The sequence below is a fragment of the Actinomyces israelii genome (assembly GCF_030253495.1).
GTDB lineage: Bacteria > Actinomycetota > Actinomycetes > Actinomycetales > Actinomycetaceae > Actinomyces > Actinomyces israelii.
On sequence record NZ_CP124548.1, the window covers coordinates 748,682 to 804,420 of the forward strand.

The window sequence follows — 55,739 nt, forward strand, 5'->3', positions numbered from 1 at the left end:
CTTCGCCATGCTGGCGGACAACCGGCGCCGTCAGCCCTCCCTGCCGTCGGTGCGGATGCTTGCGTGCGGGGCGGCCCACATGCCGGTCTCTCTCATCAGGGTCCTTCACGACTGGATGCCCGACATGGAGTTCCGCACCGTGTACGGCCTGACGGAGACGACGTCGCCGGGAACGGTCTTCCCCGACGACGCGGCCGTCTCGCCGAGGATCGGCTCCTCCGGCGTCCCCGTCCCGGGGCTGCGGGTCAAGATCGTCGATGAGGAGGGGCGCGAGGTCTCTCGGGGGAGGCGCGGTGAGATATGCCTGTCCGGTACGAACCTGCTCACGCGCTACGAGTCAGAGTCCCCCGAGACCGGCCTGAGCGGGGACGGCTGGCTGCGGACCGGTGACATCGGCTACGTCACTCCGGACGGCTATCTCTACGTGGTCGACCGGCTGAAGCACATGATCAATCGGGGCGGCGAGAAGGTCTGGTGCACTGACGTCGAGGAGACCATTCGGTCTGTCGAAGGGGTTCGCGACTGCTGCGTGGTCGGCGTCCGGGACGCGGTGTATGGGGAGGCGCCCGCCGCCCTGGTCGTCCGCCGGCCCGGGGCGTCGCTGACCTCCTCCGCCCTCAGGGCATCGCTGCGCGAGATGCTTGCCGCATATGAGATGCCGACGCGCGTGCTGTTCGTCGATCGGCTTCCGCAGACCGCGGGCATGAAGATCGACAAGCGCAGGGCCCGGGCTCTGCTGAGCGCCATGATCTGAGGACGCGGTGATGCGAGCTCCGGGTGGTGCGGCCAGGCGCCTCGGCGGCAGCGCCCCGGGCTGCCAATAGTGATGTGAGCCGCTCGCGGCTGGTTTGAGAACGGGGCGGTTGGCCGCATAGGCTCATCTACATGAAAATCGTTCTCGCCAGTCTGGGTGTGGCCATCGGGGGCCGCACTCTCGTCGACGACGTCAGCCTCACCCTGGCCCGGGGCGCCCGGGCGGCGCTCGTCGGCGCCTCGGGCGCGGGCAAGTCGCTGACCTGCGCCGCCCTGGCCGGAACGCTCACCCCTGCCGCGACCCTCACTGGCAGCCTCACGGTCGAGGGCGCCGACGGCTCCGACGGTCCTGAGGGTCCCGGCAGGAACCTTCTGCGCATCCCGGCCGCTCTCCGCCCCCGCGCCGCCCGCGCGGCTCTCGTCCAGCAGGACCCCGCCACCGCCCTCCATCCGCTCATCCGTGTCGGCGAGCAGGTCGCCGCCGCGGCGCGCGCCGCCGGACGCAGCCGCCAGGACGCGCCGGCGCGCGCGCAGGCCCTACTGCGGCGCGTAGGCATCGACCCTGCTCTCGCCGAGCGGGTCCCCGGGCGCCTGTCCGGAGGGCAGCGCCAGCGCGTTGCGGTGGCCCTCGCCCTGGCCGCCGAACCGGTCCTGCTGCTGGCCGACGAGCCCACCACCGCCCTCGACGTCGTCGCCCGGGCCGAGCTCCTCGCCGTCCTCGACGACGTCACCGCCTCCGCCCCGGCTGCACCTGGCGCCGTGCCCGCCCCAGCCCTACTCCTGGTGACGCACGACCTCGCGGCCGCCTCCCTGTGCGACGAGATCGTCGTCCTCCACCAGGGGCGCGTCATTGAGCGCGGCCCGGCCCGCCGCGTCATCACCAGGCCCGAGCACCCCGTCACCCGCGCCATGTGCACCGCCGCCCGCGAGGAGACCCTGGCCGGCGCCCTGGCCGCCATCGAGGCCCGCGCCGACGTCACCGACTACCCTGTCGGCAGGATCGCCCGCCCCATCGCCCCGGCGGAGGCCCGCGCGTGACCGCACCCTGCCTCCGGGTCGCCGGGCTGCGGCGCACCTACCCCGACGACGCGGGCCGGCGCCACACCGTCCTGCACGACGTCGACCTGCGCCTGGAGCCCTCCGAGAGCGTCGCCCTCCTGGGCCGCTCCGGCTGCGGCAAGACCACCCTCCTCAAGGCGCTCCTCCTCCTCGACGCCCCCGGGCCCGCCGACGCCGGAACCATCCTGCTCGACGGCGGCCCCGTCATCACCGGCCGCCGACGCCCCGGCGCACGCGCGCTGCGCCCCTACCGCCGCGCCGTCCAGTACGTGCCCCAGGACCCGGCCGCCAGCCTCGACCCGCGCCACGACGTCGTCTCCCAGATCACCCGCGCCCTCCGCACCCTCCGGGCGCCGGGCGGCCCCGACGGGCACGAGGCCGTCGCCGAGTCGCTCCTGGAGGCCCTCGACCTGCCCCGCCAGAGCTGGCGCCGCCGCCCCCACGAGATCTCCGGCGGCCAGGCCCAGCGCCTCGCCCTGGCGCGCGCCCTCGCGCCGAGCCCCCGCTACCTCCTCCTGGACGAGCCGGTCTCCGGGCTCGACCCCGCCCTGCGCCACCAGGTCCTCGACCTGCTCGCCGGACTCGCCGACGACGACGGCTGGTGCGCGCCCGTCACCGCCCCGGCTGCACCCGGCGCCGTGCCCGCCCCGGCCGGGCCGCAAGCGGCCCGACCCGCTCGCCCTGGCGCCGTGCCCGCCCCGGCCGGGCCGCAAGCGGCCCGACCCGCTCGCCCTGGCGCCGTGCCCGCCCCGGCCGGGCCGCAAGCGGCCCGACCCGCTCGCCCTGGCGCCGTGCCCGCCCCGGCCGGGCCGCAAGCGGCCCGACCCGCCTTGCTGCTCGTGTCGCACGACCTGGCCGCCGTCGCCCGCGTGTGCACCCGCAGCATCGTCATGGACGCGGGCGTCCTGGTCGAGGACGTCCCCACCGCCCGGCTGCTCGACGCTCCCGAGCATCCCGCCGCCAGGGCCCTGCGCGACGCCGTCCCCTCCCTCCCCGACTGAACCCGAGCCGACGTTCACCACCTCCCGTGCCGCCCGGCACCCGACACAGAAGGACCCGATCCATGGCCATCTCGCTCCCGTCCCGCCAGCCTCTCCACGGCCCCGCGCTCTCCCGGCGCCGCGTCCTCGCCCTGCTGGGGGCAGGCGCGGCGGCCGGCGCCGTCGCCGCCTGCTCGGGAGGATCGGGCTCCAAGGACTCGACGGCCAACGGCCGTATCCGCCTGGCCATGCTCCAGCCGCCCCGCTCAGGCCTGAACCCCCTGTCCGACGACGCCTTCAAGCTCTCGCGCTGGTCCACCGCCGAGACCCTCATCTACCTTGACGCCGACGGCAACGCCCTCGAGGGCCTGGCCACCACCTGGAAGCGCGAGAACGACACCACCTGGCGCTTCACCATCCGCGACGGCGTCACCTTCCACGACGGCACGCCCCTGACCGCCGAGCGCGTCGCCGCCGCCCTGACCTTCGCCGCCGGGTACACGACCCCGCCGCGCATCCTCGACGGCGTCAAGCTCAAGGCCGCCGCCGAGGGCAGCGACGTCGTCGTCACCACGAGCGCCTCCGACCCCCTCGTCCCCCAGCGGCTGTCCAGCCCCCAGCTCGCCATCCTCTCCGAGGCCGCCTACCCCGCAGACGGATCGGCCGACGGCCCGGTCGACCCCGTCGGCCACGGCACCGGCCCCTTCACACTGACCGCCGTCGACGGCACCGCCACCGCCACCCTCGAGCGCTACGACGACTACTGGGGCGACAAGGCCGCCGCCGCGGGCATCGACGTCACCTTCGTGCCCGACGGCACCGCCCGCGGCGCCGCCCTGCGCACCGGCGAGGCCGAGCTCGTCGAGGCGGTCCCCGTCTCCCAGGTCGCCACCGTCGACGAGGAGCTCCTCCACGAGGTGCCCATGCCCCGCACCGCCACCCTCTACCTCAATACCCGCGACGGCGCCTTCAAGGACCCCGCCCTGCGTGCCGCAGCCCGCGACGCCATTGACGTCGCCGGCCTGGTCGAGACCATGTACGAGGGGCACGCCGACGCCGCCGCCGGCCTGCTCGGCCCGGCCCTGTCCTGGGCCGCCGAGAAGCGCCCCTGGGGCGGCTCCGCCTTCGCGGGCGCCGACGGCGTCGCAGCCACCGGCAGGACCAACGGGGCCAAGGCCACCTTCACCAAGGCCGGCGCCGTCCCCTCCGGCACCTCCATCACCCTGGGCACCTACACCGACCGGCCCGAGCTCGCCGAGATGGTCGTCCTCATCGCCCAGCAGCTCGAGGCCGTCGGCTTCACCGTCAAGCAGGACGTGCGCGAGTACGCCCAGATCGAGGCCGACGCCCTGGCCGGCGCCTTCGACTGCTTCCTGCTTTCTCGCGCCACCGTCCTGGACTCCGGCGACCCGGTCGCCTACATGGTCTCCGACTTCTCCTCCACCGGCTCCTTCGCACTGAGCTTCCTAGCCGACAGCGCCGTCGACGCCGCCCTGACCAAGGCCGCCGGCATTGAGCCCGGAGAGGCGCGGCAGGACGCCGTGATCGCCGCCGAGGAGCTCATCCTCGCCAGCGGCGCGGCCGTCCCGCTCCTCCACGAGCGCGTCCTCCAGGGCGAGGCCGCCGGGCTCACCGGCGCCGAGCGGGACCCGCGCGAGCGCGCGCTCATCACCTCCGCGACCGCCGTCGCCTGAGCGCATGTCCACTGCGAGCCCCGCAAGTCCTGCGGGCCCCGGCCGGGATGCCGCCCCGTGCCCGCTGCGCCGCCTGAGCCCGCTCCGCAGCGCGTGGCGCCAGTGGCTGCCCGCGCGCGGGGCCGGCATTGACGGCATCGTCGCCGTCTCCCGGATCCTGGCCGTCCTGGCCCTGGTGGCCCTGGTGGGGATGCTCCCGTGGCTGTCCAGCAACGACCCGGCGCTGACGATCCTGCGCGCCACCAGCGCCGAGCGCGAGGCCACCCCCGAGGTGCTCGACGCCATCCGCGAGCGGCTGGGCCTGAGCTCGGGCCCGCTCGGCAGCATCGGGCACTGGCTCGGCGGCCTGCTCCATGGCGACCCGGGGGTTTCCTGGATCTCGGGCGACTCCGTGGGCCCGGGGACGCTCGACGCCTTCGGCGTGTCCCTGATCCTCATGGGCGCCTCCCTGGCCGTCGCGCTCCTGACCGCCGTGCTCCTGACCCTGCCGGCTCTCATGGACGGCCTGGCCGGGCGGCGCCGCAGCCGCGGAGGCGCCCTCGCCGCCGCGCTGACCTCACTGCCCGAGTACCTGCTCGCGCCCCTCCTGCTGCTCATCTTGTCGGTCTACCTCGGCTGGCTGCCGCCATACGGGTGGGGCAGGCCCGAGCAGGTCGTCCTGCCGGCCCTCTCCCTCGGGCTGCCCGGGGGCGGTCTGCTCGGCGGGCTCCTGTCGGACGCGGTCGCCGCGGTCTTCGCCGAGCGGTGGGTCACCACCTGGACGACGGCGGGCATCGGCGGGAGCCGGCTCGCCCTGGCCGTCCTGCGCCGGGCCCTGACACCCCTGACCGGGCAGATCGCGCTGGTCGTCGTAGGCCTGACCGGGGGCGCGGTCGCCGTCGAGAAGGTCTTCGCGATCCCCGGCATCGGGCGGGCGCTGCTCGGCTCCGCCACCGCCCAGGACGTGCCGGCGCTCCAGGCCGGGGTGCTGCTCCTGCTTCTCCTGGCCCTGGGCGCCGGGGCGCTGGCCGTGCTCGCCTCGCGAGCCCTGGTCGGCCGGGCCGCAGGCGCGGGCGGGCTGGCCGGCGCCCCGCCGGTGGAGCGCACCGGTGCCGGGGCCCGCGTCGTCGCCGTCCTCGGGGCGGCCGGCCTGGTCGGGCTCGTCCTGGCCGGGATCGGGCGGGACCCCTACGCGGTGGTGGCCCGCCGCCTGCAGGCGCCGTCGTGGGCGCTGCCGCTGGGGGCCGACGCCCTGGGGCGCGACGTGCTCGCCCGGGTGGCGCACGGCGCGGTCTCCACGGCGGCCTCCGCGCTGGCCGTGACCGCCGTGTGCGCCGTCATCGGGCTGCTGCTCGGGCTGGCTCCGCGCGCCTCGGTGGGGCCGGTGGAGGTCGCCAACGCCGCTCCGCCGGTGCTCGCGGGCCTCATGGTCGCCGCCGTCACCGGGCCGAGCGCCTCGGGGGCGGCCCTGGCCGTGGCCTGCGTCGCCTGGGCCCCGCTCGCCGCGCACGCCGCCGCGCTCGTCCAGGAGGCGCGTGAGCGCCCCGACGTCGCCCTGGCGCCCGTGCTGGGGGAGGGGCGGGCGCGGATCATGCTCACCCGGGTGCTGCCGGGGGTTGTCCCCGTGCTCGTGCGGCACGCCGCCCTGCGCCTGCCGGGCGTGGCGCTGGCGCTGGCGGGGCTGGGCTTCCTCGGTCTGGGTGCCCAGGCGCCGACGCCGGAGTGGGGGCTCGTGCTGGCCGAGGCGCTGCCCTACATCGAGCGGGCGCCGTGGGCGGTGGCGACGCCGGCCGGGGCGCTCGTGCTCCTGTCGGTCACGGCGGTGGCAGCTTCGCGCTCGGGCCGCTCCTGAGGGGTGCTCAGGGGCGACTTGCGATACGACCCGCTTCTGGAGCCTTTGCGACCAAGGCGGGTGAGGGGCCGTGACTCGGGCCGGTCGTCGGCCGCAGGCGTTCCGGCCCGTTGTTTCCGGTGATTCGGCCTTCCGGTTTATCGGGAGGAGTCGCGGATGATGAGCCAGCCGCGTCCCAGGGGGCGCTCGAGGAGAAGTATGGCGTCCCCGAAGCCCCAATCCCAGGGGTTGGTAATGCCACTGAGGTCGACGTCCTCCAGATCCGTGTTCTCCGGCCGTGTCGTCGGGTAACGCTCAATGATTTCGCCGGGCATGCCAATGTATGTGGTGACGTAGGTGCGGATGCTGGTGTCGGTGGCGGTGAAGGCGATGATGTAGCCCCATCCGTTTGGGACTCGTGCGGCGAAGTTGGTGGCGGGGCTGACGGAGGTGACCTGGGCTCCTTGGGGCAGCTCGTGGCCGTCGCCGCTGGCGAGGATGTCGTCGAGGTGGTCCATGTCGGCCGGGTAGGGCGCGTCCGGCTGGACACTGGCGGTGCCCGTTGCCTGAGCGGCTGTTCGAGGCGTTCGAGCCGTTGACACGTCGTCCGGGTGGGAGAGACCGCACCCGGCCGCCAGCAGGCAGATCATGGCCGCACCGGTGGTCGCGCGTCGCAGGACTGCGCGTCTTGTTCTCATGGTGGGCCCTCTCCGTGCTGGGGTGAGGACTCGCCCACCAGGTCGTACTCCTGGGCGAGGCCGGCCTGGTGCAGCTCCTGGAGCTGCTTGTCCGTTATTGGCACGCCGACGATTTTTGTGGACTTGGTTCCGTCCCAGTTGTACCGGTCGGCGGTGTGGACGCGGTAGTCGTACTTGTACGTCCACTCGGGGTTCTCGTCCGACGGCGGGTAGACGGTGATGGTGCCGTCCGTAGCGGCTTTGTAGTTGCCCGTGGCGTAGAACCAGTTCGGCTGCGTGCTCTGGTTGGTGTACTCCTGGCTCCACTTGGTGGTGAAGGGGTAGGTCGTTGGTCCGGTCGCGCCTGTCTCCTGCGCGTCCCTCATCGCCTTCCCCGCCATGTCCTTGACGGCTGTCTCCGAGTTGTCGGACAGCTGGGGGAGGTCGGTGAGCATCTTGTCGACGTTCATGCTCTGGGGGTCGCCGGTGTTGCCGAGGTAGTGGTGCAGGTTCGCCGCGGCGTCCGGCCACCAGGGGGAGAATCCATCGGCGGCGAGGGTGGCGGCCTCGTGGTTGGCGTAGTCGCCTGGGGTCGGGCTCGGCTGCGCGTGCGGGCCTGATCCCTCGTTGTCGGAGTCGCCCTGGTAGTGCCAGGGCCTGACGCCGGGCATGTCCGCGTGCTCGCCGGGAACCCCGTCGCCGAGCCAGTCGCCCTGGTTGTCGGCGTCCCCGTCGTCGTGCTGTCCACCGTTGCGCAGGCGGCCACCGCGAGAGTTACGAACAGCAGTGTCTCGCCCCTGCTGAGAACGGGTTGGTGCAGGCTGGTTGGGGTCGGGTGGTGTCGGCGAGGGCCCGGGCTGCGGGTCTGGTACGGCCAGGGCGGTCAGGGCGCTTGCGTAGGCCTCGTCGACCTGGTCGGCCAGGGTGAGGGTGGCTGAGACCATCTGCTCGAGCTCGGCGGCCTGCTCGGCGGCCTGCCCGGCGAGCCCGGCAGCCGCTCCCATGCCGGCCCTGCTCGCGCCGGCCGCCCCGCCCGCGGCCGGGTCGGCGTCTGCGCTGGTGGCGGGGTGTGTGGAGACCGTGCCGTCGGGGTGGAGGGTGACCATGGGGTGGGCGTCGGCGTAGTCGAGGGCGGCCAGCACCTTCCTGCTCACCGCGGCCACGCCCTCGCCCGCCTCGGTGGTGGCCCGGGTCAGGGAGGTGACCTGGGCCAGGAGCTCTTCGTGGGACGCGCCGCAGCGGCTCAGGGCGGCGCGCGCGGCGTCCACGCTGGGGGCCTGGGAGGCGATCCGCGAGCCCGCCTGCTGCGCGTCCTGGGCCAGGTCGGCCACGGTGGTGCCCAGGGACCGCAGCGACTGGCCGGCCTCCGCCAGAGGCCCGTGGCGCCAGGCGCGCACGTCGGTCCAGGTGACCATGGCTCACTCCAGTCCTCTGGCGCGGGCCCATCGGGCGGCCGATCCCGCCCCGGCCCCGATAGTGGGCGTGGCTGCGGCCACGGCGCTGTCATTGCTGCGGTGGATGAGCGCCAGGTTCTGGGCCGCGCCGCTTATGGTCCTGTACCGGCCGCCCAGAGCGGCCCGCCTGCCGTCCAGGCCGGCGGCGGCCGCTGCCACCAGCCCCGAGCTCGCCGAGCCCGGCACCGCCGAGGCGGCGCCGCCCACCGCCCCGGCCACATCAAGACCCCACAGCCCGTCGCACACTCCGCCCACCGAGGCCGCCAGCGCCTCGAGGTCACCCCCGACAATATGAGTACCCGCCGTCATCGCAGGCCTCCAGCAAGCACACAGAAAAAGGGGCCAGGCCAGTCAACAGGACCCCGGGAACAGGCCGAACCATCGCACTCGTAATGACCCGAACCCTGGAAGTGAGACTACCGCCACAGCCCACACCCTGTCCAGACCCCCGACGCACGGACTCGGCACTGCTCCCCGGGCTTTTCCGGCCCTGTCGGCACTCGGCGGCCCATGGAGGCGCCCGCGTCCTGGATTATCGCCACGCCCACGGGCGCCCGAGGCGGCCGAGAGTCGCTCATCTACTGTCATCTACAGTGAGGCCGTGAACGATCCCGCCGTCGACACCCCCTGGGACTCCGCCCAGTACCTGCGCGCCATCCTGCGCGCCCCCGTCTACGAGGCCGCCGAGCACACGCCCCTGCAGGAGCTGCCCGCCCTGTCCGCGCGCCTGGGCAGCATCGTGGAGGCCAAGCGCGAGGACCTTCAGGCGGTCCACTCCTTCAAGATCCGCGGCGCCTACAACGCCATGCGCTCCCTGACCGGCGCCCAGCGCGCCCGCGGCGTGATCACCGCCTCCGCCGGCAATCACGCCCAGGGTGTCGCGCGCAGCGCCTCGATCCTGGGCGTGCGCGCCACCATCGTCATGCCCACCGTCACCCCGCGCATCAAGGTCGACGCCGTGCGGTCGCTGGGCGGGGAGGTCGTCCTGACGGGCGAGAACTTCGACGCCGCCAAGGCCGAGGCGCAGCGCCTGTCCGCCGCCGAGGGCCTGACCTTCATCGCCCCCTTCGACGACCCGCGCGTCATCGCCGGCCAGGGCACTGTCGGCCTGGAGATGATCCAGCAGGACGCCGAGCTCGACCGCGTCTTCGTGCCCGTGGGCGGCGGCGGCCTCGCCGCCGGGATCGCTGTCCTGATCAAGCAGCTCATGCCCGACGTCGTCGTCATCGGCGTCGAGCACGAGGAGTCCGCCTGCCTGGCGGCGGCCCTCACTGCCGGCGAGCCGGTCACCCTCGAGCGCGTCGGCCTGTTCGCCGAGGGTGTCGCCGTGCGCCGCATCGGCGAGGAGACCTTCCGCCTGTGCTCGGCCCTCCTCGACGACGTCGTCACCGTCTCCTCCGACGAGACCTCCGCCGCCGTGCGCGACCTGTTCGAGGACCTGCGCGCCGTGCCCGAGCCCAGCGGCGCCATCGCCCTGGCCGGCCTGAAGAAGTACGTCGCCGCCCACCGCCTGCGGGGGGAGCGGCTGGCGTGCGTGCTCTCGGGCGCGAACCTCAACTTCCACCAGCTGCGCTACATCTCCGAGCGCAGCGAGATCGGCGAGCAGCGCGAGGCCATCCTCGGGGTGACCATCCCCGAGGTCCAGGGCGAGTTCCTGCGCTTCGCCTCCGTCCTGGGCGGGCGGGCCGTCACCGAGTTCAACTACCGGGTCTCCGCCTCGGCGCCCCCCGGATCGCCGGCCCGGATCTTCGTGGGCGTGCAGCTCACCCGCGGACGCGACGAGCGCGCCGAGATCGTGCACGACCTGAGGGCCGTGGGCTACGGCGTCGTCGATCTGACCGACGACGAGCTCGCCAAGGTCCACGTGCGCTCCATGATCGGCGGCCGCGCCCCCGCGGGGCTGACCGAGCGGCTCTTCAGCGTCGCCTTCCCCGAGGCCCCCGGCGCGCTCATGCGCTTCCTGGAGGTGCTCGGCACCCGCTGGAACATCACCCTGTTCCACTACCGCACCGACGGCGCCGACTACGGACGGATCCTGACCGCCTTCGAGGCGGGCCCCGACGACGTCGCGCTCGCCGAGCACATGGACCGCCTCGGATACGCCTACAACGAGGAGACCGACGACCCCTCGGCCCGCTTCTTCCTGGCGCGGTGAGCGCCGACGGGCCGTCCCCGCGCGGAGGACGACGTGAGGCGACTCATTGACTTACGAAATGGATTTTCCAGGACTGAAAGCTTAGATTAATTCATGACTCAATGACCGGCGCGCCTCAGGCGCGACCGGTCCCGCACCGATTCCGTGGAGGATCCTCATGACCCGTCTCGCCGTCATCACCGGCTCCGTCCGTCCCAACCGCGTCGGCTCCGCGGTCGCCCAGTGGGTCGCCGAGAGGGCGAGCACCGTCGAGGGCGCCGAGGCCGAGGTCCTCGAGCTGGCCGACTTCCGCCTCCCGGTCTTCGCCGAGGAGATCCCCCCGATGATGGCCGCCCCGAAGGACCCGGCCGCCGTGGCGTGGAACGAGGCTCTGGCCCGCTTCGACGCCTACGTCTTCGTCACCCCCGAGTACAACCGCTCCATCCCGGGCGCCCTGAAGAACGCGATCGACTTCATCGTCCCGTCCGTGCTCGCCAACAAGGCCGTCGGGCTCGTCGGCTACTCCTACCTGGGCGGGACCCGCCCGATCGAGCACCTGCGCGGCATCCTGGTCAACTTCACCACGGGCGTCGTGGGCAAGCAGGTCAACCTGTCCCTGGCCACCGACTTCGACGAGGGCGCCTTCGCGCCCGCCGCCTACCACGACGGCGAGGTCCCCGCGATGGTCGAGGCCGTCGTCGCCCAGGACAGGGCGCTCGCCGCCCTGCGCTGAGGCGCTCGGCGCCGGCGGGCCGGCTGGGGCTCGAGCAGGACGACCGGCCCTGGTCCTGCCGAGAGCCGGGGCCCGGGCCGACCGCCCCCGGCTGCGGGTGGCCCGAGCTGGCCGGCCGTCGTCGCCGCCCTTGCCTGCGAGGGCGACGTCCTCTTCGCAGCGCGGCAGCCCGCGCCGTCCGGCGCTGCCTCAGGCCAGGTCGAGGCCCCGGTAGCGGTTGACCGCCCCGGCGACGTCCACCATGCGCGGGCGCACCAGGAAGGCCGGGCGCTCGTGGACCGCGCCCAGCGCGTCCAGGCCCTCGTCGTCCAGCAGCGCGTCCAGGTCCTCCAGGCACTGCGCCAGCGGCGAGGCACCGTCGAAGCGCTGCTCCAGCAGAGCCCGCAGCGCGTGCGCGATCGCCTCGGCCTGACCGGGGTCGACAATGCCGGACACGTCGGCGACGTCGACCTCCTCGCGGTCCAGCTGGAGCTGGTCCAGGCCGCGCGAGCGCGTGCGGATCGGCCCGCGCCGCTCGCGCGGGGGCGAGGGCAGCGGCATGCGGGGGCTCGCCGTCGGCCACTGCGGCAGCGCCGTGGCCTCGCGCGGCTGGGAGGCCACGACGGCGGCCGCCTGCTCGGTGGCGTCGCGCAGGGCGTAGGAGTCCATGAGCAGGATCCGGTCGGCAACGTCCAGGTAGTCGCCCGACCCGCCCATCACCATGACCGTGGAGACCCCGGCGGCCGCCAGCGCCCCGACGCGGTCGACGAAGGGCGTGATCGGCTCGCGCTCGTCGGCCACCAGGGCGCGCATGCGCGCGTCGCGGATGAGCAGGTTCGTCGCCGAGGTGTCCTCGTCCAGCAGCAGGGCGCTCGCCCCGGCCTCGATGGCCTCGATCATCGAGGCGGCCTGCGAGGTCGAGCCCGAGGCGTTCTTGGTGGTGAAGGAGACGGTGTCGCGCCCGCCCGGCAGGTGCGAGATGAAGGGCGACAGGTCGACGCCGGTGACCGCCCGGCCATCCGCGGCGCGCACCTTGACCGCGTCCGGCACCGTGGCCACCAGCTCGCGGCCGTCCCCGGGCACGTGCGGGTAGACGCCCCGCTCGACGGCGCTCAGCAGCGTCGACTTGCCGTGGTAGCCGCCGCCGACGATGACAGTGACCCCCGCCTTGATGACCGTGCCGCGCACCCGCCCGGCGTGCGGCAGGTCGACCTCGGCGGCCAGCGGCTCCGGCGCCTCGAGCGGCACGGCGCCCGCGCGCATGGGCTCGTCGCTCACCCCGGAGCGGCGCGGCAGCAGGGCGCCGTCGGCGAGGAACGAGACCCACCCGTTGGAGCGAACGACACCGGTCAGCGCCCGGTGGTCCTCGAGCGCGGCCACATGGGCGAGCAGCCGCTCGGCCCGTTCGCCGGTCAGGTCCAGGGCGGTGCCGAGCGCCCGGGTCAGGTCGCGCGAGATGATGCGGGCGGCCTCATGCCCCTGGATGGAGCGGCCGCGCGCGGGCAGTGCCACGCGGGCGCGCACCTGCAGCGTCCAGGCGCTCGCAGCCGCCGGTTCCCCCTCGTCCTCGGGCTCCTCGGACAGGGAGACGACGGCGGAGCGCTCCAGGATCTCCTGTCCGGGAAGGGCGATGGACAGGCTCGTGCCCTTGAAGCCCGCGCGCAGCTCGCGGGTGAGGAAGTCCCGCACCGCCAGACGGCGGTCGCCGGTGGTCAGGAGCGCGCGCTCCTCCAGGACCTCCAGGCCGGGCAGGTCGGCGGGGACCTCGACGCGGATGCGGGTCGGGGGAGCGTAGGGGTCGGGCTGGACGCGGTCGACGTGCAGGACCCAGCCCTCGGGCGCCTCGTAGCGGCCCACGATCGCCTTGTACGCCGCGTAGGAGCGGTCGTCCAGGGCGTGGAGGTGCCCCACGAGGTCGGACAGGGCGCCGTCTCGCGGCTCGTCGTCGTAGTCCCGGCGCGCGCGCCGGGACCGGTAGCCGGAGCCGTCATCGCGGCGTCCGCCCCGCCTGTCGTCGGAGCGCCCACCGTAGCGGCCGCCCGAACCGTAGCCCCGGCCGCCTCGATCGCCGCCGCGGCGCCCGCGGGAGTCGTCGCGGCGGGCCGGGCCGTATCCGTTCTCACTCATGGACCGATCTTGGCACACCGCCGGCCCGTCCACCGGCCCGTGCAGCGGCTCATGCTCCCCTCGCCGAGACCGGTCCGGTTCCGCGCCGAGATCGGTTCACTTCCGCGCCGAGATCGGTCTGCGGCCCTGATCCCGGCATGCGCGGCGCACCGCCGTCGTGAGCAGGTCCAGGCTCGCCGAGGCGATCGACCAGCGGTGCCAGAACAGGGTGCGGTCCAGCGCCGCCAGCCCGGGCACGGGCACCAGGCCCGGGTGATCGGCCGCCTGGGCGGCGGGCAGCATGCCCCAGCCCAGGCCCGCCTCAACGGCCGCGGCGAACCCGGCCGCCGTGGGGACGACGGCGCGCGGCGCGGTTGCGGGCAGCCCCGCCGCGCGCAGGGCGAGGTCCTGCATGTTGTCGTCGGCGTCGAAGCGGACCACCGGCAGCGAGGAGGCCGTGGCGCCGTCGGCGAGGAGCCCGGGCGCGACGACGGGGACGTAGCAGATCGCCCCGAGGCGCTCCGCCCGGCAGCCGGCCACGCGCGTCCCCGACGACGACACGGCGCACATCACCCGGCCCGACCGCAGCAGCTCGGCGGTGCGGCCCTCGTCGGCCACGACCAGGCGGAGGCGGCAGCTCCACCCGGCGGCCTCGCGCAGGACCGCGGTGAACCAGGTGGCCAGGGAGTCGGCGTTGACGGCGACCGCGAGCTCGACGGGCCGCCCGTCCCCCGGAGCGTCGGCGGTCCCGGCGGGCTGCGCTCCGGCCGGCGCGTCGAGGTCGAGCTCGGCGGCCATCTCGGCGGCGAGGAGCGCCTGCTGGCGGGCGTAGCGCAGCACGACCTCGCCGTCGGGCGTGGGGGCGCAGGGGGAGCCGCGCCGCACGAGAACACGGCCGAGGGCGGATTCCAGAGCCCGGATCCGCTGACTGACAGCGGATGTCGAGATCCCGAGCCGGCCGGCCGCCGCCTCGAAGGTGCCGGCGTCGACTACGGCCTCCAGGGCGCCGAGCTGATCGGGATGCATGAAGGAAAGCTTCATGAGATGAAGATTATCGCGCTGGTCTTCACGACCGTGCCGCGCCTAGCCTCGGCGCGTGAGCACAGCGACCTTGACGACCATCACTACCTTGACGAACGCGGCTGCCGCGGCGATCGCGGCGCCGGCGTCACTCCCGACGGCTACCCCGGGCGACGCGTCATTCAGCATGACTCCCATCCTGACCGGCTTCGGCACCGGGCTCGGCCTCATCGTCGCCATCGGGGCCCAGAACGCATGGGTGCTGCGGCAGGGCGTGCGCCGCGAGCACATCGGGCTCGTCATCGCGATCTGCGCGCTGAGCGACCTCGTGCTCATCACGGTGGGGACCGGGGCGATTCGCGCCGTGACGGGTCTGGCCCCCTGGGTGCTCGAGGCGCTGCGCTGGGGCGGGGTGGTCTACCTGGCGGCCTTCGCGGTGTCCTCCTTCCGCTCGGCGCTGCGCCCCGGCGCGCTGGAGGAGTCGGCGGCGCGCCCGGCCGCGTCGATCGCGGCGACGACGCTGGCGCTGACCTGGCTCAACCCGCACGTCTACCTCGACACCGTCCTCATGCTCGGCACGGTCACCAACAACTTCGGGCCGGCGCGGTGGTGGACGGCGGCCGGCGCGTGCGCGGCCTCCGTCGTGTGGTTCACCGGGCTCGGAATCGGGGCGCGGGCCCTGTCCGGACCGCTGTCGAGCCCGAGGACGTGGCGGGTGGTCGATGTGCTCGTCGGCTGCGTCATGCTGGGGGTCGCCGCGCACCTGGCCCTGGGCGCCTGAGCCGCCCGCGCCCGTCGTCCCCTATCTTTCGTCGAGATCGGTCCAGGGACCGATCCCGACGCGGTTTACGACCGATCTCGGCGTCAGGGCTCAGGCGCCGGAGACGCGCTCGGGCGGCAGGACGTCGGTCTGGGCGGGCAGGTCCGCCACGCCCACCGGGCAGGTCACCCCGTTGGGGCCGTGGTTGCAGTAGCCGCCCGGGTTCTTGTGCAGGTAGCCCTGGTGGTAGTCCTCGGCCAGGTAGAACGGCCCGCCGAGCTCGGCGTACAGCCCGTCGGCTGGCGCGATCGTCGTCACGCACCTCCCCAGCCCCAGGCGGGTCAGCTCGCCCTGGAAGAGGTCGCGGATCCCGCGGGCGGCCGCCGCCTGTGCGGGCGTCGTCGTCCACACCGCCGAGCGGTACTGGGTGCCGACGTCGTTGCCGTGCCGGTTCAGGCGGGTCGAGTCGTGGTTCTCCCAGAAGGTGCGCAGCAGCGCCTCGCCGCCGGCCCCGACGACGGCGGGGTCGTAGACCGCCCGCACCGTCTCGGCATGGCCGGTGGCCCCGGTGCACACCTCCCGGTAGGTGGGGTTGGGCGTGGTCCCGCCCATGTAGCCGACGGCGGTGACGACGACGCCGGGCAGGCGCCACAGAAGGCGCTCCACGCCCCAGAAGCAGCCGCCCGCCAGATATATCACTTCGGTGCCCTCCGGCCAGGGGCCGTTCAACGGGGCGCCGAGGACGACGTGCTCGCCGGGCTCCGGCAGCACGCCGGCCTCGCGGCCGGGAATCACGGTGTTGCGGGAGACGGGCGAGAGGCTTGCGGTTGTCATGGCGTACACGCTACGTCCTCCGCCTCCCCGCAGCGCCAGGCGGTGCGCCGTCGGCGTACGCCCGGCCGGGAGGAATAGATGCGCGTGCGGGCCGTCGCAGCAGTGCGCCGCGGCGGCCCGCACGCGGTAGTCGGCTGGTGCCTGAGCGGGCGCGAGGGCCGCGAGCCGTCTCAGGGCCGTCTCAGAGCGTCGTGACGTCGACGATCTCCGCCTCGATCTCCTTGCCGGTGGGGGCGGCGTAGGTGACGGTCTCGCCGGCCCGGTGCCCCATGAGCGCCTTGCCGAGCGGCGCGTCGGGGGAGAAGACCTTGACGCCGTCGGGAACGTCCGCGGTGATCTCCTGTCCGCCGAGCGCGAAGCGCTGCTCCTTGCCGGCGACCTTGGCGGTCACGACCGTTCCGGCCGACACCGAGCCGTCCGAGGCGGCCTCACCGATCTGGGCGCTCTCAAGCATCTCGGTGAGCTGGATGATTCGGGCCTCGTTGAGCCCGGCCTCCTCGCGTGCGGCGTGGTAGCCCGCGTTCTCGCGCAGGTCGCCTTCCTGGCGGGCGGCCTCGACGCGCGCGGCGATCTCCTTGCGGTCGGTCTCCTTGCGGCGACGCAGCTCCTCGGTAAGGCGGTCGAAAGCCTCCTGCGTGAGCCAGGTGCCCTGCTGCTCGGTAGTCTCCTCGGCCATGGATCCTCCTAGACTGAACGACGAGTACAATCCGTGATCTTAGCCCTCGTTGCCCCGGCCCCCGGCGTGCCCGCCGGCTTCCCGTCCCGGCCGCAGCGCCCAGCGGTCCTCAGCCCAGGACGGCGAGGTAGCAGGCCGCGCAGTGGCAGGCCCACCCCGCCACCGTGCACAGGTGGAAGATCTCGTGGAAGCCGAACCACACGGGCGAGGGGTCGGGGCGCTGGCGGACGTAGATGACGCCGCCGACGGTGTACAGGACGCCCCCCGCCAGGAGCAGGCACACGATCGCGGGCCCGCCGGTGACCCAGAACTGGGGCAGGAACCAGAACGCCACCCAGCCGAGGGCCACGTACAGCACGGTGGACAGCCAGCGCGGCGCGCTCCGCCACACCAGGCACTTGACGATGCCCAGCACCGCCCCGCCCCACACGATGCCCAGCACGAGCGCGGCGGTCCCGCCGCTCAGCAGGGCCACCGACAGGGGCGTGTAGGTGCCGGCGATCAGCAGGAAGATGTTGGAGTGGTCGAAGGACTGGAGGGTGACGGAGATGCGGCGCGACAGGCGGCCGCTGGAGATGTGATACGCACCGGAGTTGGCGAAGAGCAGCAGGGACGAGATCAGGTAGGCGGCGCACGCCCAGGTCAGGGCGGTGCCGGGGGCCAGGACGGTCAGCACGACGCACGCGGCCACGGCCAGGGGCGCGATGCACGCATGGATCCAGCCGCGCAGGTGCGGCTTGGGGTACCCGTCGTAGGTCAGAGAGGGCTTCCTGCCCGTGGTGCTCTGCACGGCGGCCTCCTCGACGGCACTGGTGTCATCAGGTGCACCGACAGCCTCGTGCACAGGAGCCTGGATGCTCATCAGCGGACCTCCTTAAGATCGGCTCACGTGACCCGCGACAACAACTTACGGTACCGTAGGTTACGCTGCCGTAGGTTCGGGTGGAAGGGTGGGAAGCGCCTCACTCGCGCTACCGTTGCCCCAGGGCTCGCGGGCGTCAGCGCATGGGGGACGACCGTGCCCGGGGAGGAATGAGGCATGGCAGGGAAAAACCTCGTCTACGAGTTCTACGAGCGCCGCCTGGCCGCGCAGATCGAACCCGAACGGGTGCCCGGTCACGTCGGCGTCATCCTCGACGGCAACCGGCGCTGGGCCCGCACCAGGGGCTTCGGCACCGCCCAGGGGCACAAGCGCGGCGCGGACAAGATCGAGGAGTTCCTCGGCTGGGCGCAGATAGCGGGTGTGCACATGGTCACCCTGTGGCTGTTGAGCACCGACAACCTCTCCCGGGACCCGTCCGAGCTCTCCCCCCTGCTCGACATTATCGCCGACGCGATCGACGAGCTCGCCTCCGCCGGCCGCTGGCGCCTGCGCCTGGTCGGCGCCGTCGATCTGCTGCCCGCATCCGTCGCCGAGCGCCTGCGCGGCGCCGTCGCCTCCACGGCCGCGCCCCAGGGGGCCGACGACGGCGGGGTGCGGGACGGCGACGCCGCGCCCCCGGCCGGCCGGCCGGGGGCGGCCGACGAGCGCATGCACGTCAATATCGCGGTGGGGTACGGGGGCCGGCAGGAGATCGCCGACGCCGTGCGGGACCTCCTGCGCGAGCGGGCGGCTGCCGGCGACAGCCTCGAGGACGTGGCGGCGGCCCTGTCCGAGGAGGACATCACCGACCACCTGTACACCAAGGGGCAGCCGGACCCGGACCTGGTGATCCGCACCTCCGGCGAGCAGCGGCTCTCGGGCTTCCTGCTGTGGCAGTCGGTCCACTCCGAGTTCTACTTCTGCGAGGTCAACTGGCCGGCCTTCCGGCGCATCGACTTCCTGCGCGCCCTGCGCGACTACGCCGGCCGGGAGCGCCGCATGGGCCGGTAGGAGCGCCAGGATCCTCGGCCGTCCCGCCCGCCGCCTCCGGCGTCGCGAGCCCGGCGCCCGCGTGCTCGCGGCGCGCCGCTCCGGCCAGGTGCTGGCGATGCGCGCCGGCTCCCGGCGCCCGCGTGCTCGCGGCGCGCCGCCACCTCCGATGGCGCGGACCTTGGCCGCGGCCCCCGTCGGCCCGGCGCCCCGGCGCCCGGCCCCCGCCGCCCTGTGCACGGCGGCCGCATCCCCGTACCGTGGAGGCCTCGGGGCGGTCCGCCGGGGCCGCCCTCAGCGGAAGCGCCCGCAGCAGAGCGGCAGCGGAAGGGAAGGCACTCGTGCGCACCTACGTCCTGGACACATCGGTCCTCCTGTCGGACCCCCACGCGCCACTGCGCTTCGACGAGCACGCCGTCGTCCTGCCGGTCACGGTGGTCACCGAGCTGGAGGGCAAGCGCCACGACGCCGAGCTGGGCTACTTCGCCCGCACGGCGCTGCGCCTGCTGGACGGCCTGCGCGCCCAGCACGGGCGGCTGGACCTGCCGGTGCCCGTCGGCGACCAGGGCGGCACGCTGCGCGTGGAGCTCAACGGAGTCGATGACCGGGTCCTGCCGACCGGTATGCGCCTGGGGGACAACGACACCCGCATCCTGTCCGTGGCCGCCTCGCTGGCCAAGGCCGGCCAGGACGTCGTCGTGGTCTCCAAGGACCTGCCCATGCGGATCAAGGCCTCCTCGCTCGGCCTGGCGGCCGACCAGTACCGCGCCGAGCTCGCCTCCCAGGAGGTCTACACAGGCATGGGGGAGGCGGCGCTGAGCGAGGAGGAGATGTCCCGCCTGTGGGATGAGGAGCCCGTGCCCGTCGCCGGGCTGACCGACCGCGAGACCGCCGAGGGCCTGGCAGACCAGCCCGTGCACACCGGCGTGATCGCCACCTCGTCGCGGGGCTCGGCCCTGGCCACCGTCGTCGGCGGGGCGCTGCGGCTGGTGCGCCCGGACCGCGAGGTCTTCGGGGTGCGGGGGCGCAGCGCCGAGCAGCGCATCGCCATCGACCACCTGCTCAACCCCGAGATCGGGATCGTCTCGCTCGGCGGGCGCGCGGGCACCGGCAAGTCCGCGCTGGCTCTGGCCGCCGGGCTCGACGCCGTCGTCAACCGCCGCGAGCACCGCAAGGTCATGGTCTTCCGGCCCCTGTACGCGGTGGGCGGGCAGAACCTCGGCTTCCTGCCGGGCGACACCGAGGAGAAGATGACGCCCTGGGCGGAGGCGGTCTTCGACACCCTGTCCTCGGTCGTGCCCGCCGAGCGCGTCCAGCGCGTCACGAGCCTGGGCCAGCTCGAGGTCCTCCCGCTGACCCACGTGCGCGGGCGCTCCCTGCACGACGCCTTCGTCATCGTCGACGAGGCGCAGTCCCTGGAGCGCAACGTCCTGCTGACCGTGCTCTCGCGCATCGGCCAGGGCTCCAAGGTGGTGCTCACCCACGACGTCGCTCAGCGCGACAACCTGCGCGTGGGCCGCTGGGACGGGGTGGCGAGCGTGGTCGAGTCCCTCAAGGGGAAGGACCTGTTCGCGCACATCGACCTGGTGCGCACCGAGCGCAGCCCGATCGCCGAGCTGGTCACCCGCATGCTCGACGACGTGCCCCGGTACTGAGGCGCACCGGGCCCGCGGCCCCGCCGGCGAGGGCGGGGCCGCGGGCCCTTCTCGGGGCGACCGAGGCGCCTCAGTCCTTGAGGTCGGCGCGGGTGGGCGGGTTCGCGCCCTCGCGCGAGACCGTGATGTCGGCGATCGCCGCCGCGTGGCGCACGACGCGCTCCAGCGTGGCGGCGTCAATGGCGTGCAGCGCCTCGCGCCGGTCCGCTCCCACGAGGCCCTCGGACCACAGGCCGTCCTCGAGGCCGCCCATGAAGGAGTCGCCGGCGCCGACCGTGTCGGCCACGACGACGCTCGGGTCCGCCGGGACCTCCAGGCGCAGCCCGGAGGCGGTCAGCGCCAGGGCGCCGTGCTTGCCCCGGGTCACCACGACGACGGCCGGACCGTGCCTGAGCCAGTCGGCCAGGACCTCCTGGAGCGCGGACTCCTCGGAGGTGTCCACGCCGTAGAGCCAGGCGATGTCCTCGTCCGAGCACTTGACCAGGTCGGACAGGGCGACGAGCCGCTCGACGATGGCGCGCGCCCCGGCCGGCTCCCCCATGAGCTGGGGGCGGGCGTTGGGGTCGTAGCACACGGTCGAGGTGGCGCGGAAGTCGGCCAGTACCTTCTCCACCGTGGCCGCCCCGGGAGCGAGAATGGCCGCGATCGAGCCGGTGTGGACGAGCACCGGGGGCTCGGCGCCCTCGGCGCGGGTGGGGTAGGGCGGCTCCCAGCTCAGGTCGAAGACGTAGGAGGCGGCGCCGTCCGGGCCGATGGTGGCCTTGGCGGTCGAGGTGTGCGCGGCGCCGTCGGAGCCCGGGGTCAGCCGCACGCCGTCGGCCTCGAGGTGGGAGCGGATGGCCTTGCCGCGGGCGTCGGTGCCGATCCAGCAGTCGAGCTCGGCGTCGCGACCCAGCCTGGCCAGGCCGAGAGCCACGTTGGCCGGCGATCCGCCGGGGATGTCAGTGGGCGATTCGTTGGGGCGGATGACAACATCGACGAGGGCCTCGCCGATGACGAGAGCGGTTCCTGGGCGGCCGGGGGCGGTCATGGTGGCTCCTTGCGGTGGAGGTGACAGTGTCAGGAGGAGGCCTTCTCGCGCTCGGCGACGGCGGCCAGGCGGGCGCGCGCGTCGTCGAGCCAGGCCTGGCAGCGGGCGGCGAGGGCCTCGCCGCGCTCCCACAGCGTGAGCGCCTCCTCCAGGGGAACCTGACCGGCCTCGAGGTGCTGGACGACGGAGACGAGCTCCTCCCGGGCGCGTTCGTAGGACAGCGTCGCGACGTCAGCATTGGCGTCGGACGAGCCGTTGGGCGGGTCGGTGGCACCGGTAGGAGAGGACAGGCTCATGGTGTGGATTGTTGCACGTCTCACGCCCCGCGTGGGCGGGTCTGGGGCTGCGACTCTGAAGTCGGGTCGGGCCCGGGGGCCGGCTTGGTGGCCCCCACCACCTGGGCGACCATGCGCCCGGAGGCGAGCACGCCCTCAATGAGGTCGCCCTTCTTGACGTCCTCGGCCCTGGTGATGATCGCCCCGCCGGGCTTGCGCAGGATGGCGTAGCCGCGGTCGAGCACCCCCTGGGGGGACAGGGCGGTCAGGCGCGCGTGCTCGGCGCGCAGGTCCGCCTGCGCCAGCGACAGGGCCGTGCCCAGGGCGCGGCGCACGCGCTCGCGGGCCTGGGCGAGCTCGGTCTCCCTGTCCCGGACGATGACGGTGGGATCGGCCATGACGGGCCGGGCGCGCACCTGGTCCAGGCCGCGCTGCTCGGCCTCCAGCCGCGCCGTCAGGACGCCCCGCATCCGCTCGCGCGCCGAGTCGAGCCCGACCGTCTCCTCGGCCAGGTCGGGCACGATGCGCCGGGCGGCGTCGGTGGGGGTGGAGGCCCGGTAGTCGGCGACGAGGTCCAGCAGCGGGCAGTCGGTCTCGTGCCCGATGGCCGAGACGATCGGGGTGCGGGCAGCGGACGCCGTCCGCACGAGGCCCTCGTCGCTGAAGGGGAGCAGGTCCTCGACGGCGCCCCCGCCGCGGGCGATCACAATGACGTCGATGGACTCATCGCCGTCCAGGTCGCGGATCGCAGCCGTCACCTCGCGCACGGCCTGCGCGCCCTGGACCGCGACCTCGCGGACGACGAAGGGCAGGCCGGGCCAGCGCAGCCGGGCATTGACCAGCACGTCGTCCTTGGCCTTGGCACCCCGGCCGCAGACCAGACCGACCGCGCGCGGCAGGAAGGGCAGGGGGCGCTTGCGCTCGGGGGCGAACAGGCCCTCGGCGGCCAGCACCCGGCGCAGCTGCTCGATGCGGGCCAGCAGGTCGCCGACGCCGACCGGCCGGATGTCGTCCGCCCGAAGCTCCAGGCTGCCGCGCTTGGGCCAGAAGCGCGGCTTGGCGTGGACGACGACGCGCGCGCCCTCGCCCACCTGCGCGCCCGCGGCCGTCTCCAGGGCCGCCAGGTCGCGGGTGAAGATCGACACCGACATGGACATGTCGGCGTCGGTGTCGCGCAGCGAGAGGTACTGCATGCCCGAGCCGGGGCGGCGGTTGAGCTGGACGACCTGGCCCTCGACCCACACGTAGGTCATGCGCGCCACGTAGTCGTCGATCTTGGACGACAGCAGGCGCAGCGGCCACGGGTTGGTCGGGGTGGTGTCCCGGGCCAGGCGGGCGAGCGGGGCTCCGGCGGGCGAGGCGGGCCCCGCCGCTGACGGGGGCTGGGAGGCGCTGGGCACTGTCACATGCACCACTGTGCCACGTTCCGCCCTGGGGGCCGGCGTCGGGCTGTGGCACAGTGGTCGCGTGACCGACCGCCCCACCGCACAGCCCGCCGGCTGCGGGTCCACCGACTCCGGCACCGGCAGAATCCTCCTGGCGGCCCCGCGCGGCTACTGCGCCGGGGTGGACCGCGCCGTCGACGCCGTCGAGCAGGCGCTGGCGCACTACGGGGCCCCGGTCTATGTGCGCAGGGAGATCGTCCACAACAAGTACGTCGTCGAGGCGCTGACCCGGCGCGGGGCGGTCTTCGTCTCCGAGACCGACGAGGTGCCCGAGGGCTCGCGCGTCATCTTCTCCGCCCACGGCGTCTCCCCGGCTGTGCACGCCCAGGCCGCCTCCCGCCACCTGCAGACGATCGACGCCACCTGCCCGCTGGTGACCAAGGTTCACAAGCAGGCGATCCGCTTCGCCAAGAGCGACTACGACATCATCCTGGTAGGCCACACCGGTCACGAGGAGGTCGAGGGGACCCGCGGCGAGGCGCCGGACCGCATCCAGGTCGTCAACGGCCCCCACGAGGTGGGGGCCGTCACGGTGCGCGACCCGGAGAAGGTTGTGTGGATCAGTCAGACGACCCTGAGCGTGGACGAGACCCTGGAGACGGTCCGTCTTCTGCGCGAGCGCTTCCCGCACCTGGCCGACCCACCCGGTGAGGACATCTGCTACGCCACTCAGAACCGTCAGGGGGCGGTCAAGGCGATCGCGCCGCTCGTGGACGTCATGGTGGTGGTCGGCTCGAGCAACTCCTCCAACTCGGTGCGTCTGAAGGAGGTCGCCCTCGAGGCGGGCGCGCCGGCCGCCCACCGGGTGGACTACGCCCGCGAGCTGGAGGAGTCCTGGTTCGCCGGGGCGAGGACGGTGGGGCTGACCTCGGGCGCCTCGGTTCCCGAGATCCTCGTGCGCGAGGTCATCGAGCGCCTCGGTGAGATGGGCTTCGGCGAGGTCGAGCTGGTGCGTACCGTCACGGAGAAGATCTCCTTCTCACTGCCCAAGAACCTGCGTGCCGACATCAAGGCCGCCGCCGGCGGCCTCCGGCCTGCGCACCGGCGCGAGCCCGCGGCCGATCACACCTGCTGATACGGGCGGCGGCCTGTGGGACGCCCGCAGGGCCGGTCGTCAGGCGGCGACGATCTGGGACAGGCGGACGTGGTCGGCGCAGACCTTGTCGAAGGGGACGATCCACGCCGACCCGTCAGGGGTCTCCACCTCGGTCACCAGGCCCTCGTCCTGGAGGCACTCCAGGCGCGTGGCGGTGTCCTCGCCCTGGGTCTGCCAGGCGGGCTCGCTGGCGGGGATGACGTATCCGCCCAGCGTCGGGGCGGCCCAGCGCAGCAGCAGCACGCGGGCGCCGGCGCGCCCGGAGACGTCGGGGTTGGAGGCCAGCGATGAGGCGACGCCCTTGGCCGAGCCGATGCCGACGGCGTCGGCCAGCGCGCCGTAGGTGGTGCACATGGCGGGAGTGTGGGCGACGAGCCGGGCGACGGCGGTGGCCACGCGCTCGCGGGCCGAGGAGGCGGCTGCGGCGTCGGCGATGGCGCGCACACGAGCCCCCGTCAGGCGCGCCCTGGCCGCCAGCTCGGAAGAGCTCATGCCGTGGGCGAGGCCGCGCAGGATAAGCCTGTCGCGCTCGTCGCGCAGGGTGGCCAGCTTCGCTTGAAGGCGCTCCTGCTCGGAGGCGAGCGTCTCCAGGCGGCTGATGACACGCCCCACCTCGGCTGCGGTACGGGCGTCCTCCAGGCTCAGGTCGGCGCCGGGGATTGTGGGACGGATCGTGGTGGTGCTCAGGAGACTCGTAGCCATGGCAAGAGACCTTTTCGTTACGTACCAGGGACGTGGGAAACCTTATATCGTGCGCGGCGCGTCTGCCTACAGGTGCCAGGGAGGCGGTGGCAACAGGCGGCGTGCCCGGGAAAGATCCGTATTGTCCCGACGACGTCGGTCGGCGCTGGCAATGCGCGTACCAGCGCAGTCCACGCCGCGAAGGCTCATGGAACCGATGCGACTTTTGTACTGCCGACTCAGCCAAAAGTCCGTTACGGTCACGTGACCTGTTGGTTCTTCCTGGCTCTGGGTGGGATTGCCGTCTCGGGCCGGCGCTGGGGACTAGGTCGAGCTGACCTCCGGATTTGTGAATTGCCTCACTTGGGCGGCGTCGGGGTCGATCGGCGCGGGCGAGGACAGCCCCTCGCCGAGGGCGTTGAAGGATCTGGCGGTGACGAGCAACCGCGACTCCACCGATCCGACGGCCCGGTTGTAGGCGGTCACCGAGCGGCTCAGCGCGGTGCCCAGCGCGTCCAGGTGGCCGGCCACGGCGCCCAGGCGCTCGTAGAGCGTGCGCCCCAGCTCGACCAGCTCGCGGGCGTCGTCGTTGACCGCGGTGCGCGCCCAGGCCGTGGCGCACACGCGCAGCAGCGCCAGCAGCGACGAGGGGGTCGCCAGGGCGACGCCCCGCCCCAGGGCGTGCTCCAGCAGCGCCGGATCCGCGTCCAGCGCCGCGGCCAGGACGGGCTCGGCGGGGATGAAGAGCACGACGAGCTCGGGGGAGTCCTTCAGGTGGCGGTCGTAGTGACGCTCCGCGAGGGCGTCGACATGACCGCGAAGTGCGCGTGCGTGCGCGGCCAGCAGCCTGCGGCGCTCGGAGCCGTCCGGATCCTCCTCCGCCTGCCCCATGGTCGCAGCGGTCAGGTAGGAGTCCAGGGGCACCTTGGCGTCCAGGGCCAGGTGGCCCGAGCCCGGCAGGTGGATGACGACGTCGGGCCTGCTCCGAGCGGCGTCCCGGCCCGGGGCTGCGCCCGCTCGCCGCCCCACCACCGCGCCGACCGAGCGCTGCTCGACGAAGTCGACGTGCGGCATCATGCCCGACAGCTCGAGCACCCGCGCCAGCTCGACCTCGCCCCACACGCCGCGGGCCGAGCGCGAGCGCAGCGCCCCCTCGAGCGCCGTCGTCGCCCGGCGGAGCTCCCGATCGGCCTCGGCGCCGACCCGCAGCTGCTCGGCGAGCGCGGCGTGCTGGGCCGAGCGCCGGCGCTCCATGGTCTCCACCTTGGAGCCCACGGCCTCAACGCGGGAGCCCATCTGCTCCAGCTGCGCGCGCACGGGCGCCAGTGCGCGCAGGACCGAGCCGTCGCGCTCGGCCCGCTCCTCGGCGAGCTCGGCCCGCTCCGCCAGCTCCTCGGCCCGCGCCCGCCACTGCGCCGCCTCGGCGCGCAACGCGCTTGCGGCGTCGCCCCCGACCGCCTGGCTGCGCGCGGTGCGGGTCAGGGCGGCGGAGTACCCGAGCGCCGCGCCCAGGACGACGCCGATCATGAGGAGGAGCACAGGCAGGCCGATGGTGGTCATGGTCTCACCGTCTCACAGGGGTGTGACACGAATCGGCTGCCCTTAGCACCAGAGGCGCCGGCCGCGCCCTTCCCCGCCCCCCTTCGCCGAGATCGGTTCATTTCCGCGTCGAGATCGGTTCGCAGCCGGGGCGTCCGCGGGCTCGGCGCGCCCCGCGCGGTGATCGCCGAGACAGCGGCGGGCGCCGCCGGCACTGGCAGAATGGCCGTCATGACAGCGATCATGGGCGTCTCCCTGGAGTCGAAGCGCCTTCTGGCACTGATGATGCTTCTTCTGGTGTGCGCGGTGCTTCTCGCGGCTGTGCTGCTGGGGCGCGCCGGGCGGAAGGCCCGCCCGCAGGCCGGGCGCCTGTCGCGCTGGGGAGCCGCGGCCCTCGCCGTCGTCCTGCCCACGACCATGCTCCTGGCGGTCGGCGGGCTGGTCGTCAACCGCGCCGGGCACTACCTGGAGACCGTTGGCGACGTCATCGGCTCGCTGTCCTTCCAGCCCGCCGGCGCCGGCACCGTCCTGCCCCTGGCGACCCAGAAGCAGCTCGACGCCGCTCCCGCCGACGCCTGGAAGGCCGACTTCACGGACGCGGGCGACGGCTCGAAGGTGGCGACCTGGACCGGGCCGGTCAGCGGCGTCAGCCTGCAGGTCAAGGTCATCCTGCCCTCGGGGTACAAGCCGGACGACGGGCGCACCTACGCCGTCATCGAGGAGCTGCACGGCTACACCGGCACCCCCGACTCCATGATCGACGGCCTGCGGTCGGCCCAGTCGCTGCAGGCCGCCATCGACGCCGGGCGCATCCCGCCGTCGATCGTGGTCATTCCCTCCCTGGACGTGGATGACGACCCGCACGACTGCGCCAACCTGCAGGGGCGGCCCCAGGTCGGCACCTGGGAGGCCCAGGAGATCCCGCGCATGGTCCAGGCGACCTTCCCCAACGCCTCCTCCGACCGGCAGGCGTGGATGGTCATGGGGATCTCCTCGGGCGCCTACTGCGCGGGGTGGGTCGCCATCGAGAACCCCGGCCAGTTCGGCGCCGCGGGAGTGATATCGGCCTTCAACGCGCCCACCGAGGGGGGTCTGTCCACCCTGGGCCGCAGGGTCGTCGACGAGTACACGCTGTCCACCATGCTGGCCGCCCACAAGCCCCAGGGCACCCGCTTCTACGTCATGGGCGCCCAGGACGACCCGCTCGGCTCGGCGCAGACCGCCTGGCGCATGGCCGACGCCGCCCGCGGCCCCGACTCCGTCACCCCGGACACGCCGGAGACCGGCGGCCACGCCTGGCCGCTGTGGGCCGAGCGCTTTCCGACAATGCTCCAGTGGTGGGGGCAGGATCCCCGGCTGTGGTCCGCCGTGGGGCTGGACGCGCCCTCGAGCCCGCACGCCGACGGCGATGTGGCGGCCATTGTCGACACCCCTGCCGCCGACCGGGGCGACGCCGCCGCAGCCATCAAGCCCACGTCGCCCGCGGGGCTGCCCGTGCGGGTCGTGGCGGGGCTGATCGCGGTGGCGGGCGTCGCGGCGCTGCTCAGGTGGGGGCCGCTGCTGGTGCCCGCACCGGCCTCCGAGGACGACGACGGCGCCCGGCCCGGCTGGCCGGTGCGCGTCGGCCTGTTCGCGGCCCGGGCAGCGGCGGTCCTGGCGGCCGCGGTGCTCGTGGCGGCGGCGCTGGGGCTGGTGGGCAACGCCGTCGGCGGCTTCTACACGACCTGGCACGACCTCGCCTCTGTCGTGACGAATCCGACGGGCGAGTAGGCGGGCGGGCGCGGCCGGGGGCGGTGAGCCCGGCCGAGGCGCGGCTGTGTGCGACGCGGTCGGGCCGCCGCGCCCGGGCCCGCCGCGCCCCTTCGCCGAGATCGGTTCACTTCCGCACCGAGATCGGTCCGGTTCCGGCTCGAGATCGGTCCGGTTCCGCGTCGAGATCGGTCCTGCGGGCCCGGCCGGCGGCACGGTCGCTAGAATCGCGCCGTGGCACTCACCATCGGAATCGTCGGACTGCCCAACGTCGGCAAGTCCACCCTGTTCAACGCCCTCACCCGCGCGACCGTGCTTGCGGCGAACTACCCCTTCGCCACGATCGAGCCGAATATCGGCGTCGTGCCCCTGCCGGACGCGCGCCTGGACCGGCTGGCCGAGATGTTCCACAGTGCCAAGGTGGTGCCCGCGACCGTCTCCTTCGTCGACATCGCCGGGATCGTGCGCGGGGCCAGCGAGGGCGAGGGGCTGGGCAACCAGTTCCTGGCCAATATCCGCGAGGCCGACGCGATCTGCATGGTGACCCGCGCCTTCGACGACCCCGACGTCACCCACGTCGACGGCAAGATCGACCCCGCCGGTGACATCGAGACCATCGCCACCGAGCTGATCCTGGCCGACATCCAGACCCTGGAGAAGGCGGTCCCGCGCCTGGAGAAGGAGGTGCGCGGGAAGAAGACCGACGCCGCGGTGCTGGAGACGGCGCGCGCCGCCCTCGGGCTGCTGGGAGAGGGGGCCGTGCTCTCCGCGGCCGTGGCCTCGGGCACCGCCGACAGGGCCGGGATCGACGTCGACGTGCTGCGCACCTTCCAGCTCATGACGACCAAGCCGATCATCTACGTGTTCAACATGGACGACGCCGGTATGAACGACGAGGCGAGGCAGGCCGAGCTGCGCGAGCTGGTGGCCCCGGCGGAGGCGGTGTTCCTGGACGCCCAGTTCGAGGCCGAGCTGGTGGAGCTGGAGCCCGACGAGGCAGCGGAGCTGCTGCACGAGAACGGCCAGGAGGAGTCCGGCCTGGACAAGCTGGCGCGGGTCGGCTTCGAGACCCTCGGGCTGCAGACCTATCTGACGGCGGGGGAGAAGGAGTCCCGGGCCTGGACCATCCGCAAGGGGATGACGGCGCCGCAGGCCGCCGGCGTCATTCACACGGACTTCGAGCGCGGCTTCATCAAGGCCGAGATCGTCAGCTACGACGACCTCATGGAGCACGGCTCCGTGGCCGAGGCCCGCGCCCACGGCCGTGTCCGCATGGAGGGCAAGGACTACGTGATGCGCGACGGCGACGTGGTCGAGTTCCGTTTCAATGTGTGACGGCTTCAACGCGTAACGGCGCGGAGGGGCGGTGTCTCGAGCTCTGTGGCCCTGACGGATGCTCGGCGCGCTGGGAGGGGGCCGGAGCCGGGCGGCCCTGACGCATTCCTGTCCGCGTCCATGCCATCATGCCATGTAGCGCGAATGCTACACTTGCGGTCGTGACCGGTGTTGAGCCCCAGCTCAGGAGTCTGTCTCAGCGCGAGCTGCGCAACGAGTCTGGCCGGGTGCTGCGTGCAGTGAGCGAGGGCCAGTCTTTTGTCGTGACCAACAGGGGGGTTCCGGTGGCGAGGATCGTGCCACTCGAGGAGCCTGCGCCCGCCTTGAGGATCGTTCGACCGGCACGGCGTCAGGGCGGATGGGCGGCTTTAGGGATCGCGCGGAAGGCCGGAGCGCCCAGTCTTGCCGAGACTCTCGATGAGCTGCGCGAGGACCGGCAGTGACGTCACGGACAGTCGTATATGTCGACACCTCCGCCCTGGGGGCTTTGCTGGTCGAGCAGCTTGAGAGCGACGCCTTGGAGAGCTGGCTCGACCAGACCTCGGACATGCTGGTCTCCAGTGACCTCCTCGAGGTCGAGCTGCGTCGTCTCGCCGTCCGGGAGGGTATTGATCAGGCTGACGTGACTCGGCTCCTTGACGGTGTCTCGCTAGCCGCTCTCGATCGGGCTGTCTACCGTAGCGCCGGCCTGCTGCCCATGCCGTACCTGCGGACCCTTGATGCGCTGCACCTTGAAGCGGCGATGCGGCTCGATGCCGCCGCCGTCCTCACCTACGACCGCAGGCTCAGCAAGGCCGCCCGGTCCGTGGGACTTCGGGTGGTCGCCCCCGGGACGGCCCCGGCTGGGGCCGACTCTTGAAGGTGACGTCGTGGAGCTCCGGCTCACCGCGGAGCCGGTTCGCCTGAGGGGTGCGGGTCGGCATGCGTGGGCGTCGTCGGGACCGATGTTCTCACCCGCGCACCTGCCTGTGCTCTCACCCGCGCACCTGCCTGAGTGGTCCCGATCGTGTGTGGAGCGGGGAACCATGCTGTGCGCAGGCATGGGCTTGGGACGAGGTGTCCGTCAGAATGACATTGTGGCCTTTGAGCGCTCTGCTCTCTCGGAGAGACCCTTGCAATCATGCGGTTTCTCTGCTCGCGCTTGTCCGCTCGGACCGCCAATGTCATTCTGACGGACATCCCTCGGCCCGCTCGGCGGTCCGGTGCGGGTGTTTTCGGCACGTGTAGCAGCGGAGTTCTGCTGGCCTTCAGGCTGTGATTCGGATTGTGCTACTGGTGTTCTCGCCCGCGAATATCCTCTCATCATTTTGTCTCGTTGGGATGGCTTGTGTGAACCTGTTCCAGGTAGACCGTGCGACCTTCGATATAGAACCAGATCCGCGCGGTGCCCTTCAAGGTCGGCTTGTGCTGCCAGCGCTCGTAGGTCTTACCGCCTCGATGGATTGTGCCGAGCTTGTCGCGCAGCGGGTAGTTCGTCGGTGTCCTGGTTGCGGGAGTGGTCGTGAGAAAGTCCCACGTGTCGGCCATGACATTGCGCATCGTGGCGACCAGGTCGCGCCAGCCCTTCTGCGCTCCGGCCGTGGCGAACCGGAGCTCGTACTCCGACTTCTTCGCGGGTCTGGGGACCAGCCCTTCCTTCGCCATGATCAGGGTCGCTCAACGAGGCCGGCGGGCTCGGCCTCATCCGGATCGAGCCACTCGACCGGCTCGAGGCCCAGGCCCGCGGCGATCGCCGCGGCGGTCTCGCGCCAGGAGGTCAGCTCGGCGATGGCCAGGTGCGGCTGGCCGGTGGACAGCGACGCGCGAGCCGCATCGAGGAGCGCGCGCGCGCATGCTGTCCGCCCATCGGGACTGAGCGCGAGCATCCAGGGGAACATCCCTGCCATCCGTTCCTCGAGCGAGCCGTGCTTGTCGAGAGTTACGCTGATCAGTTGGGCTGCGAGCTGCAGCAACTGGGTGTGTGCGTCGGCCTCGCGCTGCGACATGAGCACCAGCGCCTCGCCGTCGCGGCGAGTCACCGTCACCGGGTGGTCCTCAGCCTCGGCGAAGACCTCGGCGGAGTGCCTACTCAGGTCGGATGACCGGCGGGTCGAGGCGGCCGGGTCAAGAGCAAGACTCATGCGCCCACTGTATTCAGAACATATTCGAAAGTCCAGAAGCGTGTCTATGGGACAGAACGAGGCCGGCGGGCTCGGCCTCGTCCGGATCGAGCCGCTCGACCGGCTCGGAGCCCAGGCCCGCGGTGATCGCTGCGGTGGTCTCGCGCCAGGAGGTCAGCTCGGCGATGGCCAGGTGAGGCTGGCCGGTGGACAGCGACGCGCGAGCCGCATTGACGAGCGCGACCATCCAGGGAGGAGATCCTTGTAGGCCGCTGATGAATGTGCGCGTGGGGCGGAAACATCAGCCGATGCTTCCGCCCCACGCATGTGGTGGGTCGACGCTCTCATCCGTACCGCATCGAGTTTCAGTTCCGTATCCGAAGAAGGCTTAGTGGATTAGAGTCCGAACCTTCGTGGATGAAAATATGTGCGGAAGGCCGAGAGGGCTTGAGTGCTATTGTCCGGCGCCAGATGGCGGGACGTCACCTTTTCGCGGGCCGGTAACCCGCGGCCTCCGCATCTGACGGATAGGCGAAGCACTCCTCGGCCCTGGTGACGTTATAGGACTGTTGTCCTGGGCGGTGATAGATCATGCTGTCCGCATTCCCCTTGATCGGGGCCCAGCCGGGGCAGGTGTAGGTGCCGGATTCCCAGTACTTGCTCATCCACCGGCCGCTCCCGCTGAAGCGGTACCAGGTGCCTCCTGCGATCGCCCACCCTGTGGCCATGGAGCCGTCAGCCTGGAGATAGTAGTCGCCGACCCACCTGTTGACGGCCATGGCGCCTGAGCCGTCGAGGTAGAACCACCGTCCGCCCGAGGCGATCCACGTGTCGTGCCACATGGCGCCGTCGGCGCCGAGATAGAACCAGGCCGAGCCGACCTGTGCCCAGCCGGTGGCCATGACGGCGTCGGAGTAGAAGTAGTACCAGGAACCGCCGAGCCTCGCCCAGCCGGTGGCCGCGGAGCCGTCCGAGCCGAGGTAGGACCACCGTCCGCCCGAGGCGATCCACGTGTCGTGCCACATGGCGCCGTCGGCGCCGAGATAGAACCAGGCCGAGCCGACCTGTGCCCAGCCGGTGGCCATGACGCCGTCGGAGTAGAAGTAGTACCAGGAACCGCCGAGCCTCGCCCAGCCGGTGGCCGCGGAGCCGTCCGAGCCGAGATAGGACCACCGTCCGCCCGAGGCGATCCATGTGTCGTGCTGCATGGAGCCGCTGCTGCCGAGGTGGTACCAGAGGCCTTTCACCTGTGCCCAGCCGGTGGCCATGACGCCGTCGGAGTAGAAGTAGTACCACGAGCCGCCGAGCCTCGCCCAGCCGGTGGCCGCGGAGCCGTCCGAGCCGAGATAGGACCACCGTCCGCCCGAGGCGATCCACGTGTCGTGCCACATGGCGCCGTCGGAACCGAGATAGAACCAGGCCGAGCCGACCTGCGCCCAGCCGGTGGCCATGACGCCGTCGGAGTAGAAGTAGAACCAGGAGCCGCCGTCAGAGAGCCATCCGGTCTTCTTCGTCCCCCGGTCGTAGTAGTACCAGTGCCCGCCATCCTTCTTCCAGCCGTTCAGCGTGAGGTCGACGGCCGGGGCGGGGGGCTCGGTGGTTGCGTCGGCCGTCGGCTCGGCGTCGGGCTCGGGAGCTGCCGGGCTCGCGGGGGCCGAGTCGTCCGCTGGTGCGGGGTCGGGCTCGGGCGCAACCGGGGACTCGATGCCGGCGTCGCCCGTCGGCTCGGCATCGGGCTCATCGGCCACTGCGGGAACGGCGGCCCACATGAGTGACAGTGCCGCGAGCGTTCCGATCGCAGATCGATGAAGGCGTTTCATGGGATTCCTTCCTGGGGATCTAAATTCGCCACGGGGCCACGCCTCCTCTTGTCGATCGGGGAGAATCGGGGAGGTCTCGCGCGGGGCGGCGAATGCCCGTCCATTGTACGGTTCGGACCTCCCCCGCTCCATGCCAGATCCGTCTCCCGCGGTCTCATTTATATTAAAGACGAGAGGCGTGTCGTTTTTCTTGCGCGGGCGGAGACCGCGTCCGTCGACCCCGAAGCGTCCCGTCGACTGGTGCCGCCTGTGCGTCTTGCGGTCCGGCTCTCGGGCGTCGAGGCCTGTAGGCCGCCGGGCCGGCCCCTGGGGTCCGGGCCCCGGGGGCCGACCGTCGTCGGGCGCTGTCTTCCGGGTCTCGCCCGCCAGATCTCGCGCCGGACCGGCTCCCGGTGGAAGACTGGTCGCCACAGCGTCAACAAGCAGGAGGGCTCATGATCAGGGTCGCAATCAACGGATACGGCAACCTCGGGCGGGGCGCCGAGCAGGCGATCTCCAAGAACGACGACGTCGAGCTCGTCGTCGTCTTCACCCGGCGCGACCCGGAGTCGATCACGACGCAGGGCGCGCCGGTCGCCCATGTCGACGACATGCCGAGCTGGGCGGGCAAGGTCGATGTCTGCCTCAACTGCGGCGGGTCGGCGACGGACCTGGCTGAGCAGGGCCCGGCAACAGTCGCCTTCTTCAACACGGTCGACTCCTACGACACGCACGCCGAGATCCCCGCCTACTTCGCCTCCGTCGACGCCGCCGCCAAGGAGGCCGGCCACCTCGCCCTCATCTCCACCGGCTGGGACCCCGGCCTGTTCTCCATGCTCCGGGTCCTCGGGGGCGCGGTCCTGCCCGACGGCACGACGACGACCTTCTGGGGCCCCGGCGTCTCGCAGGGGCACTCGGACGCGATCCGCCGCATCCCCGGGGTGGCGGACGCGCGGCAGTACACGCTGCCGGTGCAGGAGACCGTCGACGCGGTCAAGGCGGGCGACGACGTCGAGCTGACGACCCGCTCCATGCATCGGCGCGACTGCTACGTCGTGGCCGACGACGGCGCCGATCTCGCTCGCATTGAGCAGGAGATCGTGGAGATGCCGCACTACTTCGCGGACTACGACACTACAGTGACCTTCATCTCCGCCGAGGAGATGGCCGCGAAGCACAGCGGCATCCCGCACGGGGGCACGGTGATCCGCCGCGGCGAGACCTCCCCTGGGGTCGCCGCGCGCATTGGCTTCGAGCTCGATCTCGGATCGAACCCCGAGTTCACCGGCTCCGTCGTGGTCGCAATGGGCCGGGCGGCCGCGAGGATGGCTGCGCGCGGCGAGACTGGGGCGCGCACGGTCTTCGACGTGACGCTGGCCGACCTGTCCGCGAAGGACCCGGCCGACCTGCGCGCGTCGTATCTCTGATCGCTGGCCGGGCTCCTGAGCGGGACCGGCGCGCCCCAGGTTCTCGACGGCGTCGCACCGGTGAGGCCCGCCACCGGCGCCGGCCCGTTGCCGGCTGCGCCAAGGCTCTGCGGCGCCGCCCCTGGTGGCTGCTGTTCAAACGCCCACGAGCCACCCTGTTCACGCCGACCTCTCGACGGCGCGCCGACATCATCTGGTTCTTGGCTGATTCAGCTCAGCGGCAGATCGCAGAGGCGGATTTCGCCCTGGCCTCATCTCCGTCAGGCACGCTGCTGCTCGACGAGTAGCAGAAGCCTCCGCAGGTATAGGACTCGGTGCGCCGTCCGGTGAACGGCGGTGCACCGTCCGGGCGCTTTCTCCTGACTGGGCTGGCCGCCCCCGTAGATCCTGCAGGCGCGCACAGCGGCGCAGGCCGGACGCTTACCTTCAGCGAATTATCGACCGTGACCTGCCCGACCAGGGCTTCGCCGTCAGACGTCCGGAAACACTGCGCCGCCAGCCGGTCGCCCATGCGGTGGCGACCACGGCCTATTCCCGTATCCCCGACGCCGCAACCGGCGCCGACGGCGCGCAACCCGCGAAGACCACCACGATCATCTATTGTGACCATCTCACCCGGCTGTGGCTCCCGAACCTGATACCGGGCTGGATACCGGCTAACAATCCGCTCCGGCGTCTTCACCGGGCGCTCAGGCATCACCTTGCGGACCCAGTCGGCCTCGTCTTCTGGGTCTGTCCGAGTTTGCGCTTCTCGGTCCCGGTGGCGCGCACATGGCCGGTCGGCTCTTCGAGTCGCTCGTGGCGCTCGGAGTCAGGGCCGCGGCACAGGCGGCCGAGGTGACCGTGGGCCGTACTGAGGACCGACGGCGCTGCCGTCGTAGCCTTGGAGCGAATGGGTCAGTGGGATGCGCGGTTAGCGCCTGCTGCACAGCCGGGCGGCCGACGGCGGGAGGGAAAGATGGTCGATGACGAAGACGAGGATGTGCTGAAGGCGGCCGGACTGGCATTCGATGAGGGATTCGACTTTTTCTATTCAGGGCAGTCTGATAAGGCTCTTACGGCTTTTCGCGAGGCCTATGGGATCTACCGGCGGGCTGGTGTGAAGGAAGGCCAGACTGACTGCCTTCTATGGCTGGGATTAAACAAGATGGTATTCTGGGGCGGTTGCTGTGGGATTCCTGGCTGGCGTCTGCGGAGCATCTGGCGCAGGACGGCCTCGTGCAGATCGACATGATGGACGAGGAGCGGGACATCCTCATCGGGTGGAAGAAGCGTTCGGGCACCCTGCAGGCTTGTGAGAATTGAGAGCGGAGGCGGTTGTGCGCGCTGCCCGCGGTGTCGGCCTGGATACTGTCGCGGAGGTGGTCGGGGGGGGGCCGAGGCGGTGCGCGAGTGGCTGTCGCGGTGGCGGCAGGGGCGGGCTGAGTCCTTGTGGCGGTCGGGCGTGCCGTGGGTGGGAACGCAGCAAAGCTCAAGCGGGCGCAGAAGGGACGAGGTGGAGGAGGTTCCTGGTAGACCGCCGTCGGAGGCGGGCGCCGGGGCCGGCTTCTGGGGCGCCCACGGCTTCTTGAGGACGTCGCGTCCGATCAGGTTCGGTGCCCGGTAGGGGTCGGGCTCCTCCTGACCTGCTGCTCATGCGCCTTGTCGGGCATGAGCCTCAGGCTCCCCGACCCGTCCAGGGGGGCGCCGCGACAAGAAAGGGGCGCCGCCAGGCGGATGGCCGAGGTCCGAGGCCAGGTCAACGATCTGCTCCAGGACGGCTGGGAAGCCTGGTGCCGTCGACGAAGTCCGCGTGGAGCACGAGGCCGCGACAAGGCGCATGTGGCTTCCCAAGAGGAGAAGAGGACAAGGCTGTCCGTGGACCGGGCGAAGGCGAGCAGGTCGTTCCTCGGGGCACTGGGCCTGACGACCAGGAAGATGGAGAACACCTTCGCGGCCTTCACCGCCTACATCACCAACCGCACCTTCGACTACGACTTCGAGCACATCCCAGTCACACCACCACACACCGATCTTGTTTAACTCCAGCCATACCAAGATGGTCGGGTGCCACGTTAATGCCAGCTGGGCGCTGGGGGTACTGGGGCGGTTCGAAGAGGCTCTGACCGAGTACCGGGAGGCGCTGGACATCTACCGCAAATTGCCGAACGTCGATCAGGACCGGGGTGACTGCCTGCTCCGTGTCGGTAGCGTCCTGTATCGGGACGGCCGATTCGAGGGGGCACGTGAGTCGTATTGCCAGGCTCTCGAGGTCTACCGGCGGCTCAACGAGGCTGAGCGCCGACAAACTGACTGCCTGGTCAGTATCGGCACGGCTCAGGTGATGCTGGACCGATACGCGGAGGCGCTCGCTTCATGGGGAGAGGCCCTGGAGGTCTACCGGCGGGTCGGAGATGGTCAAGAGGACCAGGGCGACTGCCTGGAGGAGGCCATGAGAGAGCTCCGGGACGCGATGGGGTCGCATGAAGAGGATGCGCGGTAATCGGTTGCCCGCAGCGGTCTCTCCAGAGATGCCGGATGCTAGGGCCTCCCGATAGGCTTCCAGGTGCTCGGTGTCGTCCGTTTCGGGCAAGAATCCCACTGCTTCCTGGGATGGTGGCGCTTCGTCTTGCCGATCTGGAGAACGGTTGGACTAACGATGGTGATCTTGTGCCTGTTGATAGGCGTCCTGGGCCTCCTTGTGGCGCCCCATATGGTTCAGGAGGTCGCCGATGAGACTCAGGCAGTCAACCTGATCCTGCTCGGTGCCGTCCGCCTGCCGATAGACCCCGAGTGCCTCTCGAAGAGAGGCGAGCGATTCTTCGTGCCGTCCCGCCGCGTACAAGGTATTGGCAATATTGATCAGACAGATGGCCTGGTGCGGGGTGTCGCCCACCTGGCGAAAGAGGGTGAACGCATCTTGATAGGAGGCCAGGGCCTCCTCGTGGCGTTCCATCGCGTACAGGGAGTTGCCGATATTAAAAAGGCACTCTGCTTGCTGCTGCTCATTGTCCGGCAGGCTGCGGTCGAGTTTTAAGGCGCTGTGATAGGCGGCCAGTGCCTCCTCGTACCGACCCATCCTTTCCAGGGTGGTGGCAGTGTTGTTCAGGCAAATGGCTTGCTGGTACTGAGTGCCGTCTGCCTTGCGGAAAATGGCGAGCGCCTCCCGGAAAGAGGTCAGGGCCTCTTCGTGGCGTTCCGTCTTGTGTAGAACGTTGCCAGTGTTGTACAGGCAGTTGGCCTGGTCCTGCTCGCTGTCCGGCAGGCCGCGATAGAGGCTCAGAGCCTGCTGGTAAGCGGCTGCGGCCTCGTCATACCGTTCCGCCGCGCTCAGGGCGACGCCGATGTTGTACAGGCAGTTGGCCTGCTGCTGCTCGCTGTCCGGCAGGCTGCGATAGAGGTCCAGGGCCTGCCGGTAGATCGCCAGAGCCTCTTTACGCTGCCCTGCCTTTTCCAGGAGACTGACGATATTGGCCAGGCAGTCGGCCTGGTCCTGCTCGCTGTCCGGCAGGCCACGATAGAGGCTCAGAGCCTTCCGGTAAGCGGCCACGGCCTCCTCATCATCTCCCATCGTGCGGAGGATGACTGCGGTATTGCGCAGGCAGTTGGCCTGCTGCTCGCCGTCCTGCAGACCGCGGTAGAGATCCAGCTCCTGCTGGTTGGCGGTCATAGCGTCCTCATAGTGTCCTGCTGCATACAGGGCGACGCCGATGTTGCGCAGGCAGCTGGCCTGCTGCTGCTCGCTGTCCGGCAGGCCGCGATAAAGATCCAGTTCCTCCCGGTAAGCGGTCATAGCGTCCTCATAGTGTCCTGCTGCATACAGGGCGACGCCGATGTTGCGCAGGCAGCTGGCCTGCTGCTGCTCGCAGTCCGGCAGGCCGCGATAGAGATCCAGGGCCCGCCGGTAATCGGACGCAGCCTCTTCTTGTCGCCCTGTCGTGTCCAGGATATCGGCGACGTGGTACAGGCAGTCGGCCTGGTCGCGCTCGTTGCCCGACAGGCAGCGGTAAAGGTCCGCGGCCTGCCGGTAGGCGGCCACAGCCTCTTCGTCGTTTCCCATCGCGCGGAGGGCGACGCCGATGTCGTGCAGGCAGTTGGCCTGCTGCTGCTCGCTGTCCGGCAGACCGCGATAAAGATCCAGGGCCCGCCGGTAGGCGGTCACGGCCTCCTCGTGACGCCCCTCGGCTCCAAGGCTGTGGGCCGCGGTGAACGCGTCGTACGCCGCGCGCCGTGGCTCTTCGTCCTGCTCACCTGTCATCGTCGCCTCCCCACGGTGGTCACCTGCTGAGCCGCATTTCAGCACATTGTGCGCGACCGAGGCAGCCCCCTGCACCGGTCGGATGCTGCTGGCACGGCTGCACCCGGTCAGGGCGCCGGGCGGGCCGGGCGCAGGGAAGAAGGTTCCGCGCCGGGCGGGCCGGGCGCAGGGAAGAAGGTTCCGCGCCGGACGGGCCGGGCGCAGGGAAGGAAGTTCCGCGCCGGGCAGGCCGGGCGTGCGGAGGACCTGGGGCGGCGGGGTGATCTACGGCGACGGTGGGGACCGCTTCCGTCAGATGTAGTGAGGCCCGTCGCCGGGGCGGGCCGTCACCGCAAGGAGTGCTGCCATGCGCACGGTCCCCGTTGACGAGGACGACCTGATGATCCCAGGGGCGTCCCACCTCGCCGAGTCCTTTCTCGGCACGGTCCTGGAGCTGGAGCGCCGCAGCGGGCTCGGCCTGGGCTTCGACGTCGTCGACTCGGGCGGCCGGCTGCGGCTCCAGGCCCCCGTCCGGTTCCGCGACGGCGGGCGGCGCCGCCCGCCCCATGTCTTCGAGGTCCGCGCCGACCCCGTCGGGTCGAGGCTCAACACGGGGTGGATGCTGGCCGTGAAGGAGCACGGTCCTCTCAGCCGCCTTGCCTCCCTGCTCGGCGGCGGACCGGGGCGGGGGCGAGGGCCGGGACGCGCCGACGCCGGATCGGAGGCCGCCCGGGCCCGGCTGACCCTGATCCGCTCCTTCCACGACCTGGTTCTCCTGCCGGCTGTGGAGATCCTCGTGGCCGAGGTCGACAACGGGCCGACGTGCAGGAGGCCGCGATGATGGATCTTCCCACGGCCCTCCGGGCGGGGCTGTGCATTCTCCAGCTGGTCCTGGTCCTGGCTCTGGCGCGGTTTCCGCTTGAGCGGGCCGGAGGCCATGATGGGCTCAGGCTCGCCCGCGACGCGGCCGTCGGGGTCTCTCTCCTGCCGGTGCCGGTCCTGGGGCCGGTCCTCGGGGCTGCGACCCTGATCGCCCTGGTCATCCTGCGCAGACGGGCCGACGACGGCGCCCGCGCGGCCCTCTCACGGCTCGCCTCCTCCGCGCTGCTGCCGGGCCGGACCGCCTGGTGGGGTCGGGACGACAAGGCGTCCGATAGGCGGGTCCGCTCGACTCTGTCGGCTCGGCCGCCGGTGCAGAGCCTGCCTGAGCGGCCGAAGGCAACGGGTCTGGCGAGCTCGCCGCCCCTCTCAAGGCCCAATGGTCGGAGGCCGGCCTGTCAGGCATCCCCGCACCTGATTAAGGCATTCGCGATCGCCCGCCTGCTGCCCAGGCGCCCGGCCGCCAGAAAGCCTGCGTGAGAGCCGCCTTTCGGCAGAGCCCTTGCACCCCTCAGGCGGGATCTCGGCCCGCTCGCGTCACCGCCTGACCAGGAGCGCCCCGGCCCCTGTCCGTCAAACAGACGCGCGGGGCTCCTCGTTGACTGGCTCCAGCGTCACCGTCCCGACTACCGCGACGTCGTCAGCTCCACCGAGGCCGAGCTCCTCGACGCCGTCGCCGCCCGCCTCATCGCCGAGCTCCCCGGCTGACGAGATCCCCGGCCGGCCCCGACCGCCCCGCCCTCCGGTGAGCAGCTGCTGCGCTCCCGGGCGCGCGGCGTGCGACGCATCCTCAACCGCGAAGGAGAACTGCCTTGAGCCCCATCGACAACCGTCCTGAAACTCGGCGCGGCGGGCCCGAGAAGCTCGAGCGCCTCGGACTCGCCCTGCGGCAGGCCCTGCGCTGCCCCGACCCCGGCCTGGCGGGCCAGGTCTTCACCGACCGACTCCTCGGCGTCGTCGCCCGCCAGGGGCCCGACGCCCGCATCACCCTGACCCTGAGCGCCGAGCGCGACGGCGAGGTCCGGGTTCGCGTGGACGCCGTCGGGGCCAGGCCCACCCTCGCCCAGGACCTCGCCTGGTGCTCCGAGGGAGTCCACGAGTGGGAGGAGGCCGCCCCGGGCGAGGGGCCGCCCGCCCCCAGCGTCCTGCGCGAGGTCGTCGCCGCAGTCGCCCGCTACTCGCCCTGCCTCGCACCGGGAGCGGGGGCGGGCGGTGCCCTGCCCGGCATGGAGGCGTCCGTCCTCACCCAGTCCCCGCCCGACGCCGACCGGGCCTGGACCCGGCGCCCCCTGGGCACCTGGCCCAACCCCGCGGCGAGCTCGGCGCTCGTCATGACCCGCGCCCTGCGCAGTACGGGCGCGACCCTGCGCATCCACCTCGCCCCGGCCGGCTCCGCCGAGACCTGGATGCTCCAGGAGATCGCGCTGGCCACCGAGGGGAGGGCCGGCGCCGAGACGATGATGGAGTATGTCGGCGTCCCCGTGCGCATGTGCTTCCTCCTGGGCACAGACCTCGACGACGACATCCCGGCGCGCGTCGCCGTCGCCCTTGACGGCTGGGCCAGCGACCTCGAGACCATCCCGCTGCCCGCCGACGAGGACGCCGAGGAGGTGTGGGCGGGCAGCCGGCGCACCCTGCAGGGCCGGGCCGTACCGCGCGGCATGGCCCGCGGCTTGGTGCGCCTCCCCGTGCCGGGCGAGCAGACCGGTGTCATCGGCATCCGCTGCGTCATGCCGACGACGCCGGTGGTCCCGCTCATTGACGCGGTCCCCGCCGAGGGGCTGCGTCTGGGGGTCGCCCTGGACTCCATCGGCTCGCGCACCGACGTGCGCATCGGCCTGGAGCAGCTGTGCCAGCACGTCCACCTGCTCGGGGCCTCCGGTGCGGGCAAGTCCACTCTCCTGGCGTGCGCCGTCGCCCAGGCCGTCGAGCACGGTCTGGGAGTCACGGTCATCGATCCCCACGGCACCCTCGTGAGCCGCTGCGTGGACGAGCTGCCCGACGGCGGTGCTGCCCGCACCCACTTGGTCCGCACCGCCGACCTGGACCGGCCCACCCCGGTCAACCCCTTCGCGGGGCGCGACTTCGAGACCATGGTCGGGGAGGCCCTCGAGGTCCTCTACGCGATCTTCGAGCCCAATCGCACCGGTATTATCGGCCCGCGTTTCGAACGCATCTTCCGTCAGACCATGGGGGCCGCCAGGGCCCTGTTCGGGGACCGCGCCACCATCAGCCTGGTTCCGGAGCTGCCGGCGAGCAAGGAGCGCATTGCCGTCGTCGCCCGCGCGATCCGCCGCACAGACCCGCGCCTGGCGCGAGAGCTCGGGACCGAGCTCGCTGGAAACCACTCCAACGAGCTCTCGGACATGCTCGCCTGGGTCAACTCCAAGTTCGACCGCGTCCTGCGCTCGCCCGCCATGCGAGCCGCCTTCGGCTCCGGCTGCGAGGCGATTGACGTCCAGGGCGTCATGGACCGCGGCGAGGTGCTCCTCATTGACCTGGACGCGCCCCGCATCGGCCAGGACCAGGCCGCCTTCATCGGCATGACCTGGATCATGGAGCACGCCCTGGCCATGGCCGTCCGCAGAAGGCGCCGCCCCCACCTCCTCGTCATCGACGAGGCGCAGTTCTTCCGGGCCGGGGGCCTTCCCGAGCTCCTCGCCGAGGGGCGCAAGTTCGGCGTAGGCGTCCTGCTGGCCCACCAGCACATGGGGCAGCTCTCGACGGAGCTCGCCGGCTCCCTGGAGGCCAACGCCTCCACCGTCATGGGGATGCGCTCCTCCATCCGGGACGCCGTGCGCGTCGAGGCGCGCATCGGCACCCGGGCGGGCGGGTCCCTCAGCCGCCTGCCCAATATGCACGTCGCCACTACCCTGGCCACCCCGACCGGGCAGACGCAGGCCTTCACCCTTGTCGTCGACCACAACGAGCGCGCCGACGCCCTCAGCCGCGAGCGCCCCGGGGCGGCCGGGCGCAATCGTCGGATTGTCGAATGCCGCGCCGCTCGACGGCATCTCGGCCTGGGCGACATCGGCTTCCTGGGCGGCGACGACGTCGATGCCGCCGTCCGCGAGTGCGCCGCTGGCCGCGCGGACCTCGCAGGCGCCTCCTCCCGGACGTCGGACTCCGGCCACTCGCAGGCCCGGGGCGGCGGCGCGGACACCAGCTTCTTGGACGAGCTGCTCGCCAAGCGCAAGGCGCAGCAGCAGCTTCGGAAGGCGGACGACTCCTTCACCGCCGGCCTCCTGCCGACCGATGCCTGAGGGGCGGCGGTGCGGACCACGCCCGTCCGGGACCGCCGGGCGCCGGAGAGCCGGGAGCTGCGCTACGTGTTCAACGGGCACCCCGTGCGCACCGGCCCGGAGCTCGTCGAGGCCATGCGCCGTGACTGGCAGGCGGCCGGGGACCTCCTGGCCGGTCGCGTGGACCCCGGCCTGGAGGAGTGGCTGCGCACCCGCCCCGGAGGGGACGACGTCGTGCGGGAGCTGAGGCTGGAGACCTCGGGCGGGGCCCGCCTCATCCGCCTCCAGGCCGCGCTGGATCCCGGCGGCCCTCTCATGTTCCAGGGCAGGGAGGTCACCGACGCCTCCCTCGACCGTGCGATCCGCGCGGCGAACAGCTGGACCCCCGACGCAGCCGGGGAGACCGACCAGTGTCACCGGTGGCTCACGGGCATCCGCCGCGAGCAGATTCTGAAGGCGATGGCGGCCGTCAGCAACAGGGACACCGCCGGCGCGCCCTGGGCCGAGGACCTCGCGGCGCGCGTCCTGCGCTCGGCTCCGGGAGACCTCGGCCTCGTGATCCCGGCCGCGGCCGTCATCAGCGCGGTGACCGCGGACGACCGGGCCCGCAGGGCCCGCCAGGAGGCGGAGGAGGCCAGCCTCAGACGGCGCGAGGAGGAGGAGCGCCGACGCCGGGAGGCCGCCGCTCGGGCCTCCGCCGCGCAGGACCGCAGGAACCGCCGTCGTCGGGCCCTCATCGGGCAGCTGTGCTTGCGCATTCCGACGAGCCTGGCCTACAGCGCATTCGCCGGGACGTCATTGACAGCGGCGGTCTCCCACCCCCATGAGCCGAACTGGGGACTGTGGTGGCCGAACACGCTCCCGGTGCTCGAGGCGTGCTGTGTCACCGTGGCCCTGGCCTGTCTGCTCGACTGGTTCCTGGACAGTCCCAGAGGCGGCTGCCGGTATCCGGTCGGGGGCATTGGTCTCAGCATTGGATTATGGGGCTGCCTGCGATTCACCGCATACGCTCCCGACTTCTTCGCCTACGGGATGCTTTGGGTCATGCTCTGGTCCTTCGGCGTGGCCATGATGGTCGCAACGGTCCTGGACTGGCTCATCTCGAGGGCGGATTCTCCGCGCTACCCGGAAAACAGGGCCAGTCAGACCATTACCAAGCAGGCGGGGGCGCGCCTGCTGCTGACCGGGCTGGGTGCGGCCAGCGGGATCGGGGTGCTTCTCCTCTCCCCCCTCTCGCCTTCCGAGCCTTTCCTCCGGAGCGCTGAGGCGGCATCGGCTCGGGTGACCCCGCTGCACGTCGATATTCTCGGCATCGGGGGAGCGCCCGGAATGGTGGTCGCTCTGGCGACTGTGTGCAACATTCTTCACCTCACGGCGGCTCCTCTGGCCCGGGTGCGGCCTCCTCTGGGTATTGCGGCCGCGGTTATCGGGCCTCTTCTCGGTCTTCTCGTGTTCCTCGCCTATCCGCTCAACCTCGTGAAGATCATTATCGGCTGGGTGATCGGGATGGCCTCATGAGCACGGGAAGAGATGACGCCGGTCCCACCGGCGTCCCGGACGGGGCCGGCGCGGCGGGCACCGGCACTGGGCGGGGCGCGTTCGGGCCGATGTGGTCGGTCAGCTGCGCGGGCCTGACGCGGATGGGGGCAGGGATAGCCACGAGGACGCCGTCGTCGTGCTGGGGGCGGCCGCGCTCGCCCCGGGGGCCGAGGTCCGCGCCCGCCACGTCCTGCCCGCACCCGCCTGGGTGCTGTGCGCCGTCGTGGACGGCATGGGCGGCCACGCGGGAGGGGAGTGCGCGGCCGGCGTCGCCGCCATGGACCTGGCCCGCCTCGACCCGGCCACCAGGAGCGAGGCGGCGCTGACGGCGGAGATCGAGGCGGTCTCGGACAGAATCGAGACGGCCGGGCACGCCTGGGACCTGCCCGGCATGGGGGCGACCGCCGCCCTGATCCTCGCCGGAGGGGAGCGGGCGGTGATCGCCAACGTGGGGGACTGCCGCTGCTACCGGGTGGCCGACAGCTACGTCAGCCAGATCAGTGTCGACGACCACGACCCGGCTCTCGGCGAGAATGTCGTCACCCAGTCCCTCGGCGGCCCTTCCCGGGCGCTCGACATCCACTGGCTGGAGTTCCCGCACGCGGAGACGGTGATGACCCGGTACATGCTGTGCTCGGACGGAGTCCACGGGGCCGTTGACTCTCAGGAGATGCGCGCGATACTCCTGCGCGAGGACGAGGCGGGCGTCACGGCTCGGCGCCTCGCGGACGCGGTCTACGAGTCCTGCTGCGACAACTATTCGGTTCGGTCGTGATCGTGGACATCCGCCCCGGCGCGCCCGCGCCTCCCAGAGGAGCCGCATGACTCCGACGGTTGACCTGGGGTTCGGCCTTCTCGCGCTGTGAGCGCCTGCCGGCGCGCGCTGCGGCCAGTCGTGCGCCGGCATGACGCGCGTGCAACTTGTTGCCAACGCCCCACACCTCCGGGCGTGAGGACCATTGTCGTTATCGTCTTTGTGCGGCTAAGGTTGCCCTCGCTTTACTTCACGACTACTCGGAGGACCTCAATGCTGATCTCTCGTCGTTCCGTAATCGTCTCGGCCACCGCCCTGGCCGGGGCCGCCCTCGCCGCCTGCTCCACGAGCGGCTCGAAGGGCGGCGCCAAGGACTCCGGGGGCCTGACGATCGTGGCCACCACCGGCTACCTCGGCGACGCGGCGAAGAACATCGCCCCCGACGCAACCATCACCGTGCTCGTCGGCCCCGGAGGGGACCCCCACACCCAGGAGCTGACCACCAGCGACACCCAGGCCATTGAGCAGGCCGACGTCGTGCTGTGGACCGGCCACGACATGGAGCACAAGATGATGGACCAGCTCGACCAGCTCGGCGACAAGCAGGTCGCCGCCGCCGAGGCCATCCCCGAGGACATGCTCCTGCCCTGGGAGGAGGACGGCAAGATCGAGGGCCACGACCCGCACGTGTGGAACTCGCCCGACAACTGGAAGTACGTCGTCACCGCCTGCGCGGAGAAGATCGCCGAGATCGACTCGGCCAACGCCGACACCTACAAGGCCAACGGCGAGTCCTACAACGCGCAGATCGACCAGGCCAAGACCGACGCCCAGACCAAGTTCGACACCATTCCCAAGGAGCGGCGCGTGCTGGTCACCGGCCACGACGCCTTCAACTACCTGGGGAAGACCTATGACATCGAGATTCGCGCCACCGATTTCGTCTCCTCGGAGTCCGAGATCTCCGCCAGCGAGATCGATGAGCTCGCCGCCTTCATCGCGGAGAAGAAGGTCCCCACCATCTTCCAGGACAACCTCAAGAACCCCGAGGCCATCAACCACCTCAAGGAGGCGGTGGTGGCCAAGGGCTGGAACGTGGAGGTCTCCGACAAGCCGCTGTACGCCGACTCCCTGGGCGAGCAGGCCCCCGTGGACACCTACCTGGGCGTCTTCGCGTACAACGCCGAGGCCATCGTCGCCGCCCTGGCCACCAAGTGAGCCGGTGATCGGCCCGCGCACTCCGCTGAGCATCTCCATGCACGACGAGAACATCCCCTGCCAGGTGACCGGCCTGAGCGTGGCCTACCACGACCGCCTGGCGGTGAAGAACGTCACCGTGAGCGTGCCACCCGGCGCCGTCATGGCGATCCTGGGGCCCAACGGCGCCGGGAAGTCCACGCTCCTGAAGGCGGTCATGGGGCTGGTCCCCACCCTGTCGGGCGACGTCAGCCTTTTCGGCCGGGACCTCGCGCGCTCCCGTCGCCGCGTGGCCTATATGCCCCAGACCGCCGAGGTCGACTGGGACTTCCCCACCACGGTGCGCGACGTCGTCTCCATGGGCACCTACGGGCGCCTCGGCTGGTGGCGCCGCCCCGGGGCGGCCCAGCGCGCCGTCGTCGATAAGGCCCTGGAGGCGGCCGGCATCCCCGACCTGGCCGAACGGCAGATCTCCCAGCTCTCCGGAGGGCAGAAGCAGCGCACCTTCGTGGCGCGCACCCTTGCCCAGGAGCCCGACCTCTACCTCATGGACGAGCCCTTCGCCGGTGTCGACGTCGCCTCGGAGCGGGCCATCGCCGGCGTGCTGGACTCCCTGCGGCAGGAGGGCAAGACCATTGTCATCGTCCACCACGACCTGTCCACGGTGCGGCGCCTGTGCACCCACTCCCTGCTCCTGTCAGAGGGGTCCCTGGTCAGTGCGGGGACGCTGGAGGAGTCCTTCACCACCGAGCACCTGCACCGGGCCTACGGGCTGGTCGACGAGGCCCTGAACCCCCAGGAGGACGAGTGAGCGCCACCGCCGTTCTGCCCGAGGCGGTCGGGCTCGGCCAGATGCTGTCGAGCTACACCTTCCGCACCATGCTCATGGGGACCGCCGCGGTCGGCGCTGCCTCCGGGGCCCTGGGCTCATTCCTCTACCTGCACAAGCAGTCCCTGGTCTCCGACATTATCGGCCACGCGGCGACCCTGGGGGTGGCCGGCTCCTTCATCGTGGCCACCGCCGTGCTGAGCGTGGACGGTCGATCCATGCTGGTGCTGACCATCGGCTCGATCATCGCCTCGACCTGCGCCGTCCTGCTGGCCAACTGGATCGCCCGCCACTCGCGGGTGGGCATGGACGCCGCCATGACCATCTGCCTGGCACTGTTCTACGGCTCCGGCATGGTGCTGCTGCGCATTATCGTCCACTCCTCCCTGCCCAACCGGGGCGGCATCAGCCACTACATGTTCGGCAACGCCTCCACCCTCACCAGCGCCGACCTGGCGACCATCGGCGGTTTCGGCACTGCGGCCCTGCTGGTGGTCCTCCTGGCCTGGAAGGAGCTCAAGGTCTTCACCTTCGACCCGACCCTGTGCCGCACCATGGGGTTCTCCCCCTCCGTCCTCAGCCCCCTGCTCCTGGGCACGGCCACGGTCGCCGTGGTCATCGGCATTAAGGCCGTCGGGCTCATCCTCATGATCGCCTTCGCCATTATGCCCGCGGCCGCGGCCCGCCAGTGGACGCACCGGCTGTGGTCGATGGTGACCCTGTCCGGCGTGATCGGAGCCCTGTCCGGTGCTGTGGGCTCCGGCCTGGCGGTCAACCTCGGCAAGGTGCCCACCGGCCCTGTCGTCGTGCTGGTGCTGGCGGCGGTGCTCGCCGTCTCGCTGCTGGCCGCCCCGGAGCGCTCCGTGCTGCAGCGGCGCCGGGCCCTGCGTGCCCAGCGCCGTCGGCTCCTGGCTCAGGCGAAGGGGGAGGGGGCCTGATGCCGTTCATCGCCGCTGTCGCGCTCCTGGCGGTCGTCACCGCCGTCACCTGCGCCCTTCCCGGAACCTTCCTGGTGCTGCGCCACCAGGCGATGCTCGTGGAGGCCATGTCGCACGCGGTCCTGCCCGGGATCGTCATCGGGGCGATCCTGTCGGGCACCACCCACTCGCCCCTCATGGTGGTGGCGGCCTCCGCCACGGGGCTGCTCGTGGTCCTGGGCGCCGAGCGCCTGCGAGCCGGCGGGCTGGTCACCGGCGACGCCGACCAGGGGCTGGTCTTCCCGGCACTGTTCGCACTGGGGGTCATCCTGCTGTCCACCACCCTGTCCAAGGTCCACATCAGCGAGGACACGGTGCTGACCGGGGACCTCAACCTCATGGCGCTGGCCCCCGAGCACGTGCTGGTCGCCGACGGCGCCGTCGACCTGGGGCCGCGCACCATGTGGCGGCTGCTGGCCGTGCTCGCCGTCACCGCCGTCTACGTGCTGGTCTGCTTCCGCACCCTCAAGCTCTCCACCTTCGACCGCGTCACCGCCCGCACCATGGGGCTGCCGGTGCGGAGCACGGACCTGGGGCTCATGGCGCTGGTCTCCCTGACGGTGGTGGTCGCCTTCGACGCGGCCGGGGCGATCCTGGTGGTGGCCCTCATGACGATCCCCCCGGCGACGGCGCTGCTGCTGGCCCGCACCCTGCCCGGGACGATCCTCCTGAGCCTGGTGATCGCGGCACTCTCGGCGCTGCTGGGCTTCTGGGTGGCGCTCCAGGCGGACCTGGCGACATCCTCGACCATGGCCGTCGTGGACGCCCTGGTGTTCCTCGCGGTCATGCTGGTCACCAGGCGCCGCCCCCGGCTCGCGGCGGGAGCGGGGGAGGGGGCCGCGGAACCGGGGTCTGGGGCGCCGTCGTCTCCCGCGGCCTCCCGGGAGGGCTGAGCGGGTGCGGCGCCATTGCGCGGGGCCGGGCCTCGCGCCTCTCGCCGAGATCGAGGCCTACGAGGCCGGCCGCCGAGTCCACGATCAGGGCGCGCAGCCGCCGAGCCCGCTCGCCGCTCTTCCTCTGCGCGGAGACGAGGGAGCCCATGCCCTCCCATCCTACCGGGGCGATCTCTTCCCGGCCGGATCGGACTTGCCCGCCCGGGACAACCGCCCTACCGCATCCCGGGCCAGCCTCACCGCCTCAGAGCTCCCGGGGCACTCGGCGACCGCCCGGAGCCCGGGCTGCTCCGGTGCCGTGGCCGGGGCCTCCCCGGGCTCGACGGCGGCCATGCCGTGGCGGGGCTGGAGGCCGGCCACGCTGGGGGGCCTCCCCGGGCTCGACGGCGGCCAGCACTGAGCCCGCCAGGTATGACGACGCCGCCACCGGCTCCTTGGTGCCCGCGGGAATCCAGATCCGGGAGAAGACGCCCCCAGCCGGTGCGCTCGGTGAATTGCGGTGCTGACTCCAGCCCGGCCAGGCAGAGCCCGATGCGGTGTTCGCGGGGAAGCGAGGCTGCCTTGTCCCACTCCTTCCAGGGGGTGCGCCCCAGTGCGGCGTTCGCGGGGAAGCAGGGGCAGGCGCAGTGGGCCGCCGAGAGACCCCTGCGGGGCCAGGAGCAACTCGACGGCGAAATCCAGATGTCCCTTCAGCTCGGCTTTGAAGGGCTCCGGGTCCCGGCTCTCTTCCCCGGTACCGGTTAGGGCGGATAGCGCCAGCAGCCATCCATATGACGACGTAGTCCGGCTGGCGGGGCGGCTCCCCGGCTCGCGGACGACCCGGATCCAGAGGCCGCCGCGCCGCCGCCCGACGGCGCCGTGGCCGTTGGGCTCTCGGCCGATGTACTCGGCGGCGAATCTCGCCCCGCGCTCGGCGAGGAGCTGCGCCAGCAGGTCGTCGCCGAGGTGCCCGACGGCCTGGCGCAGCGATACTGCCCAACGGGCCGTAATGCCGCACCGGATGGCGAAGGCCAGCAGCGCGCCGCGCAGCACCAGGGCCAGGGCCCGCCGCATGGTCGGGCCGATGTCGACATTGGCGGTTCGGTGCCCGATGTCCCCGCCATCGAGCCCGGTGACCAGGAGATCGAGGCGGGTCAGCACCCCGTTGCAGGCGGAGAAGCGCTCGGCGCGCAGTCGGTCCCCGTTGGACGCCAGGACGGGGCCTCGCAGGATATCGCCGGCGGCTGTGACGGCGAAAGCGCGCGTATCCGCGGACGGGTGTTGGAGGTGGCGGGTGGCGGTGATATCGGTCAGCACCAGCAGCGAGCGGGTGACCACGAGCGGGTGCGCGGCGAAACCGTGGAAGAAGCCGGGCCGGTCCACTTCTGCGTGGTAGGTCTACCGATCTGGGCGGAAGAGGGCTGCGCCGCCCACTCGGCCCGGCCTGTGCCCCGTCGGAATCCAGCGGCCGTGTCGGACAGGGCCGAATCAGGGCGAGCGGCTATGAGTTGGCGAACGAGAGCCGTTACGGCGGGGACACCTCAACATCTGTTCTGGCGGGCATGGGCTGTACTCCACCTGGACATGCCGTTGCTGAGGCCCGACCATAGTTCGAGGTTGTCGTGCCGTTGCCGGAGACCGGTTCATTCTGAGCCGGTCACAGGTCGCGGACGATGCGGACACGCACAGAGAGGTGAGATCCATGACGACATCCCCGGTTGAGGGGCAAAAACCCTCGGAAGGCTCGCCTGCACCCGTATCCGCCGCCTCGCCATACGGCGGGGTGCCAGGGCAGCAGGCGCCCTCCTACGGCCTGCCCGGGGGCCAGCAGGCGTCTCCGGGGCAGGCGCCTGGCGGCGCGGCCCCTCCCGCCGTCATGGCCCCTCCCGCCAGTGCGGCCCCTCCCGCCGGCGCGGCCGCCCAGCCACCCACCGGCGTGGCCGCCCAACCGCCTGCCGTCGCCCTGCCCTACGGCCAGGCCCCCGGCCCGTCCGCCGCACGGGCCCCCGGTCCTCAGGCGCCCTCCTACGGCCTGCCCGGGGGCCAGCAGGCGCCTCCGGGTCAGGCGCCTGGCGGCGCGGCCCCTCCCGCCGGCGCGGCCCCTCCCGCCGGCGTGGCCGCCCAGCCACCCGCCGTCGCCCCGTCCTACGGCCAGGCCGTGGCGCCGGGCTTCCCGGCCCGGGGAGGCCTCCAGCCCCCGGGAGGCCTCCCGGCTCCGGGGAGGCCGCGCATCTGGGCAGTGTCACCGCCCTCGTCCTGCTCCTGATCTCCCTGGTCCCCAACGTGCTCGACCTCTTTACGGTCGTGGTCCACGGCAGTGAGCTCTTCCCCGGCGACTCCTTCTCGATGGTCATCGTCGGCGAGCTGGTCAGTACCGGCATGGTCGCGGCGGTCATCGGGGCCATCCAGGCCGCCCTCAGGCGCCCGACCGGTCTCGTCCTGGTGTCGGCGCTCGTCATGGTCGGCATGTACCCGGACTTCCTGGGGTTCAACCAGGCGGACTACTCCTACAGTCTCATGGGGCTGCCCTCGGCGATCATAGGACTGATCATCCTCCTCCTGCGGTTCACTGCCGGCGTCCTCCTGCTCCTGGCGGGGCCCCGGGACGCGGGCCGGTGTCCGGTGCCCGTCCTGCTGAGCCGCGGTGCGGCCGGCACCATGTGCCTGGTGGCCCTGGAGCAGGTGGTCAAACTGGTGATGACGCTGACCGCGCTGGGCGGGCTTGCGGACAAGGACAAGTACTTCACGACCATGTACTTCTGGTTCCGTCCATACATTATGTCCAGTAACACGGACGGGACCTATATCCGCGATATCGGCACCCACCAGGACATGTTCTCGTTGGGGGCGATCGGCCTCGTGGCCATGGGGGCGCTGGCCCTGACCGCCCTGGTGCTCATGGGCCTGCGGCGCGCCCAGGTGCTGAGCGGAGTCGCCGCCGCGCTGGCTGCCTGTGCAGTGGTTGGATTCAACGCCTACCGGATGGCTACCGTATACGCGGATACCAACCATGCCATTGCGGGCGACCATAGATTCACCGTCCCGGTGCTCATGGCCCTGGTCGTCCTGGGATTCGCCGCAGTCGTCTTCGCCCCCGGGGCCCGGTCCTGGTTCGCGGCCCCCAGGAGGTGAGTCCGCGGGCGGGACGCCGACGACGGCGGGCGGCCCTCGTCGGCCGGGGCGGGGCCTGCTGCGCGTCCACGACAGCGGGCGGTCGGAGCCGGGGCGGGTACCCGACGTCGTCGACGCCCTGGACATCCCTTCGGCTATGATCGCGGCATGACTCGGAAGATAGCGGTGAGCCTTCCGGATGCGCAGGTCGACTCGGTTCGTCGTGCGGTTGAGCAGGGCAGGGCCTCGTCGGTCTCGGGCTTCATCAGCGCGGCGGTGGCTCGTGCCGAGCGCGAGGACAGTCTTGAGCGGCTGCTGGACGACCTCGATCGGGAGCTCGGCCCGGTGGGCGCGGACGACCTGGCATGGGCGGACAAGGCTCTGGGGCTGGGATGACAGGGGACGACGGCGGGGTCACCGGTCTGACTCTGGACACGGGGGCGCTGCTCGCGCTCGAGCGCGGCGACACCAGGGTGCGTGCTCTGCTTCGCCGAGCGGTGGATGCCGGAATCGCCTTGGATGTTCCCGCCGAGGTGGTGGCTCGGGCCTGGCGCGGGGGACCCCGGCAGGCCCGAGTCTCCCGGCTGCTCGGCGATTCTTCGGTGCGGGTGTCTCCGCTGGACGATGTGACGGCGCGAGCGGTCGGTCTGCTGTGCGGGCGCAGCGGGTGCCCGGACATCGTCGATGTCCATGTGGCGCTGCACGCCCGGGATCAGAATCAGACTGTTGTCACGTCCGATCCGGATGACCTGCGGAAGATCGACCCCGCTCTCCGGATAGTTGCCGTATGAGAGGCGCGCGTGGGGGAACCAGTCTCCCGGGGTGGCGGGGGCTGCGAGCGGGCGCGCCGCCCGACACGCGCCGCCCGGGCCTTCCGACCCCGGCGGCCCTCGCCGCCCTCTTTCGCCGAGATCGGTAGATCTCCGGCTCGAGATCGGTTCACGGGGACTTGCGGGGCCTGCTGCAGGGCCTCCACCAGCTCCTGGGACTCTTCGAGGCCCCCGCGAGGCCGGCCTCGACCGACACCGCGCACGCCACCTGGTCCCGGAATCAATCATCCAGGCGATCGCAACCACGCTCGATCGCTGGGCCGACACCGAGATCGGCATGTGGATTGCGTATCCTGATGAGTCGCTGCACCAGATCGGTCTATCCCTGCTGACCGTCACCCCCGGGCCGGTCGGGAGTCGGCGCGGATCAGCGTGCAGGGACGCAGCCGCTGTGGTGGTGCGAGCGGGCTGGCAGCTGTTCTTCCTCGTCGTGCCGATGGTTTCGACGGCCCCGCGGGTCCGAGAATCGCGCCGAGCCAGTGGTGCGACGAGCCCGCGCCGAGAAATGGGACCCACCTTCAGGAGAACCAGGTCGAACGGCTGAAATAGAGGCTCGGTTATCTTCGGGGTCGGAGCATCTCGTTGTCCGATGTCGTTGCGACCTCGCCTTTCCGTCCGGTTGCGGATGCGCTCAAAGGCTGTCGGAGGAATGCCCTGGGCTCCGCGCCGGCACGATCCACACGGCGCGGGGGCGCGAGGCGAGGTGATCGCGCGGAACGGAGAGACGGGCAGCACGATCCACACGGCGCGGGGGCACGAGGCATCCGTCGTCCTCCTCGTGCTCGGCGGCGCTCTCGACAGGCCCGGCGCCAAGGCCTGGGCGTCGGAGACCGTCAACCTCGTCAATGTCGCCGCCAGCCGTGCCAGGCGCCGTCTCTATGCGATCGGCGATCGCGGATCATGGGCCCGGTACAACTACTTTCGTCAGCTCGCCGGGGCCTGACTCCAGCAGGACGCCGAGGAGATATCGGCCACTGACCCGCCCGCGCCTCAGGGGTCGCGCAGCCGGGCGGCCGGTTCCGGCTGCCGGTCGTACGTCGAGGGTGAGACTGCGGCGATCGGGGAACAGTAGACTTCGCCCGTGAGCGTTGAAGCAACTGAACAACTGGCGCCGGTTGAGGCCGCATGGATTGCGGTCGTGCGTGCTGCTCTGCCCGCGGACCTCAGAGGGCTCTGCCTGGCACCCGATGACTGGTACCAGGGCATGGACAGCCCCTCTGCGGATGGGCGGTGCCTGGCCTGGTTCGACCTGATCGCGGACGAGTGCGTGGTGCTGACCGTCGGCGCCTACTTCGATGGGGCGCGCACCACCGTCGGTCGTCTCCACAACCAGCTCTTCAACCTCGAGTCCCGCAGCCGCACGATCTTGCGGAGGACGTTCACCGGTCCGCTCACGGAGCAGGCCGTCAGAGCCTGCGAGTGGCTCACGCAGATCAGGCGGCGACCGGTGGAGCGGTGGGACTGGTCGCGCACCGCTCACGAGTACCGGTTCGCCGACGACGGCGCCGGGCTGGTGGCCTCGGGGAGCACCGCTCAGCGTCAGGGGCCGCCGCGCCAGGTCACCAGGATCGTCACGACGGTGGGCTGACCGCTCTCGCCTGCGCGCCCAGCCCCGGGACAGTCACCGAGATGACCGGCTCCGGGGCGCCAGAGGCGACCGGCGGGCGCCCGCAAGGCCTCGCGGACCGATCTCGGCGCGGAAGTGAACCGATCTCGACGAAGGGGAGCCGCTGGAGCCGCGGAGGCTGCCGGGCCCGGGCGAGGTGCAGTATTCAGCCCTGGGGTGGGTTGCCGGGCGTGACAGGATCAACCGTCCCGAGGCCCAGCTGATGGGCGACAGATGTCATCGTCTTGTCGTGGGTGGCGATGGTGAGAGGCGTATCCAGAGTCTCTTTCAGCGTCACCGCGGTCGCCAGGTGCAGGGCGTCGAGGGTCTTGACGTGAGGCCTGATGTCTTCGGCGACGCGGTGAATCTCTCGTGTGACATCCAGCAGGCCGACTCGATCGAGCAGAGGGGCGGCCTGGGACACAGGAATGTCCTCGCGACGCAGGACCCGGACGACCTCGGTGCGCAGCAGACGTGATGACACGTGGAGCGCTCCCGACGTCGCCATCCAGCTGTGGAGCGCCGACCGCTGGGGAACGTCGAGAACCGCGTACAGGGCGACCGAGGAGTCCAGGTAGATGATCCCCACTGTTCAGTGGTCCCCTCGCGAGTCCTCGAGCAGGGCGGCCACCTGGTCCTCGGTGTAGGACGGTCCGGCCGGTGCGGCGGGCCAGGGCGTTGGCTCCGTTGCCGGGGGCGTGTACAGGCCGGCTCGCTCCAGGCGGGACAGAGGACCGTCGTCGGTGAAGATGCTGAGCCGCCACCGCGGCACTCCCCGCTCGGTGATGATGACGTCCCCGGCAGCCGTGACCTGCCGGAGGACGGCGGCCGTGTTCTGGTTGAGCTCCCGCTTGGTCACCGTACGCATGGCTCGAGCGTACTGCTCGTGTCTGACATCGTGGATGGTGCGGTCCGGTGCACTCCCGTCAGGAGAGATCCGCCACCCGCCCCGCCGTCCCGTCCACGTTGATCCGTGCGCCGTCGGCGATGCGCACGGTCGCCCCGGGGACGCCCAGCACGGCCGGGATCCCGTACT

General features: G+C 71.8%; 57 protein-coding genes (2 of these 57 running past the window's edge). 34 read left to right on the forward strand and 23 right to left on the reverse strand.

Annotated features, from left to right (window positions below):
• The 5 genes from AIF0345_RS02940 to AIF0345_RS02960 form a co-directional block, all read left to right on the forward strand.
• Positions 1-754 carry the final stretch of a class I adenylate-forming enzyme family protein gene (locus tag AIF0345_RS02940; protein ID WP_285297099.1) on the forward strand. Its footprint begins 836 nt before the window's first position, so only the last 754 of its 1,590 coding nucleotides appear in the window; its start codon lies off the left edge, out of view; its stop codon occupies positions 752-754.
• A gap of 131 nt (positions 755-885) precedes the next feature.
• Positions 886-1,791, forward strand: coding sequence for an ATP-binding cassette domain-containing protein (locus tag AIF0345_RS02945; RefSeq protein WP_285297100.1), 906 nt, complete (start codon positions 886-888; stop codon positions 1,789-1,791).
• Entirely contained in the window at positions 1,788-2,813 is a 1,026-nt protein-coding gene (locus tag AIF0345_RS02950; protein WP_285297101.1) for an ATP-binding cassette domain-containing protein, read from the forward strand. The genes AIF0345_RS02945 and AIF0345_RS02950 overlap by 4 nt, the downstream gene beginning before the upstream one ends.
• A 62-nt stretch (positions 2,814-2,875) precedes the next feature.
• Positions 2,876-4,486 carry an ABC transporter substrate-binding protein gene (locus AIF0345_RS02955; RefSeq protein ID WP_285297102.1) on the forward strand — a complete coding sequence of 537 codons (1,611 nt, stop codon included), beginning with the start codon at positions 2,876-2,878 and terminating at the stop codon, positions 4,484-4,486.
• Between the two features lie 4 nt (positions 4,487-4,490).
• On the forward strand, positions 4,491-6,317 hold the full coding sequence (locus AIF0345_RS02960; RefSeq protein ID WP_285297103.1) for an ABC transporter permease subunit: 1,827 nt from the start codon (positions 4,491-4,493) through the stop codon (positions 6,315-6,317).
• A 137-nt stretch (positions 6,318-6,454) separates the two neighbouring features.
• Here AIF0345_RS02960 and AIF0345_RS02965 read toward each other — a convergent pair whose 3' ends face one another.
• Genes AIF0345_RS02965 through AIF0345_RS02975 form a run of 3 tightly spaced genes read right to left on the reverse strand, consistent with a single transcriptional unit; the run spans position 6,455 to position 8,736 of the window.
• Positions 6,455-6,994 (reverse strand): hypothetical protein, encoded by a 540-nt coding sequence (locus tag AIF0345_RS02965; protein ID WP_285297104.1) that lies wholly within the window; start codon positions 6,992-6,994, stop codon positions 6,455-6,457.
• Positions 6,991-8,388, reverse strand: a complete 1,398-nt coding sequence (locus AIF0345_RS02970; RefSeq protein WP_285297105.1) for a hypothetical protein — start codon at positions 8,386-8,388, stop codon at positions 6,991-6,993. Before AIF0345_RS02970 ends, AIF0345_RS02965 begins: the two co-directional genes overlap by 4 nt.
• Before the next feature lie 3 nt (positions 8,389-8,391).
• Positions 8,392-8,736 (reverse strand): hypothetical protein, encoded by a 345-nt coding sequence (locus AIF0345_RS02975; protein WP_285297106.1) that lies wholly within the window; start codon positions 8,734-8,736, stop codon positions 8,392-8,394.
• A 292-nt stretch (positions 8,737-9,028) separates the two neighbouring features.
• Here AIF0345_RS02975 and ilvA point away from each other — a divergent pair, with 292 nt between their 5' ends.
• Both ilvA and AIF0345_RS02985 read left to right on the forward strand, forming a co-directional pair.
• Positions 9,029-10,582, forward strand: coding sequence for a threonine ammonia-lyase, biosynthetic (ilvA, locus tag AIF0345_RS02980; RefSeq protein ID WP_285297107.1), 1,554 nt, complete (start codon positions 9,029-9,031; stop codon positions 10,580-10,582).
• A gap of 157 nt (positions 10,583-10,739) precedes the next feature.
• Entirely contained in the window at positions 10,740-11,294 is a 555-nt protein-coding gene (locus AIF0345_RS02985; RefSeq protein WP_268918245.1) for an NADPH-dependent FMN reductase, read from the forward strand.
• A gap of 189 nt (positions 11,295-11,483) precedes the next feature.
• Here AIF0345_RS02985 and AIF0345_RS02990 read toward each other — a convergent pair whose 3' ends face one another.
• The 3 genes from AIF0345_RS02990 to AIF0345_RS03000 form a co-directional block, all read right to left on the reverse strand.
• Positions 11,484-13,400: an ABC-ATPase domain-containing protein gene (locus AIF0345_RS02990; RefSeq protein WP_285297108.1), complete on the reverse strand. Its 1,917-nt coding sequence runs from the start codon at positions 13,398-13,400 to the stop codon at positions 11,484-11,486.
• A 96-nt stretch (positions 13,401-13,496) separates the two neighbouring features.
• A complete protein-coding gene (locus AIF0345_RS02995; RefSeq protein ID WP_285297109.1) occupies positions 13,497-14,420 on the reverse strand; it encodes an ArgP/LysG family DNA-binding transcriptional regulator in 924 nt (307 codons plus the stop codon).
• A gap of 42 nt (positions 14,421-14,462) precedes the next feature.
• Positions 14,463-14,588 carry a hypothetical protein gene (locus AIF0345_RS03000; protein ID WP_268918249.1) on the reverse strand — a complete coding sequence of 42 codons (126 nt, stop codon included), beginning with the start codon at positions 14,586-14,588 and terminating at the stop codon, positions 14,463-14,465.
• Here AIF0345_RS03000 and AIF0345_RS03005 point away from each other — a divergent pair.
• On the forward strand, positions 14,587-15,180 hold the full coding sequence (locus tag AIF0345_RS03005) for a LysE/ArgO family amino acid transporter (protein ID WP_268918250.1): 594 nt from the start codon (positions 14,587-14,589) through the stop codon (positions 15,178-15,180). The two genes, AIF0345_RS03000 and AIF0345_RS03005, sit on opposite strands and share 2 nt — an antisense overlap.
• Positions 15,181-15,270: 90 nt before the next feature.
• Here the strand turns inward: AIF0345_RS03005 and msrA are convergent, their stop codons facing one another.
• The 3 genes from msrA to trhA form a co-directional block, all read right to left on the reverse strand.
• A complete protein-coding gene (msrA, locus tag AIF0345_RS03010; RefSeq protein ID WP_268918251.1) occupies positions 15,271-15,993 on the reverse strand; it encodes a peptide-methionine (S)-S-oxide reductase MsrA in 723 nt (240 codons plus the stop codon).
• Between the two features lie 181 nt (positions 15,994-16,174).
• Positions 16,175-16,669, reverse strand: coding sequence for a GreA/GreB family elongation factor (locus tag AIF0345_RS03015; RefSeq protein WP_043562911.1), 495 nt, complete (start codon positions 16,667-16,669; stop codon positions 16,175-16,177).
• A 109-nt stretch (positions 16,670-16,778) separates the two neighbouring features.
• Positions 16,779-17,531: a PAQR family membrane homeostasis protein TrhA gene (gene trhA, locus AIF0345_RS03020; protein ID WP_268918252.1), complete on the reverse strand. Its 753-nt coding sequence runs from the start codon at positions 17,529-17,531 to the stop codon at positions 16,779-16,781.
• A 177-nt stretch (positions 17,532-17,708) separates the two neighbouring features.
• On the opposite strand from trhA, the gene AIF0345_RS03025 reads away from it, so the two are divergent.
• Positions 17,709-18,542, forward strand: coding sequence for an undecaprenyl diphosphate synthase family protein (locus AIF0345_RS03025; RefSeq protein WP_268918253.1), 834 nt, complete (start codon positions 17,709-17,711; stop codon positions 18,540-18,542).
• Positions 18,543-18,862: 320 nt separating this feature from the next.
• Positions 18,863-20,176, forward strand: a complete 1,314-nt coding sequence (locus tag AIF0345_RS03030) for a PhoH family protein (protein ID WP_268918254.1) — start codon at positions 18,863-18,865, stop codon at positions 20,174-20,176.
• 70 nt (positions 20,177-20,246) lie between these two features.
• Here the strand turns inward: AIF0345_RS03030 and AIF0345_RS03035 are convergent, their stop codons facing one another.
• From AIF0345_RS03035 to xseA, 3 genes are read right to left on the reverse strand one after another with little or no spacing between them, the layout of a single operon-like run.
• On the reverse strand, positions 20,247-21,206 hold the full coding sequence (locus tag AIF0345_RS03035) for a carbohydrate kinase family protein (RefSeq protein ID WP_043562903.1): 960 nt from the start codon (positions 21,204-21,206) through the stop codon (positions 20,247-20,249).
• Between the two features lie 29 nt (positions 21,207-21,235).
• Positions 21,236-21,502, reverse strand: coding sequence for an exodeoxyribonuclease VII small subunit (locus tag AIF0345_RS03040; RefSeq protein WP_043562901.1), 267 nt, complete (start codon positions 21,500-21,502; stop codon positions 21,236-21,238).
• Between the two features lie 20 nt (positions 21,503-21,522).
• Positions 21,523-22,896: an exodeoxyribonuclease VII large subunit gene (gene xseA, locus AIF0345_RS03045; protein WP_404975969.1), complete on the reverse strand. Its 1,374-nt coding sequence runs from the start codon at positions 22,894-22,896 to the stop codon at positions 21,523-21,525.
• A 52-nt stretch (positions 22,897-22,948) separates the two neighbouring features.
• On the opposite strand from xseA, the gene AIF0345_RS03050 reads away from it, so the two are divergent.
• Positions 22,949-24,001 (forward strand): 4-hydroxy-3-methylbut-2-enyl diphosphate reductase, encoded by a 1,053-nt coding sequence (locus tag AIF0345_RS03050; protein WP_285297111.1) that lies wholly within the window; start codon positions 22,949-22,951, stop codon positions 23,999-24,001.
• A 39-nt stretch (positions 24,002-24,040) separates the two neighbouring features.
• On the opposite strand, the gene AIF0345_RS03055 is transcribed toward AIF0345_RS03050, so the two are convergent.
• On the reverse strand, positions 24,041-24,724 hold the full coding sequence (locus AIF0345_RS03055; RefSeq protein WP_043562897.1) for a hypothetical protein: 684 nt from the start codon (positions 24,722-24,724) through the stop codon (positions 24,041-24,043).
• Between the two features lie 303 nt (positions 24,725-25,027).
• Positions 25,028-26,263, reverse strand: a complete 1,236-nt coding sequence (locus AIF0345_RS03060; RefSeq protein WP_285297112.1) for a DNA recombination protein RmuC — start codon at positions 26,261-26,263, stop codon at positions 25,028-25,030.
• Positions 26,264-26,473: 210 nt separating this feature from the next.
• On the opposite strand from AIF0345_RS03060, the gene AIF0345_RS03065 reads away from it, so the two are divergent.
• The 4 genes from AIF0345_RS03065 to AIF0345_RS03075 all read left to right on the forward strand — a co-directional run bounded on the left by AIF0345_RS03065 (position 26,474) and on the right by AIF0345_RS03075 (position 30,185).
• The gene (locus AIF0345_RS03065; protein ID WP_285297113.1) at positions 26,474-28,012 is read left to right on the forward strand and encodes an alpha/beta hydrolase; all 1,539 of its coding nucleotides are present in this window, start codon (positions 26,474-26,476) and stop codon (positions 28,010-28,012) included.
• Positions 28,013-28,225: 213 nt separating this feature from the next.
• A complete protein-coding gene (ychF, locus tag AIF0345_RS03070) occupies positions 28,226-29,326 on the forward strand; it encodes a redox-regulated ATPase YchF (protein ID WP_285297114.1) in 1,101 nt (366 codons plus the stop codon).
• Positions 29,327-29,454: 128 nt separating this feature from the next.
• A complete protein-coding gene (locus AIF0345_RS16625) occupies positions 29,455-29,769 on the forward strand; it encodes a type II toxin-antitoxin system Phd/YefM family antitoxin (RefSeq protein WP_353962060.1) in 315 nt (104 codons plus the stop codon).
• The gene (locus AIF0345_RS03075; RefSeq protein ID WP_285297115.1) at positions 29,766-30,185 is read left to right on the forward strand and encodes a type II toxin-antitoxin system VapC family toxin; all 420 of its coding nucleotides are present in this window, start codon (positions 29,766-29,768) and stop codon (positions 30,183-30,185) included. The genes AIF0345_RS16625 and AIF0345_RS03075 overlap by 4 nt, the downstream gene beginning before the upstream one ends.
• A 443-nt stretch (positions 30,186-30,628) precedes the next feature.
• On the opposite strand, the gene AIF0345_RS03080 is transcribed toward AIF0345_RS03075, so the two are convergent.
• The 4 genes from AIF0345_RS03080 to AIF0345_RS03095 form a co-directional block, all read right to left on the reverse strand.
• On the reverse strand, positions 30,629-30,970 hold the full coding sequence (locus AIF0345_RS03080) for a hypothetical protein (protein WP_285297116.1): 342 nt from the start codon (positions 30,968-30,970) through the stop codon (positions 30,629-30,631).
• Positions 30,971-30,972: 2 nt separating this feature from the next.
• Complete coding sequence (locus AIF0345_RS03085) at positions 30,973-31,350, reverse strand: prevent-host-death protein (protein WP_285297117.1); 378 nt, start codon at positions 31,348-31,350, stop codon at positions 30,973-30,975.
• Between the two features lie 109 nt (positions 31,351-31,459).
• Entirely contained in the window at positions 31,460-31,672 is a 213-nt protein-coding gene (locus tag AIF0345_RS03090) for a hypothetical protein (protein WP_285297118.1), read from the reverse strand.
• Between the two features lie 235 nt (positions 31,673-31,907).
• Positions 31,908-33,245 (reverse strand): sunset domain-containing protein, encoded by a 1,338-nt coding sequence (locus tag AIF0345_RS03095; protein WP_285297119.1) that lies wholly within the window; start codon positions 33,243-33,245, stop codon positions 31,908-31,910.
• A gap of 434 nt (positions 33,246-33,679) precedes the next feature.
• On the opposite strand from AIF0345_RS03095, the gene AIF0345_RS03100 reads away from it, so the two are divergent.
• The 4 genes from AIF0345_RS03100 to AIF0345_RS03115 all read left to right on the forward strand — a co-directional run bounded on the left by AIF0345_RS03100 (position 33,680) and on the right by AIF0345_RS03115 (position 37,133).
• Positions 33,680-34,651, forward strand: a complete 972-nt coding sequence (locus tag AIF0345_RS03100; RefSeq protein WP_285297120.1) for a diaminopimelate dehydrogenase — start codon at positions 33,680-33,682, stop codon at positions 34,649-34,651.
• 1,164 nt (positions 34,652-35,815) lie between these two features.
• A complete protein-coding gene (locus tag AIF0345_RS03105; RefSeq protein ID WP_285297121.1) occupies positions 35,816-35,956 on the forward strand; it encodes a hypothetical protein in 141 nt (46 codons plus the stop codon).
• Positions 35,957-36,472: 516 nt separating this feature from the next.
• Positions 36,473-36,673, forward strand: a complete 201-nt coding sequence (locus tag AIF0345_RS03110) for a hypothetical protein (protein WP_285297122.1) — start codon at positions 36,473-36,475, stop codon at positions 36,671-36,673.
• Positions 36,666-37,133, forward strand: coding sequence for a tetratricopeptide repeat protein (locus tag AIF0345_RS03115; protein WP_285297123.1), 468 nt, complete (start codon positions 36,666-36,668; stop codon positions 37,131-37,133). The genes AIF0345_RS03110 and AIF0345_RS03115 overlap by 8 nt, the downstream gene beginning before the upstream one ends.
• 150 nt (positions 37,134-37,283) lie before the next feature.
• Here AIF0345_RS03115 and AIF0345_RS03120 read toward each other — a convergent pair whose 3' ends face one another.
• Positions 37,284-38,888: a tetratricopeptide repeat protein gene (locus AIF0345_RS03120; protein ID WP_285297124.1), complete on the reverse strand. Its 1,605-nt coding sequence runs from the start codon at positions 38,886-38,888 to the stop codon at positions 37,284-37,286.
• Between the two features lie 346 nt (positions 38,889-39,234).
• Between AIF0345_RS03120 and AIF0345_RS03125 the strand changes: the two genes are divergently transcribed.
• The 9 genes from AIF0345_RS03125 (at position 39,235) to AIF0345_RS03165 (ending at position 49,177) form a co-directional block, all read left to right on the forward strand.
• Complete coding sequence (locus AIF0345_RS03125; RefSeq protein ID WP_043562242.1) at positions 39,235-39,708, forward strand: hypothetical protein; 474 nt, start codon at positions 39,235-39,237, stop codon at positions 39,706-39,708.
• Positions 39,705-40,226 carry a hypothetical protein gene (locus AIF0345_RS03130; RefSeq protein WP_156966671.1) on the forward strand — a complete coding sequence of 174 codons (522 nt, stop codon included), beginning with the start codon at positions 39,705-39,707 and terminating at the stop codon, positions 40,224-40,226. Before AIF0345_RS03125 ends, AIF0345_RS03130 begins: the two co-directional genes overlap by 4 nt.
• Before the next feature lie 332 nt (positions 40,227-40,558).
• Positions 40,559-43,009: a type IV secretory system conjugative DNA transfer family protein gene (locus AIF0345_RS03135; RefSeq protein WP_285297125.1), complete on the forward strand. Its 2,451-nt coding sequence runs from the start codon at positions 40,559-40,561 to the stop codon at positions 43,007-43,009.
• Between the two features lie 9 nt (positions 43,010-43,018).
• Positions 43,019-44,506, forward strand: coding sequence for a hypothetical protein (locus AIF0345_RS03140; RefSeq protein WP_285297126.1), 1,488 nt, complete (start codon positions 43,019-43,021; stop codon positions 44,504-44,506).
• A 91-nt stretch (positions 44,507-44,597) separates the two neighbouring features.
• Positions 44,598-45,302 carry a PP2C family protein-serine/threonine phosphatase gene (locus tag AIF0345_RS03145; RefSeq protein WP_285297127.1) on the forward strand — a complete coding sequence of 235 codons (705 nt, stop codon included), beginning with the start codon at positions 44,598-44,600 and terminating at the stop codon, positions 45,300-45,302.
• Positions 45,303-45,554: 252 nt separating this feature from the next.
• Entirely contained in the window at positions 45,555-46,499 is a 945-nt protein-coding gene (locus AIF0345_RS03150) for a metal ABC transporter substrate-binding protein (RefSeq protein WP_285297128.1), read from the forward strand.
• Positions 46,500-46,503: 4 nt separating this feature from the next.
• Entirely contained in the window at positions 46,504-47,289 is a 786-nt protein-coding gene (locus tag AIF0345_RS03155) for a metal ABC transporter ATP-binding protein (RefSeq protein ID WP_273166108.1), read from the forward strand.
• Positions 47,286-48,245 (forward strand): metal ABC transporter permease, encoded by a 960-nt coding sequence (locus tag AIF0345_RS03160; RefSeq protein WP_273166107.1) that lies wholly within the window; start codon positions 47,286-47,288, stop codon positions 48,243-48,245. The genes AIF0345_RS03155 and AIF0345_RS03160 overlap by 4 nt, the downstream gene beginning before the upstream one ends.
• Positions 48,245-49,177 carry a metal ABC transporter permease gene (locus AIF0345_RS03165; protein WP_285297129.1) on the forward strand — a complete coding sequence of 311 codons (933 nt, stop codon included), beginning with the start codon at positions 48,245-48,247 and terminating at the stop codon, positions 49,175-49,177. The genes AIF0345_RS03160 and AIF0345_RS03165 overlap by 1 nt, the downstream gene beginning before the upstream one ends.
• A 159-nt stretch (positions 49,178-49,336) precedes the next feature.
• On the opposite strand, the gene AIF0345_RS03170 is transcribed toward AIF0345_RS03165, so the two are convergent.
• Positions 49,337-50,539: a hypothetical protein gene (locus AIF0345_RS03170; protein WP_285297130.1), complete on the reverse strand. Its 1,203-nt coding sequence runs from the start codon at positions 50,537-50,539 to the stop codon at positions 49,337-49,339.
• Positions 50,540-50,939: 400 nt separating this feature from the next.
• Between AIF0345_RS03170 and AIF0345_RS03175 the strand changes: the two genes are divergently transcribed.
• From AIF0345_RS03175 to AIF0345_RS03200, 6 genes are all read left to right on the forward strand, one after another.
• A complete protein-coding gene (locus AIF0345_RS03175) occupies positions 50,940-51,422 on the forward strand; it encodes a hypothetical protein (RefSeq protein WP_285297131.1) in 483 nt (160 codons plus the stop codon).
• A 17-nt stretch (positions 51,423-51,439) separates the two neighbouring features.
• On the forward strand, positions 51,440-52,288 hold the full coding sequence (locus tag AIF0345_RS03180) for a hypothetical protein (RefSeq protein WP_285297132.1): 849 nt from the start codon (positions 51,440-51,442) through the stop codon (positions 52,286-52,288).
• Positions 52,289-52,435: 147 nt separating this feature from the next.
• The gene (locus AIF0345_RS03185; protein WP_285297133.1) at positions 52,436-52,663 is read left to right on the forward strand and encodes a toxin-antitoxin system antitoxin subunit; all 228 of its coding nucleotides are present in this window, start codon (positions 52,436-52,438) and stop codon (positions 52,661-52,663) included.
• Entirely contained in the window at positions 52,660-53,058 is a 399-nt protein-coding gene (locus AIF0345_RS03190; protein ID WP_285297134.1) for a type II toxin-antitoxin system VapC family toxin, read from the forward strand. The genes AIF0345_RS03185 and AIF0345_RS03190 overlap by 4 nt, the downstream gene beginning before the upstream one ends.
• Positions 53,059-53,800: 742 nt before the next feature.
• Entirely contained in the window at positions 53,801-54,040 is a 240-nt protein-coding gene (locus tag AIF0345_RS03195) for a hypothetical protein (RefSeq protein WP_285297135.1), read from the forward strand.
• A 138-nt stretch (positions 54,041-54,178) separates the two neighbouring features.
• Positions 54,179-54,685 (forward strand): hypothetical protein, encoded by a 507-nt coding sequence (locus AIF0345_RS03200; protein ID WP_229118452.1) that lies wholly within the window; start codon positions 54,179-54,181, stop codon positions 54,683-54,685.
• Positions 54,686-54,869: 184 nt separating this feature from the next.
• On the opposite strand, the gene AIF0345_RS03205 is transcribed toward AIF0345_RS03200, so the two are convergent.
• The 3 genes in view from AIF0345_RS03205 to AIF0345_RS03215 are tightly spaced (at most 58 nt apart) and all read right to left on the reverse strand, a layout consistent with a single transcriptional unit that may run on beyond the window.
• Positions 54,870-55,292 (reverse strand): type II toxin-antitoxin system VapC family toxin, encoded by a 423-nt coding sequence (locus tag AIF0345_RS03205; RefSeq protein ID WP_268918178.1) that lies wholly within the window; start codon positions 55,290-55,292, stop codon positions 54,870-54,872.
• Between the two features lie 3 nt (positions 55,293-55,295).
• Complete coding sequence (locus AIF0345_RS03210) at positions 55,296-55,571, reverse strand: type II toxin-antitoxin system Phd/YefM family antitoxin (protein ID WP_285297136.1); 276 nt, start codon at positions 55,569-55,571, stop codon at positions 55,296-55,298.
• Positions 55,572-55,629: 58 nt separating this feature from the next.
• Positions 55,630-55,739, reverse strand: the 3' portion of a protein-coding gene (locus AIF0345_RS03215) for a PEP-utilizing enzyme (RefSeq protein ID WP_285297137.1). The gene runs 451 nt beyond the window's last position; the window shows 110 of its 561 coding nt (coding positions 452-561); its start codon lies beyond the right edge, outside the window; the stop codon is at positions 55,630-55,632.

Bases quoted from the DNA above. Each gene is read 5' to 3' on its own strand.
- AIF0345_RS02945 (WP_285297100.1), top strand. From the start codon at position 886: ATGAAAATCGTTCTCGCCAGTCTGGGTGTGGCCATCGGGGGCCGCACT.
- AIF0345_RS02955 (WP_285297102.1), top strand. From the start codon at position 2,876: ATGGCCATCTCGCTCCCGTCCCGCCAGCCTCTCCACGGCCCCGCGCTC.
- AIF0345_RS02960 (WP_285297103.1), top strand. From the start codon at position 4,491: ATGTCCACTGCGAGCCCCGCAAGTCCTGCGGGCCCCGGCCGGGATGCC.
- AIF0345_RS02965 (WP_285297104.1), bottom strand. From the start codon at position 6,994: ATGAGAACAAGACGCGCAGTCCTGCGACGCGCGACCACCGGTGCGGCC.
- AIF0345_RS02970 (WP_285297105.1), bottom strand. From the start codon at position 8,388: ATGGTCACCTGGACCGACGTGCGCGCCTGGCGCCACGGGCCTCTGGCG.
- AIF0345_RS02975 (WP_285297106.1), bottom strand. From the start codon at position 8,736: ATGACGGCGGGTACTCATATTGTCGGGGGTGACCTCGAGGCGCTGGCG.
- AIF0345_RS02985 (WP_268918245.1), top strand. From the start codon at position 10,740: ATGACCCGTCTCGCCGTCATCACCGGCTCCGTCCGTCCCAACCGCGTC.
- AIF0345_RS02990 (WP_285297108.1), bottom strand. From the start codon at position 13,400: ATGAGTGAGAACGGATACGGCCCGGCCCGCCGCGACGACTCCCGCGGG.
- AIF0345_RS02995 (WP_285297109.1), bottom strand. From the start codon at position 14,420: ATGAAGCTTTCCTTCATGCATCCCGATCAGCTCGGCGCCCTGGAGGCC.
- AIF0345_RS03005 (WP_268918250.1), top strand. From the start codon at position 14,587: ATGACTCCCATCCTGACCGGCTTCGGCACCGGGCTCGGCCTCATCGTC.
- AIF0345_RS03000 (WP_268918249.1), bottom strand. From the start codon at position 14,588: ATGCTGAATGACGCGTCGCCCGGGGTAGCCGTCGGGAGTGACGCCGGC.
- msrA (WP_268918251.1), bottom strand. From the start codon at position 15,993: ATGACAACCGCAAGCCTCTCGCCCGTCTCCCGCAACACCGTGATTCCC.
- AIF0345_RS03015 (WP_043562911.1), bottom strand. From the start codon at position 16,669: ATGGCCGAGGAGACTACCGAGCAGCAGGGCACCTGGCTCACGCAGGAG.
- trhA (WP_268918252.1), bottom strand. From the start codon at position 17,531: ATGAGCATCCAGGCTCCTGTGCACGAGGCTGTCGGTGCACCTGATGAC.
- AIF0345_RS03025 (WP_268918253.1), top strand. From the start codon at position 17,709: ATGGCAGGGAAAAACCTCGTCTACGAGTTCTACGAGCGCCGCCTGGCC.
- AIF0345_RS03035 (WP_043562903.1), bottom strand. From the start codon at position 21,206: ATGACCGCCCCCGGCCGCCCAGGAACCGCTCTCGTCATCGGCGAGGCC.
- AIF0345_RS03040 (WP_043562901.1), bottom strand. From the start codon at position 21,502: ATGAGCCTGTCCTCTCCTACCGGTGCCACCGACCCGCCCAACGGCTCG.
- AIF0345_RS03055 (WP_043562897.1), bottom strand. From the start codon at position 24,724: ATGGCTACGAGTCTCCTGAGCACCACCACGATCCGTCCCACAATCCCC.
- AIF0345_RS03060 (WP_285297112.1), bottom strand. From the start codon at position 26,263: ATGACCACCATCGGCCTGCCTGTGCTCCTCCTCATGATCGGCGTCGTC.
- AIF0345_RS03065 (WP_285297113.1), top strand. From the start codon at position 26,474: ATGACAGCGATCATGGGCGTCTCCCTGGAGTCGAAGCGCCTTCTGGCA.
- AIF0345_RS16625 (WP_353962060.1), top strand. From the start codon at position 29,455: ATGCCATGTAGCGCGAATGCTACACTTGCGGTCGTGACCGGTGTTGAG.
- AIF0345_RS03080 (WP_285297116.1), bottom strand. From the start codon at position 30,970: ATGGCGAAGGAAGGGCTGGTCCCCAGACCCGCGAAGAAGTCGGAGTAC.
- AIF0345_RS03090 (WP_285297118.1), bottom strand. From the start codon at position 31,672: ATGGTCGCGCTCGTCAATGCGGCTCGCGCGTCGCTGTCCACCGGCCAG.
- AIF0345_RS03095 (WP_285297119.1), bottom strand. From the start codon at position 33,245: ATGAAACGCCTTCATCGATCTGCGATCGGAACGCTCGCGGCACTGTCA.
- AIF0345_RS03100 (WP_285297120.1), top strand. From the start codon at position 33,680: ATGATCAGGGTCGCAATCAACGGATACGGCAACCTCGGGCGGGGCGCC.
- AIF0345_RS03120 (WP_285297124.1), bottom strand. From the start codon at position 38,888: ATGACAGGTGAGCAGGACGAAGAGCCACGGCGCGCGGCGTACGACGCG.
- AIF0345_RS03125 (WP_043562242.1), top strand. From the start codon at position 39,235: ATGCGCACGGTCCCCGTTGACGAGGACGACCTGATGATCCCAGGGGCG.
- AIF0345_RS03130 (WP_156966671.1), top strand. From the start codon at position 39,705: ATGATGGATCTTCCCACGGCCCTCCGGGCGGGGCTGTGCATTCTCCAG.
- AIF0345_RS03150 (WP_285297128.1), top strand. From the start codon at position 45,555: ATGCTGATCTCTCGTCGTTCCGTAATCGTCTCGGCCACCGCCCTGGCC.
- AIF0345_RS03165 (WP_285297129.1), top strand. From the start codon at position 48,245: ATGCCGTTCATCGCCGCTGTCGCGCTCCTGGCGGTCGTCACCGCCGTC.
- AIF0345_RS03185 (WP_285297133.1), top strand. From the start codon at position 52,436: ATGACTCGGAAGATAGCGGTGAGCCTTCCGGATGCGCAGGTCGACTCG.
- AIF0345_RS03190 (WP_285297134.1), top strand. From the start codon at position 52,660: ATGACAGGGGACGACGGCGGGGTCACCGGTCTGACTCTGGACACGGGG.
- AIF0345_RS03210 (WP_285297136.1), bottom strand. From the start codon at position 55,571: ATGCGTACGGTGACCAAGCGGGAGCTCAACCAGAACACGGCCGCCGTC.